Raw genomic sequence first — 55614 nt, 5'->3', positions numbered from 1 at the left:
GTAGACCGCCGCCGGGAGCGGCCGGAATGCGAAGGTGGTCGTCACCCGGATGACGGCCCAAGTTACCACCCGGAGGTGGCGGTCGCAGATGTTCTGGTCCGCCCAGCGGTAGGTCGTCTGGGTCCACCGCCCGCACCGGCTGCACTTTCGTTCCACCCCGTCCGACCGCTCGTACAAGCAGCCGTTGCTCCCCTGGAAGACGCCTCGGGTCGTGGTCTCGGTCAGGCGGACGGTCGGCACTCAGGAATCCTCGGCAGGTCAACCGCTCGACTGGTGGGCGGTCCGGTAACGCGAGCGGGGGAGCGGAGGGTTCTAGCGGGTGAGCAGGGAGGTGTCCGGGCGAAGAAAAGCCGGGGGCGCAAGGTCCCGAGGGTGCAGCGGTTACGGTGGGCTGGAGCTTTTGGGGTGGACGCCCTGTGGGCGCAGAGAGGTGGTGAGGGGTTGACCGTTACACCCTCCTGCTCAGGTCGCAGTGCATCAGATTACCTGCACCGCTCGTCCAGCCATCTTGGCAGTTGCGCTCTCGACTGACTGGAAACCCGAACCTCGCCCGGGGATTGACCGTCTTTCCCGTTGGCGTAGTTCAGGGACACGCACAGAAGGAAGTACCATGGAAGCAACCGACCGGGAACGCTGCTTGGTACTCCTGCGCCGCTTGGCCGAAATCGGCCTTGCGAAGGCGATGGAACAGAAGGCGGCTGGCACGCTGAAGCCGGGAGCGGCCACCGTCAGCCGGCATACGACAACGGAAATCAGCTATAGCCCGAAACTGGGCATGACGAGCCGGGCCGGGAAGCACAGCATTGTTACCCGGGAGCTCTGGGGAAGTGCAGCGAAGAAGGTAGCGAAAACGCTGGAGAAAGAACCAGAAGCGGCCGAGCTGCTGGCGAAGGGGGTTGACTCGTTCAATTTGTGCTGGCACTTGGCCAAACACATCGAAGCCACGCTCAAGGGCGAGCCGCTGAGCGAAGCGGAAGCGGAGGAGAGGCGGGCGGGCTTTTTCGAAGGTCCGAAGTGCGCGAGAACCTTCGAGAGCCACCCGGAGTTACAAGTCGTGGGTATGGTGGTTCAAGATGAGCCTTTTTCACTTCAACTCGGAAATTACAAGCTGACATTCCGCCGCCCGGTCGCAGCCGATTTTTGCTACGAAGAGACGGTCGGATTTCGTGCGGACCCTGCCCCGGGTTTCGTTGACGCCTTCGTCAAGGTAGAGGGCAAGTGCGAATCCGACGACTTCGAGGAGAACGAAGCCGAGTTGATTGCAATTGCCGAATGGGCGAATGCCATCATGCGGCTTGCCATCCCGAGCGGAGTTGCAATCACGGCGGCGGTATACCGAGATACCGAATTCGGCGGCTTGCCGGCTTCCATGTATACCACGGACGAGCCGGGTCACAAGAACCCGCCGGCCAGGGTAGGGGCGTCGAATGTCGCCCGGTTTACCAAGCTGTGCGCACTGCTGTCCAAACGATTCGGGCGTGAGTTGGCGCAGGTCGAACAGACTCGGGTCAATCACCTTGCCATTGCTTTCCATCGCTACATGAAAGCCCTTTCGGATGTCGGCTTGGTAGAGTGGCGAATCGCAGAGGCGGTGATGGGTATTGAAAGTCTGTTTATGACGGACAAGGACGTTATTAATTTCAAGCTGAGCATTCGGCTTCCGAAACTGTTGGGCTTCGTTGGCATCAACCCAGTCGAGACAAAGGCACTAATAGCCGACGGCTACACCATCCGCAGCAAGTACGTTCACGGCGATAGCCTAACCGAGAAGCAGCTGAAGAAGGTGGTTGAGCCGCACGGCGGTATGGAAGAAATGCTGGGCAAGTTGATTCTGTACCTTCGGAACGCGCTGGTTCTCTGCCTGTTCGCCCTGCCCGAGAAGCCGAAGCGGGTTTCCCTCATCGACCACGCCCTGATAGACCCCGCCAAGCATGACGAGTTGTGCAAGGCAATCGAGCCGTACCGAGAACTTCTAGAAGGGGTTGAAGCCCCAGTGAAGCGATACGCCGATGACTTCACTAGTGCGGAGATGACTTCACTAGAATAGAGAAATAGCCAGTCGCCGGGCTCTGGTCCTGTTCTGCCATGTTTAACAGTAGGTTGGCAAGCTTATCGGACCAATTGTGGCGCAAGTCGGTCAAAGATGGCGAGAACCGGGGCGACATCGTCGGGCATGGTCCGGATGATAACCCGCCGCGAGCCTGTCTCAAATAGCGGCGTCAGCCGCCAGATGACCTCATCCACCAAAACTGGTGCCCAGTCGCTCCGGCACATGATTTCGTAGTACCGCGTGGCGGGCTGGGTGAGCATGAACACGACGGGCTTTCCCTGTCGGTCGTGGACGAGCAGGCCCCGGACGCCGACCTTCAGCTTGAACCAGACCCCATTGGCAAAGCCGAACGACGCTGGAATCACCACCTCCTCGGGCGCCAGCTGGGACCACCACCCCGACTCGACCGTCTCCTGCCACGTCCAGCCGGTCGGCGGCAGCTTCGTCTCCCGCCGGTCGCGGTTGCCCCAGGTGACGACTTTCAGCTTCCCACCGTGCCAGACCGGCAGCACGGTCGGCCGGGCCTGCCACAGGAACCGCACCTCCCGCTCGCCGCCACGGTCGTGGACCCGCTCCATGAGCCCGTGCTTCTCGATGAGCAGGACGGGGACCTCGCTCATCGCCAGGGCGATGCCGACGCATATCACGCCGCCCCCACGCGAGTCGCCAAGTCCGCCGCTAGCCGAAGCCGGTGGAACAAGTCGGCCGCGGTGCCGAGCGTCTGGGCCGCGTCCGGCGCCGCGCTCCGCGTGGCGTCGGGGAGGTGGACGCCGAGCAGGTCGCGGCAGAGCGTCCGAAGTCGGGTGAGCACCTCGGCGGCCTTGCCGGCCTGGAACAGGAGGTGGCAGTGCGCCGCCTCGCGGGCGACGGCCGTGGCGATGATGTAGGCGCGAGTGTCGGACGGGAGCTCGGCTCGGCCCGCCGCCCACTCGATGGCCGTCAGCAGGAAGAAGTCGCGGTCGGGCTCCTCGGGCATGGCTACTTCTCCGAGGTGATACTGATTGGGTGTTCACTAGTGCCCTTCTGTCTTGTACACTCCCTGCTGAGGAAGTCCACCCACGGCCGGGGCGGCAGACCTTCCGGTTCCTTCCATGCCACTCGACCCGCACGCCGCGGTGAAGCGCGCCGCCCGCGAACTCCTGGGGAATCTCGCTGAGCTCACGGACCCGCCGCGTCTGCGAGTCACCGACGCGAGTGGTCAGCTCGCCTGCATGATTCTGGTCTGGGGCACAGCGCAGGGGATGCCGCCCGCTGCCGTCGAGCGGCGCACGGCGACCGGCGGGCGGGCCGAGTGCCGGTCCGACATCTTGGCGGTCATCGGGGCGAGTGGGAGGGCGCTGACGCACAAGCAATTGGTCCGGGCCTTACGCGAGGCCGGCACACCGCACGGCCCCGGGACGGTGATGAAGGCGCTGGCCGAGTTGACCCGGATGGGTGAGCTGGTCAACCCGAAGGACAAGAAGGGCTACCGGCTCGCGTCCTGGCCGACCCCGGGCACCCCGCCGTTGTTCTGACGGCTGGAGGTTACACGGTCATCGACTCGTGCTCCGGACTTGAGCAGGGGAGAGTCGCGGGTGCTTGCTGACGAGGCGTGGCGGTGCCGCACCTCGACACCGGGAAAGACCACGTCTCACGCACCATTCCATTACCTGCTCAGGACTTCCGAAAGCAGACAGACGGGGCTGACGAAACTGGCACGCGGTGTGCTTTACATGCCGGCATCAGAGGAGGCGGGCTGGGCGACCAGACCGAGGGGAGAGGCGGTGCTGACCGCCGGTCCGTTCTCCAACGACACACGACCACCTGGGCTTGCGGCAAATGCCACGAGCCCGGGTGGTTCGCATTTCCGGGCGGGTGGGCGGGCGAGCAGTGGAGAGAGTACCGGGCCGCTGGCAGCTGCTGCCGGTTCCGCACATTTTCCGAATGGACGCCCGCGAGGGGTGATTACATCGTCTCGATTACCCCACCGGTCCAACCACGCTAACCACCACCTGGTTAACACGTTAGCCCCCGTTTCCGCTTGCGAACGGGCTTGAGCCCCGATAACTTACCGAGACTCGTCTTCCCGTTCCGCCAACCGCGCCCGCTCGCGCCGTCCCCCTACACGCCGGGCAGTTGTGGCCCTCCCATGTCACCCGACTTTCATCCCCTCCGCGCCCTAGACGCCCTCCCCCAGCTCGTCTGGGTAGCCGGACCGGACGGGAACGTGGAGTACATCAACCGCCGGTGTGCCGAGTACACCGGTGTCCCGGCCGACGACCTCCTCGGGTGGGACTGGGGGTGGGTCATCCACCCGGAGGACCTCACCGACACCCTCGCCCGGTGGACCGCGGCCGTTCGAGATAGTCGGGCACTCTTCGCCGAGCACCGATTCCGACGGGCGGACGGGCAGTATCGGTGGTTCCTGTCCCGGGGCGAGCCGGAGTTCGGGGCCGACAGGCGGCTCCTCCGGTGGGTCGGGACGTGCACCGATATCGACGAATCGCATCGGGCTGGGGACGCGGCCCGCGAAGACCGGCGGTTGGTCCGGGCGTTCGTCGAGCGGGGGCCGGGCGGGTACGCCCTGGTCGGGGCCGACCGCCTCGTTCGGTACACCAGCCCGTGGGTGGCTGCGTTCCTGGGTCGTCCGCCCGGGGTATTCTCGGGCACCGACGCCCGCGACTGGGTCCACCGGGACGACCGCCCGCGGCTGGCAGCGGCGGTGTCCGACCTCCTCCTCCGGCCTGGGGAACGAGTCGAGGCGGACGGCCGGCTCCTCCATTCGGACGGGAGTTTCCGACGGGTCCGGTTGCGGGCCACCAATCTGCTCCCGGATTTAGACGTACGGGCGGTCGCGGTCGCCATCGAGCCGGCCGCCGGCGGGTGAGCCGGCTGGGCCGGCAGAACAGCCAGCAGGAGGGGCAAGTCAACTTCCTCCCGGAGCGAGGGGCGGGGGCGTCCACGAGCAACATGGGGTACGAGAAGAGGGACCATCTTGCCCTCCCTGCTCAGTCCCAGGTGCCGCCAAATGACCTACCTCGACCGCCTCGCTCAGCTGTCGGACGCGGACTTCATCGCGCTCTGGAACGCCGCCGGGACGACCGACGAGGTCACGGCCCAGGTTGTCGCCCGGGTCGGCCGCGTCCCGAGGTGGGCGGTGGTCGCCCAAGCGGTCGCCCTGCGGAAGGCCGGGAACGCTCTGAAGGCTCGCGGCCCGGTTACTCCCCCGTCCTCGACCTCGCCGGCGGCATAGCGGCCGGCTCCCAGTCGAACACCCCGAGGTCGGCCGCGGACTTCCCCTTGTCGGTCACCTCGAACGCCCCGGCCCCGGCGACCGCGAAGAACTCGTTGTCCAGCAGCCAGTCGAAGTGCTGCTGGTCGTGCCGGGTCATGTTCCGGGCGTCGGCGTACCGGAACCGCTTCTTCTTCAGGACACGACGGAGCATCCGCCAGCGGGATTCACCGAGGGACAGTTGAGCCATGACCGGGAACCGGCGCCCGAGGGTGGCCACCCCCACGGCCGTCGGGCGCGGGCGAGGGGTTGCGAGTCGGCCGAAGACGTGTACAGCCAGAGTGTAAGCGGCACGAGTAGGCGCAAACCAGACATTTCTGTCCGGTTGGGCCGGAGCGGTCGTCGGTATCGACCGGAGAGTGGGACGTGGCAAGCTTCAACATCAGCATCCGCACCGGCGGAAGTCTCCAGTCCTACGGGGAGCCCTCGGACTTCGTCTCCTCCTACATCGGCGTCATCACCTGCACCGACGACGACACCGGGGAGGTCACGAAGGTCGGCCGGGTCACCGCCATCCGCGTCCACGCCGGTCTCGCGCAGGACGCCGGCGAGCCCTTGTTCGACGTGTGCGACTCCTACAGCCAGGAACTTGCGAACGTCCACGCCCTCCTCTACGAGCCCGACGGCTACTCATTCCGCGAGCCCCTGATGCTCCGGTTCGAGGCGATGGAGTCCGACCTCCTGGTGCTCGACTACGTCGTGTTGAACCCGAAGTGGCGGAAGCTCAAGCTCGGGCTGCTCGCGGTGCGGAGGTTCGTGGACCTCGTCGGCGGCGGGTGCGGACTGGCGGTGAGCTACATCGCCCCCCTTCGGCACGCCGCCAGTCGGATGCTCGGGGTGCCGAAGTCGTGGCTACCGTCACACGAGAGGAAGGCAGACCGGCGGGCGGCGGCGGTGAGGCTGCGGGGGTACTTCCGCGGGATGGGCTTCGAGCGGCTCGGCCGGTCCTGGTACTACGCCCTGCCGCTGAACATGGTCACGCCGAGTGCGAGCGAGTTGCTGGGGCCGGGGGACGGGTAGTCGCGCACCGGCTCTAGCTACACAGCCACCCGCAACTCCCGCTCGGCCGCGTACCAGAACTCGGCCCCGTCCCCGCCCGGCTGACCGGCCTCCTCCCACTTCCGGTGGGCAAGTGCCTGGGTCACCCGCGCCGGTGTCCCGACCGCCCCCGGGGTGAGCATCCCGCCGAGGCGGCAGACGGCGAATACCTGCCGGAGATGCGGCGCCACGTTGACCAGGGTGAGCCGCCCGCCAGCCGCCCGAGTGGCGCGGCTGAGGGCTGCGAACCGCCCCATCGCCACGGCACCCAGGAACGAGACCGCAGCGAGGTCGAGGGTTACCACCGGCAGGCCCGGCCCCGCCAGGAGTGCGGCGAGGTCCCGGTCGAGGGCCGCGGCTTCGACTTCGGTCAGGCGCGGGCCGCGGACCGCGGCTGTCGTTCCCCCGGAGCTAGTGAAGCCGAGAAGTCGGTCTGGGGTCGCTGTCATGGCACCCTCCCTGGCGACGAGTCTACAGCGTCCTACGGGTCGTTGTCGCCACCCGCGTATCGGACGCCGGCATGCTACGCCGCCGGAGGCGCGCGCACAACCCTCTCGCTCGCACACCTGTACGCCACGGTTGGGGATGCGGTCGGACCGGGAGGAGCTACGCCACGGTAGGGGCAATGAGGCGGAAGCTGGGGAGGGAGCCGGCGGACCGCTGACGCACCCTCTGGGTGCGCTGGTATCATGGGGATGACCCGTTGCGGAGGTCGCCCGTGGTCAGGCCGTCCCGACCCGTCACCGCCCTGTTCATGCTGCTGGGCAATCTCGCCGTCCTCTGGGTCGCGGCAACACCACCCATACCACACCCATACCTTCCCGCCGAAGTCGCGCCGTCTGAACGCCCGGAGCTCGCAGTGCTCCAGCGGTTCTCGGAACGAGACCTTCGCGGCATCCGCGAGAGGGGCCTTCGACCATTGCTGGTCGCACTGCGCACCCTCGACCCAGAGCGACTAATTGTGCTTTTGGCAGAGCAGCGCCGCCTGGGCTACGACATGACTCTCACCGACTTCGAGGTCGAGGTGTTGCCCACCCCGCGGTACGTCTGGCCCAGTGGCCCGTCCGGTGGGTGGGTGGTGTTCGAGCGACCGTACACGTCCGGGGGGCACCCGGGGAGCACCGAGCTCCGACTGACCCGGCTGGACGCCCGCGGCGGGGTCCAGGCACGGGGCTGGTTCACCACAGGCTGGCGGCGTTACCTGGAGAGCGCCCGACTGGAAACCGTGGCCGGCATCCCGGACCCGGTCGTGGTCGTCCGGACGGCCGAGGACGGGGGCGGCGAGCCGGAGCGGCAGTGGTACGCGAAGGTTGATGACCGGTACGACCTCGTCCGGCTGGAGCAGGAGGACGGGGCGGCGGTCGGGAACGGGTACTGGCTGAACCACGGGCGTTGCGGCCCACCGCCCCCACACCAATCGGCCGACGACTGGGAGGCCGACCTGACCTCGACGGACCGGGCACGGGTGCTTCGGGCGCTGGTCTGGCTGGGCGGGCACCATCTTCTTCCTCTCCAACCGGGCCAGCAGCAGCGGAACGACATGGAGGACGCCAGGGACGCCGAACTGGCGCGGGCCGTCAGGGCTCGCACAGGGGTCGTGGCCCGGCTCCGAGAACTTGCGGCTTCGGGTGAAGCGTGGGAGCGGGAGGGCGCTCGACTGGCTTTGAGCCCCAAGGACGTGCGGTGGTTCTGAATGCCCCGCCCCGTGTGAGCGAACTGTCGCCGAAGTCGCGGCGGACCAACCGGAGCCCAGCCTCGGTCGCGTCGAGGAGGCGGAAGAAGGGCGGGCCAGCACCCATTTTAGGGCGGTTCCAGCAGGCCCGCATCCAAGGTATTATCGACGGTAAGTTACGACCACTTCCGACCCGTACTCCGAGCTTTCGATGTTCCCCGTCATCCTCGTCGCAGCCCTGGTCTGGCCCCAGGCTATCCCGTGGCGAGCCGTCGGGCGGGCCGAAGCCGAGCGGGACATTGCCCTCGGCACCATGAAGCTGAAGATTTACGGCCACATGGCCGGGCTCCGTGAAGTAGACGAGGTCGCGGGTCGGAACTTGCGAGCTCAGCTCGGCCTGGAGCTACGGGCGGTGGACCAGTGCTTGGTGCCCTCCTACTTGGTCGAGCTGACGGACGGGTACAACGACCGCATCCAGGAAGAGGTCGAGGCCCGTCACGGAATCGGGGCCATCGACGAGGTGTGGGCGAACTCCGTGCGGGAGTCCCAGCCCGAGTTGGTCGCCCACGACTGGTTACTCAGGGTCGTAACGGGGGTCGGGCTCGTCATCCTCTTCGCCTTCCGCCGAGTGCTCCTACCAGCCTCATGGAGTCGCACCGTTCCCCGCGCTACTTCATGACCGCTGTCACCGACTCCGAGTTCATTGCCCTCTGGAACACCGCCGGGTCGCTGGCCGCGGTCGTCGCGGGCGTGTCGGAGGGGGCGGCTCGACCGGTGCCGAGGTGGGCCGTACTCGCTCGGGCGACCCCCCTTCGGCAGGCTGGCCTCTCGTTGCGCGAGCATCCCGACCTACCTCACGCCAACTTGTACTTCTCCAGCTTCGGGACGATGTCCTTCATGTCGAGCAGGGAGGCGTCGTCGTAGGTCGCGTCGGTCAGCTTGAGGTCCGAGTGCCGCATGAACAGCCGGCGGGTGGTGACGGGGACCTCGGCCTTCCGGAGGAGGACGTTGCCGGCCGAGCGGAGGGAGTGGAAGGACGCCTTGCCCCGCTCGGTGAGCAAGGGGATGCCAGCGGCCTCGCGGTCCGCGTGGAAGACGGCAATCCCGGGCACGTCGAACAGCAGGTCGTCGGGTCCCCTGCCCGTCTCCTTCGCCCACTGCCGCAACCGCATCGCCAGTCGCGGGAGCACCCAGAGCCGCGCGGGCTTCTTGTTCTTCGTCACCGACCCCGGCAGGTCGAAGATGGGAAACGGCAGCTTCCTCGGCTTCCGGAGGTAGCGGAGGCGGACCTTGGCGAGCTCGGACCGCCGCAAGCCCGTCAGCGCGGCGGTGCGGTAGACGAGTGCCCTGCCCCGCCCCCGGAGGCGAGCCTCGTCGAGTACCTCGGGGCGAACCTTCTTCTCCTGCTTACCCTTCCGGGGCCCGTTCCGGACGGTCAACGCCTCTTCAACCCAGCGGGTGAGGGCGACCTTGAAGAGCCGCTTCAACTCCTTGAGCCGGAGGGAGCGGAACTTGTCCTTCTGCTGGGTGCCGCCCTTGGGGACCGGCACCCGTAGCATCACGTTCTCCCGGGCGTAGCCGTTCTCGAACAACCACCGGGTGAATCCGCTCACTGCCGAGTGGTGCTTCTTCTTCGTGTTCGGAGCGGCAGGACCGGGGTCGGGGTGGGATTTGGTCGGCTTCTTCTTGAGTGCCGCGAGGTACTGCTGCACCCGCTCGGCCGTCAGGCCCGAGAGCTTGTTCGGCGCACAGGCGTTGACCACCTCGTGCAGGATACGGACGGTCTCGTCCTTGTATTTGTCGTTGCCGGGCTGGGTCCGGAAGTGGACGACGTACCGGTCGACCATCTGCTGACTCGGTGTCTGGGAGTGGGCCGAGAACTCGTCGACCATCCCCACCTCGCCGCGTGCCTTCGCCCTCTCGTAGTCGGCCAGGGCTTGCTCCGACGCCTTCTTGTCCGTGTACAGCGCTCGCAGCCGCTTGCCGCCGTCGAACAGGTAGTATTTCTTGGTCTCCGTCTGCTGGGCGACGGCCCCAGGGGTCTCCTTGGTCCCCCGTTTGAACTTCTTCTTCCCCTTCCCGCCGGGCACCGAGACGACCCAGCGGACGATGGCGATTTTCTGGATGTGGGCCATGTGGTTGCTGTGGTGGTTGCTGTGACAGGGCTCAAGGGTGGTCAACTACGGGCAACCCGGGTCAACCCATCGGGGAGCGACGATTGCACAATTCCCTTGTATTGTCAGTGCTTGGCAAGGACTGTCAAGGTGGGACAACCCGTCAGGACGTGCAGTTCACCGCTTTGCTAAAGCGGCGTAGGAGTAAAATCCTACCGCGGGTTCGAATCCCGCCCTCTCCGCTCAGTCTGCCGTTCATCTCCCGCGACTTCCGCTTCCCCGATTGGGAAGGTAGGATCACGGCCTATCCTTCCCGAAGCATTCCACCCGCTTCGTGGATCACTACCGGCGGGTGCGCAGCCACACGCGCCGTTGGCGCAAACCTCTGCTCAGCGACGATCGTGTTCAAAATTGAACACGTGACAAGGAATCGAGCAGCCTGGCGCGGCGTCCAAGTTCCTGATTAAGCCGGGCGTGCCGAGTTTCTCCTCGCCACCGCCGTTATACCCAGCCCGTTCTCAGCGGAGAATGCGGTTGTATTGCGCAAGTCGGCTGAACTCGCTCCACGCGACACGTCTGGGCACCTAAGTTGCTCAGCTTCCCCAAGTTTTGACGACCCCGCCGACGGATAACGGTTGCAGCACTCCCCACGACACGTTTCCACGATTGCGAGCGCACGAAATCATGCCCACCACTCTCCGCCCGATCCGGGTCGCGAAGGCCCGTTCGACCGGCTTCCGTCCCGAGCTCGAACACCTCGGCGACCGCGTACTCCCGGCCGTCACCTGGCAGGTGCAGTCCGACTACTTCGGCACCCGCGACAGTGTCAGCCAGCCACGCAGCCTCCGGTCGCTCGCCCTGTCTGGCGACGACCAGCACGCCTACACCGGCTACATCCAGGGGTCGAGTAGCGCCGCCATCCGGGAGGTGTCCGCAGGCGTTAACGCGGCCCTGATCGGCAACGAGCCGACCCCCTTCGGCGCCAACCCGCCCTACACCTCGGGGCTCGAAGGCCGAGTCGCCACGACCGGCTTCGCCCGGGGGCTGGCGGCCGACGACCGCGGCTACGTCTACGCGATCAACACGTCGAACACGAACTCGTTCGCTCAGGGGTGGTCGATCTACAGCGCGAACCTCGGAACGGTTCCGGGCAACGTCGTGTCCTCGAACACGACCGCGTCCACGCTGAACGGCATCGACATCGTCGCCATCGGGGGGTCGTACTACGCCTACGTCGGCTGGCGGAACGGCCTGATCGAGCGGTGGAACGTCACCAACCCGACCATCCCCACGCTCGACACGAGTTGGGGCGCGCCCGCCACCCCGGGGAAGGTCAACCTCAAGACGATCGACGCCGACGCGTATCTGAACAACCTGGCGGTCGATGCCGACGGCACGGTCTTCGTCGCCGGCGGCCTCCAGTCCACGACTTCTTACGGCGACGCCCTCATCAAGATTCCCGCGGCCGGCGCCGCGGTTGGGGACTTGTCGGGTGTCACCTCGGCCAACGTCTCCGGCGGGGCGAACGGGTCGGGCGGGTTCGCGGCGATGGACGTGGCCCTGTTCGGCGGCAAGGCCTACGTCACCCAGTACCTCGCGGCCAACTCCACCATCGGCGTCTTCAACACGGCCGACCTCAGTTCGGACGGGATCATCACGCCGCCCGGCGCGACTCTGGCCGGCCCGTCCGGCCTCGTCAGCACCTACAACAGCGACGCCGCCCTTGACTCCGGGTTCAGCGGCATCGACATCAGCGCCGACGGCCGCATCTTCCTGGCCGAGCAGTTGTACAGCTTCGTGCCGAGTTCCGGGAGTTACACCCCGCCGGGCGGGGTCGCGATGACCGGCACGCGCATCTACTTCGACCGCGTGCTGGTGTCGTCGGCGCTCGGCGTCGCCCCGCTCGTCACAAGCGTGTCCAGTGCGACGTTCACCGTCGGGACAGCCGGGACGTTCACGATCACCTCGTCCGGCGTTCCGACCGCCGACCTGTCGGCCACCGGCGCGCTGCCGGCGGGCGTCACGTTCACCGACAACGGCGACGGCACGGCCACGCTGACGGGCACCCCGGCCGCGGGGACCGGCGGCACCTACCCGCTGACAATCACCGCCGCCAACGGCGTCGCACTCGACGGCACCCAGGCGTTCACCCTCACCGTCAACGAAGCGCCGACGATCACCAGCGCGACTGCCACCACCTTCACGGCCGGGACGCTCGGGACGTTCACCGTGACGACCGGCCCGGCCTTCCCGACGGCCGTGACAATCAGTCGGACCGGGACGCTCCCCGCTGGAGTGACGTTCACGGACAACGGCGACGGAACCGCAACTTTGACCGGCACCCCGGCCGCCGGGACCGGTGGCACTTATCCGATCACCTTCACCGCCGCCAACGGGATCGCACCGGACGCGACCCAGGCGTTCACCCTCACCGTCAACGAAGCGCCGACGATCACCAGCGCGGCCGCCACCACCTTTACCGCAGGGACGGCCGGCACGTTCACCGTAACCACCGGCGCGGCCTTCCCGACGGCCGTGACCATCAGTCAGACCGGCACCCTGTCCGCCGGTGTGACGTTCACCGACAACGGCGACGGTACCGCCACCCTCGCCGGCACCCCGGCCGCGGGGACCGGCGGCACCTACGCACTGAGCTTCACCGCGGCCAACGGCGTGGCCCCCGACGCTACCCAGGCGTTCACGCTGACCGTGAACGAGGCGCCGACCTTCACCAGCGCGAGCGCGGCCACGTTCCTCGTCGGGACGGGTGGCACGTTCACCGTGACCACGGGAACCGCATTCCCGGCAGGCGTCACGATCAGCCGGACCGGGACGCTCCCCCCTGGAGTGACGTTCACGGACAACGGGGACGGCACCGCCACCCTCGCCGGCACCCCGGCCGCGGGGGCCGGCGGCACCTACGCACTCAGCTTCACCGCGGCCAACGGCGTGGCCCCCGACGCCACGCAGGCGTTCACGCTGACCGTGAACGAAGCACCGACCATTACGTCCGGCGCACCGCCGGCAGAACTGACGGTCAGCGCTCCCGCCTCGTTCACCGTGACCACGTCCGCGTTCCCGGCCGCGACGTACTCGCTCGCGTCGGGCGAGTTGCCCGCGGGCCTGGCCCTGGACCCGACGACCGGTGTGGTCAGCGGCACGCCGACGACCGTCGGCCGGTACGAGGGGGTCATCCGCGCGACGAACGCGAGCGGGACCGCCGACCAGCCGTTCTCGATCGCGGTTCGGGGCGGCCCGGACCAGAGTTCCGTCGGGCAGTTCGCCGTGTCCGGCGGACCGAGCGGGGCGAACACCGTGGTCCCGCTCAACCCGGACGGCTCCGCGAACGGCTCGGCCTTCAGCCCGTTCGGCTCCACGCCCGCCCGCGCGGCGGTCGCCGACGTGACCGGGGACGGCGTCCCGGACTACGTGGTCGGGAGCGGCCCCGGCCGCGTCGCCACCGTGGTCGTGATCGACGGTGCGACCCGCGTCACCGTGGCGACGTACCTCCCGTTCGGCGACGCGTTCGCAGGCGGCACGTTCGTCGCGCTCGGCGACGTGGACGGCGACGGCCGGGCCGACATCGCCGTGTCGGCGGACCTGACCGGCGGCCCGCGGGTGGTGGTGCTCAGCGGCGCCACCGGGGCGCCGCTGGCGAGCTTCCTCGGGATCGACGACGACAACTTCCGCGGCGGCGCACGGGTCGCGCTCGGGGACTTGAACCGGGACGGGCTGGCCGACGTGGTGGTCGCGGCCGGGCCGGGCGGCGGGCCGCGCGTGGCCGTCTTCGACGGCGCCACGATCCGCCCGACGCTCACGCCGACCCGCCTCGTCGGCGACTTCTTCGTCTACGAACCGCAGTTGACGGACGGCGTGTACGTCGCCGTCGGGGACGTGGACGGCGACGGTGCCGGCGACCTGGTGACCACGCCCGGTGTCGGCGGTAGCCCGCGGGTGCTGGTCGTGTCCGGGGCGCAGCTGCTGTTCGGTCCGGCCGCGGCGATCGCCGACCCGCTGACGAACTTCTTCGCCGCCGACTCGTCGGGGCGGCTCGGCGCCCGGGTCGTCGCGAAGGACCTGGACGGGGACGACTTCGCCGACCTGGTCGTGTCGGTCCCAGGCGTGGCGAGCCGGAGCGTGATCGGCTTCCGCGGCGCCGACCTGGCGGCGGGCACGGCCACGGTGCTGAGGGATTACTCGGCCGACTTCGACCCGCTCCTCACCAACGTGTTCGTCGGGTGACCGGCGGGCGCCGGCCCGCAACGATCGTTCGACCCGGCCGGGTGTGCCCGGCCGGGTTTCGCGTTGGTGAGGTCAGCCCGCCTTCCCGTACTGCTTCTCGTAGTAGCTCAGGTAATCCTTCGTCTTGATCCCCGCCACCCAGGTCGCGTTGGCGGCGTACCAGTCAATCGTGGCGCGGATGCCGCGCTCGAACGTCCACGCCGGCTGCCAGCCCAACTCGCGCTCGGCCTTCGTGCAGTCGATCGCGTAGCGGCGGTCGTGGCCGGGGCGGTCCTTCACGTACTTGATCAGCGACCGCGGCTTCCCCAGCAGGTCGAGCAGCGTGTGCGTCAGGTCCAGGTTCGTCTTCTCGCACTTGCCGCCGAAGTTGTACACCTCGCCCGGCGTCCCCTTCCGCCACGCCGCCTCCACGCCGGTGCAGTGGTCCTCCACGTGAATCCAGTCGCGCACCTGCTGGCCGTCGCCGTATACCGGCACCTGCTGGTCCGCGAGGATGTTCGTCACGAACAGCGGGATCAGTTTCTCGGGGAACTGGTAGGGGCCGTAGTTGTTCGAGCAGCGGGTGATGACCGCGGGGAGGCCGAACGTGTGCTGGTACGCCTGCACCAGCATGTCGGCCCCGGCCTTGCTCGCCGAGTACGGGCTGTTCGGGTGGAGAGGCGTTTCTTCCGTGAACAGCCCCGTGTCGCCGAGGCTGCCGTACACCTCGTCGGTCGAGACCTGCACGTACTTCTTGACGCCGAACTCGCGGGCGGCGTCGAGGAGGAGTTGCGTGCCGAGGACGTTGGTGCGGAGGAACGGGCCGCTGTCCTGGATGCTGCGGTCGACGTGGCTCTCGGCGGCGAAGTGGATCACGTCGGTGATCCCCTTCCCCATCACGGCGCGGACCGTGTCGCGGTCGGTGACGTCGCCCTTCACGAAGGTGTAGCGCGGGTTCTTCTCCACGTCCGCCAGGTTCGCCAGGTTGCCGGCGTAGGTGAGGGCGTCGAGGTTGACGACCGTCACAGCGGCATCGGTGGCGAGCAGGTGGCGGACGAAGTTCGAGCCGATGAACCCGCACCCGCCGGTCACGAGCAGTGTGGACATGCCAACCCTCCGGTCCGGGGGAGCCCCGGGCGGGGGTCGGTTTACCCAGAACGGGCGGGCGCGTCAAACCGGTTCGGCCTCCAGCACGCACGCCGGCGACTCGGTCGGCACCACCCGCGTCAGCCGGTAGCCGGCGCCGGCGAGGAGCGCGGCGTACTCGGCCTCCGTACGCTCCTTGCCGTCGCACAGCACCATCATCTCCAGGTCGAGCAGCTTCCCCATCGGGTCGCCGCCGGCCGCGGGTATGACCATCTCGATCAGCACGAGCTTCCCGCCCGGGTGGACCGCGGCACGGCAGCGGCGGAGAATCTGTGTCGCCTTCTCGTCGTTCCAGTCGTGGATGATGTGCTTCATCACGTGGAGGTCGGCCGCGGGAGCGGTGTCGAAGAAGCTGCCGGCATGCGTGGCACACCGGCCGGCCAGCCCGGCCGCAGCGATGGTCGGGGCCGCACCGTCGACGACGCCCGGCAGGTCGAACACGACGCCGCGGCTGTCCGGGTCCGCCTTAAGGATGGTGGTGAGCAGGAGGCCGTGGCCGCCCCCCACGTCGGCGATGGTGCCGTAGCCGCGGAAGTCGTAGGCCTTCACGGCCGCGGCCGACTCGGCGGCGGAGAAGCCGGTCATCCCTTCGTTGAACGTGGCGAACTCGTCCGGGTGTTGTGACAGGTAGTCGAACACGCCCTGGCCGAACATGCGGTCGAACGCGGGGGTGCCGCTGCGGACGGTCTCCGCGAGGTCGCCCCACGGCTTCCAGCTCCACGGGTCGCAGCAGTAGGTGGCGACCGCCCGCATCGAGCCGGGCACGTCGCCGCGGAGGTACTCGCCGACCGCCGTGAGGGCGAACCGCATGTCCGCCGATTCGTCGAGCACCCCCACGGAGGCGAGGGCGCGGAGGACGCGGTACAGGTGACCGGTGTGGGTGCCGGTGAGGGCGGCGAGCTCGGTCGCGGTCTTCGGCCCGGCGGCGAGGTGGTCGGCGACGCGGAAGCGGGCCACGACGGAGAGAGCCTGGGCGATCCACTTCCCGGCAATCAGCTGGAACAGGACGGCGTTCGGCGGCGGCGGCATTGGTCGTCCGGTGGGTGTGGGCGAGGCCCGGGAATACCACCGGCGGCGGGCGGGTTAAAGAGAGATTGCCGGCGCCGGCGAGCCCGGAGTGTCCGCCCGCGGTTGCGGCAGGGGTGAGTTCGCTTCGTCCAGAACTTCGCCCAGTAGTGCGAGGGCGGTTTCGACCTGCACAGCGGTCACGCACAGCGGCGGGCAGAAGCGGAGGCCCGCCTCGCCGCAGCCGAGCAGCAGCAGTCCGCGGCGGAAACACCCCTGAATGAGGGCTTCGCGGCCACCGGAGCCGGGCACGTCGGCGGCGGTCATCAGCCCCAACCCGCGGACGTTCGCCAGGCCGGTGAGCCGCTTCAGACCCGCGCGCAGCTGTTCGCCACGGGCGGCGGCGTTGGCGGTGTACTCGCGCTCCAACAGGTCGATGGTGGCGAGCGCCGCGCGGCAGCTGACGGGGTTGCCGCCGAACGTGCTGGCGTGGCTGCCGCTCGGCCAGTCCATCACCTCGGCCCGCGCCACGATGGCCCCGAGCGGCATCCCGCTGGCGACCCCCTTCGCGGCGCACAGGATGTCCGGCTCCACGCCGTAGTGCTCGCAGGCGAAGATCTTTCCGGTCCGGCCCATGCCACTCTGGACCTCGTCGGCCACGAGCAGGATGCCGTGCCGGTCGCACAGCGCCCGCAGCGCCGGGAGGCACCCGGCGGGCAGCGGGTGATAGCCACCCTCCCCCTGGATCGGCTCGACGAAGACGGCGGCGACCTCCTCCGGCGGGCAGGTGCGGCGGAATAGCGTGTCGGTCAGATCGTCCACGAGGCCGCACCGCCCGCCGCCGCACGTGCTACCGCAGCCGCGCGGAAAGTCGATGTGGTGGATGTCCGGCACGAGCGGCGAGAAGCCGCGGCGGTGGACGAGCTTCGACCCGCTCAGGGACATCGCCCCGTACGTGCGGCCGTGGAAGGCGCCGAAGAACGACACCACGCGGTTCCGCCTGGTGTGCCAGCGGGCGAGCTTCAGCGCGGCCTCGACCGCCTCCGCGCCGCTGTTCGTAAAGAACACCTTTTTCGGCGACGGCCCCGGGGCGATCCTCGCCAGCCGCTCCGCGAGGTCGATCTGCGGGCGGTAGTAGAAGTCGGTGCCGCTCATGTGGAGCAGCTTGTCCGCCTGGTCGTGGATCGCCGCGACCACCTCGGGGTGACAGTGCCCCGTCGCGGTCACGGCGATGCCGGCGGTGAAGTCGAGGAAGCGGTTGCCGTCCACGTCCTCGACGACGCAGCCGCTACCGCGCTCGACGACCAGCGGGTAGACGCGGGTGTACGACGGCGACACGTACTCAGCGTCGCGCGCCAGCAGCGCCGCCGCCTTCGGGCCGGTGAGCGGCGTGCGGATGTCGGGGACGGGAACGCCGTCGAACGCGAAGGTGGTGCTCATGGTTGGCCTCCCGACCGGGCGGCTACTCGCGAGCGGGTAGCCCGAGCCCCAGGCGGACCTGACGGGCGAACTGAATCATGCCGAGCGTCGTCGCCTGCTCCAGCGTCTCGCCCCAGTAGCGGGAGCCGGTCTCGTTCGGCCGGCTGGCGAGGACGTGGAACGGGACGTCCTTGTCGCGGCCGCCGGGGTACGTGAGGCGGAGCACGCCGCGGATGTTGCAGTGGGCGCCGGGGGCGAGCCCGTCGAGCGGCCCTTCCGTCAGTTCGACCGCAGGCGCCTCACCGAGTTGCACGCCGGCCGCGGGGGCGCCGCCCTGGAAGGCCAGCGCCCCGGCCGCCTGCTGGGCGACGTTCCGGTCGCCGCTGGTCGCCGCGGAGCGGGCACGCTCGTAGGCCATCGACTCGTCAACGCCCTGCCGACCGGTGCCGAGCACGGACGCCTTCCGCCCGCCGACCTGCACCGTGCCGCCCTCCTCGGTCCGCGGCGGCGCGTCGGCATTTTTCGACACCAGCCGGAACGACGTGACCACCACGTCCACGCGCTCAGGCTTCTCCGGCAGGTCGGCGACGATCGCCTCGGTCGCCTTTTGGAGCCGCACCCACGGGTTGGGGCTGACCCGGCTGAACCGGTAGAGCGACACGACCGGCCCCTCGAACGCCGCCTTCTCCCACGCCGGGCGGCGGTCTTCGAGGACGACCCACGAGCCGCTCGCCCGGCTCGGCTCCGGGAACGGCTCGACCAGCTTCGGGGCGGCCTGACAGCCGACGAGTACGACGACACCCAGCGAGACCACGCGGTTCATGCCCCGCCCCCTTCGCTCCCCCGTGCGAACGCCGGGGTATGCCGCGAGGCGGGCACCTCGTCAAGGCGGGCCGTCGATGGCCGTGCTCAGACCCTGGGCCATCTTGATGTCGGTGCCGTGGTTCACCGTCCACGCCGTCGGGTGCGTCACCGCCGACACCAGCGCCGCGGCCGACGGGTGGCCGTTGCCGCTCCGCTTCACGCCGCCGAACGGCAGGTGCACCTCCGCCCCGATGCACGGCAGGTTCACGTAGCCCATGCCGTAGTCGCACTCGTCGCGGAACAGCCGCATCCGCCGGTAGCTCTCGGTGATGACCGCCAGCGACAGGCCGTACTCCGTGGCGTTGGCGATTCGCACCGCCTCGTCGTCGTCGCGGAACGGGATCAGCGCAACGTGCGGGCCGAACACTTCTTCGCGGGTGCTTCGCATCGCCGCGTCGTGCGGCGTGCGATACACGAACGGCGGCACGAAACAGCCGTCACCCGCGGGCCGCTCCAACTCGAGTAGCACGGCCACGCCCTCGTCGCGGGCCAGCCGGTTGTAGCCGAGCACCTTCTCGACCGCGGCCGGGTTCACCAGCGGGCCGGCGAAGTTCGACGGGTCGAGCGGGTCGCCGAATCGCAGCCGCCGGGCGGTGGCGACGAACGCCCCCGCGTAGCGGTCGAACAACTCCTCCTGCACCAGAATTCGGCTCGCCGACACGCAGCGCTGCCCCGTGGACTTGAACGCCGACAGCACGCCGGCCGTCACCGCCAGGTCGAAACGAGCGTCGTCGCAGACGACGACGGCGTTCTTGCCGCCCATCTCGGCCGCGACGATGCGGTCGTGCATCGACGCCGAAATCTCCTGGATGCGTCGCCCCACGTCGTAGCTGCCCGTGAAGCAGACGACGTTCACCCGCGCGTCCCGCACCAGCGCCTCACCGGGTTCGCCGTCGCCGTGCAGCAGGTTGATCGTGCCCGCGGGGAAGCCGGCTTCGGCGAACAGTTCGACGAGCCGCTGGCCGACCGTCGGTGTGTCCTCGCTCGGCTTGAAGACACACGTGTTCCCTTCCAGCAAGCTCGGCCCGAGCATCCACAGCGGCACCGCGAACGGGAAGTTCCACGGCGTAATCACGCCCACCACGCCCCACGGCTTCCGCCGCAGGAACGCGTCCTTCTCGGCGATCTCGGACGCGATCACCTCGCCGAACGGCAGCCGGCCGGAGCCGAAGACGTACTGCACCATGTGCAGCCCCTCCACGACTTCGGCCCGGCACTCGGTCACGTTCTTGCCGCACTCGCGGGCCATGAGCTCGGCCAGTGCGTCGGTGTCGCGCTTGATCAGCTGCGCGAGCCGGTCGAAGCACTCGGCACGGAGCACGCGGCTCGTCCGCCGCCATGCCGGGAACGTGGCCCGCGCCGCGCCCACCGCGTCCGATACTTCCGCGGCGGTCGCCTGTGGGAACGTGCCGACGTGCTCCGCCCAGCGGGCGGGCTCGTGGCTGGCGAAGTCGGCGCGAGGGGCGGACCACTCCCCGCCGATGAGCAGGCGGCCGGCGACGGGCATGGGGCACCTCGGACGTGACACCGAATTGTACGCCGCGTCCCCGCCCCGTCTCAAGTTCCGTGCCCGCTTGCGGCTTTGCGGCCCCGCGTGCGCGTCGTAAACTTCTCGTGTCCCTCCCGCCGCCCGCCCCATCCCGACCCGGAGACGCCGACCGATGTCTTTCCGCCTCCTGCCGCTCGCGGCTGGCGTCCTCGCCGTGTCCGTCGCGGCCCTGTCCGCCCAGCCGCCCGCCGCCCCCGGGCCGACCGACTGGCCGCAGTGGCGCGGCCCCAACCGCGACGGCAAGTCCGCGGAAACCGGCCTCCTGAAGAGCTGGCCGAAAGACGGCCCGCCGAAACTGTGGACGATTAGCGGGCTCGGCACGGGTTACAGCACACCGACGGTCGCAGCCGGCATGATCTTCGTGATGGGCACCCGCGACGGGAAGGACTGCGTGATCGGGCTGAAGGAGTCCGACGGCAAGGCATTGTGGTTTACCCCCCTCGACCCGACGAAGAACCCGAACCAGAACAACGGCCCGGGCGGCAGCCCGACTTACCACGACGGCAAGCTGTACGCCGTTAGCAACGTCGGCACCCTGGCCGCACTCGACGCCAACACCGGGCGGGGGCTGTGGACGCGCAGCTACACGAAGGAGTTCGGCGCCGGGGTGCCTTCGTGGGGCTTCAACGACTCGCCGCTGGTGGACGGGAACAAGCTGATCTGCGCCCCGAGCGGGACCAAAGGGGCGGTCGCGGCGCTCAACCTCAAGACCGGGGCCACTGTCTGGACCACCCTGCTACCCCAGATCGGCGGCGGCGCGGGCTACTCGTCGCCGGTGAAGATGACCGTCGGCGGCATCCCAACCTACGTCCAGCTCCTCGGCGACAAGTCGGGCGTCGTCGGCGTGCACGCCGACACCGGCAAGCTGCTGTGGCAGTACAAGGAGCAGGGGGCCATCGGGAGCGTCGCCCAAATCCCGACGCCCGTCATCTACGAAAACAAGGTGTGGGTGTCGTGCAGCTACACCAAGCCCGGCGGGGCGGCGCTACTGGAACTCAGCCCCGTTGGGAAGGACAAGATCGAAGTCAAGACGATCAAGACGTACGAGAAACCGGAGCTAAACAACCACCACGGCGGGATGATTCTCGTCGGCAAACACGTCTTTTTCGGGCATGAGCAGAACAAGGCTTTCCCCGCCTGCGTGGACATCACGACCGGCGAGATCGCCTACAAGGAGGAGAAGATGCCGCCGGGGACGAGCGGGTCGGTGGCCATCACCTTCGCCGACGGCCGGCTGTACTACCGGTTCCAGAACCACGTCCTGGCGCTCGTCGAGCCGGACCCGACGGCGTTCAAGATGGTGTCGTCGTTCCGCCTGCCGGAGCCGAGCAACAAGGAGAGCTGGGCCCACCCGGTCGTCGCCAACGGCAAGCTCTACATCCGCGACCAGGACAAGCTGCACTGCTTCAACTTGAAGGCGAGCACGAACTGACGCCGACTACATGCCCGGGGACGGCCGTCCCCGGGCCTTCGCCTTCCGGCTTGCACCGGCCGCGGTCTATGGTCTAATGACAGTACCCACCCACCCCCCGCGCACCTCACCCCCCATGCCCACCTTCCCGCACACGCACCGCACCGGCCTGACCCGCCGCGAGGCCGTCCAGGTCGGCTACTCCGGCCTCCTCGGCCTCGGCATGGCGGCCTCGGCCCCGGCGCAGTCGGGTAGCTCGCGCCGCAAGCCGAACTCGGTCATCCTGGTGTTCCTTACCGGGGCCGCGAGTCAGCTGGAAACGTTCGACCCGAAGCCGGACAACCCCGCGGAGATCCGCGGCGAGTTCGGCACCGTGGCCACCCCGGTCGCCGGCGTCCGCCTCGGCGAACACCTGCCGCTGCTCGCGGCCCGCGCGAATAAGTACGCCCTCGTCCGCACCCTCGCCCACACCGACAACAACCACACGGCCGCCACGCACCACCTGATCACCGGTGCGAAGCAGCCGGGCGTGCGGTTCGACAAGCCGCTATCCCGCGACGACTATCCGGTCTACGGCGCCGGCCTCGCCTACCTCCGCCCGCGCAGCGACGGCGTCCCCGCGGCCGTGACCCTGCCGACATTCCTTGCCGATGGCCCGCTCGTGTGGCCCGGCCAGCACGCCGGGTTTCTCGGCCCGCGGTACGACCCGTTCCAGGTGACGCAGGACCCGAACCTGCAGTCGTTCAAGCTCGACAACCTCCGCCCCACCGGCATCGACGTCGATCAACTACGCGACCGCGCCGCCCTGCTCGACGCCGTGAACGCCCAGCGCCGCAGCATGACCGCCAGCGCCGAGGGCCGGCGGCTCAGCGACTCGCAGCAGCACGCCATCACGGTGCTCACGTCCGGCCGGGTGGCGACGGCGTTCGAGATGGAGAAGGAGCCGGCCGCGACCCGCGACCGCTACGGCCGCCACAGCTTCGGCCAGTCGCTGCTCCTGGCCCGCCGGCTGGTCGAGAGCGGCGTGTCGGTCGTGCAGGCGAACATGGGCCGCGTTCAGAACTGGGACCACCACAGCAACATCTTCCCCACGATGCGCCGCCTCCTGCCGCCGCTCGACGCCGGCGTGTCGGCGCTGCTGGACGACCTCGGCGACCGCGGCCTGCTGGAGACGACGATGGTCGTGGTGGTGGGCGACTTCGGGCGGACGCCAAAAGTCATCAACGCCGGCCGCGACCACTGGGCGCCGTGCTTCAGCGCCCTGTTCGCGGGGGCCGGTGTGCGGCCGGGCGTCGTCGTGGGCCGCTCCGACAAGACGTCCGCGTACCCGGCCACGACGCCGTACTCGCCGGACGACCTGGGGGCGACGGTGTATCACGCCCTCGGCGTGGACCCGCACAGCGAGGTCCGCGACCGCCTCGACCGCCCCGTGCAGTTGAACCGCGGCGAAGTCATCCAGCCGCTGTTCACGGGTGCGTAACCCGCGGCCGGCTGGAAGGCCGGCCCCACACTTCGGATCCCATGTCCCGCCTCCTTCTCGCGGCAATCGCCGCCTGCACGGTCACACCCCGGCTCCGCGCCGAACCCGACGTGGTCGTCTACGGCGCCACCGCCGGCGGCGTCGCGGCCGCGGTGCAGGTCGCCCGCATGGGCAAGACCGTCGTGGTGATCGAGCCAGGGAAGCACGTCGGCGGCCTGACCTCCGGCGGCCTCGGCTACACCGACAGCGGCAACAGCCGCGTCATCGGCGGCATCGCCCGCGAGTTCTACCAGCGCGTCAAGAAGCACTACGACGACCCCGCCGCGTGGCCGTTCGTCAAGCGCGACACGTTCTCCGGCTACCGCCCCGCCGAGGACGCGATGTGGGTGTTCGAGCCCCACGTCGCCGAGAAGTTGCTCCGTGAGATGCTCGCCGAGCACAAGATCGAAGTCGTCTTCGGCGAGCGCCTGGACCGCAAGCGCGGAGCCACCCTCGACGGCAAGCGCGTCCGCGCGTTCCACACCGAGTCGGGCAAGGTCGTGGAGGGGAAGGTGTTCATCGACGCCACCTACGAGGGCGACCTGATGGCCGCCGCGGGCGTCAGCTACGCCGTCGGCCGCGAGCCGAATTCGCGCCACGGCGAGAGCCTGAACGGCGTCGCCCGCAAGTGGAACACGCACACCCACCGTTTCCTGAAGGCCGTGGACCCGTTCGTGCGCCCCGGCGACCGCGCCAGCGGCCTGCTCTTCGGCATCGACCCCGGCCCCTACCCCGCCGACGGCGAGGGCGACACCCGCATCCAGGCGTACTGCTTCCGCATGTGCATGTCGAACGTGCCCGAGAACCGGGTGCCGTTCCCGCGGCCGGACGGGTACGTCGAGGCGTGGTACGAACTGCTCTTCCGAAACTTCGAGGCCGGCGACTTGCGACTACCGCTGAAGATCGACATGATGCCGAACGGCACCACCGACACGAACAACAACTACGCCGTCAGCACCGATTTCATCGGGCAGAATTACCGCTACCCCGAGGGCGACTACGCCGAGCGAGACCGCATCACGAAACAGCACGAGCTGTACCAGAAGGGGCTGATGTGGTCGCTGGCGAACCACCCGCGGGTGCCGGAATCGGTCCGCGACAAGATGAAGGCGTGGGGGCTGGCGAAGCGCGAGTTCACGGACAACGGCAACTGGCCGCATCAGTTGTACGTCCGCGAAGCCCGGCGGCTGATGGCGGACCACGTGATGACCGAGGCCGACTGCCGCCGCCAGCGCGACACGCCGCAGAGCGTCGGCATGGGCTCCTACAACATGGACTCGCACAACTGCATGCGCTGGGTCACGCCCGACGGCACAGTGCAGAACGAGGGTGACGTGCAGGAATCGCCCGCCGGCCCGTACCGGATCAGCTACAAGTCGGTGGTGCCGAAGGCCGGCGAGTGCCCGAACCTGCTGGTGCCGGTGTGCGTGTCGAGTTCACACATCGCGTACGGGTCGATTCGCATGGAGCCCGTGTTCATGGTGCTCGGCCAGAGCAGCGCCACGGCCGCGGTGATGGCGCTCGAAGCCGGTGTGGACGTGCAGGCCGTGGACTACACCCGGCTCAAGACGCGGCTGCTGGCTGACAAGCAGGTGCTGGAGTTCGCAGCGCCGCCTTCGAAAGGTGGGATTGACCCGAAGAAGCTGGTCGGCATCGTGGTCGACGACTCGCAAGCCCAGTTGGTCGGCTTCGAGACGGTGAGTTCGAGCATCGGCCCGTTCGTCGGCACCGGCTACCGGCACGACGGTAACGCCGACCGGGGCAAGCAGACGGCCAGGTTCACTCCGGACCTGCCGGCCGCGGGCCGCTACAAGGTCCGTATCGCGTACACGGCCAACGCCAACCGCGCGACGAACGTGCCGGTCACGATCGCCCACGCCGACGGCACGACGAAGGCGACCGTGAACATGCGCCGGCCGCCGGCGGTGAGCGAATCGTTCGTCGAGGTGGGAACGTTCCGGTTTGCTGCCGGACGCGGGGGAGCCGTGACCATCGGCAACGCCGACGCCGACGGCTACGTCATCGCCGACGCCGTGGTGTTCGTACCGGTCAAGGATTAGCGCGGAAGCGGTTGACGAGCCAGCCGCACGCGGCGACGGCGGCAGACGCGACGGCGAACTCCGGAAGTACCTCGCGCGGCATCACGAGTGCAAGCAGGCAGACCGCAATCGCCAGCACGACCCACGGCGGCTTCACCGCCGCGGCGTAATCGGTGACGATCGATTCGGTCAGTACGGCTTGCACGGGAGCCTCGGCGAGGTGATCACGCTGTTACGGCAAGCCGTGTGCCGCGTGCCTGACCAAAGACTGCCCGCCCGAGCCGAGGAGCCCCGATGGCCGACGAGTATCAGAATCCCGGGCCGACCCGCGAAGAGATCGATGCCACGGCCGGGCCATTCGTACTGGAGTTCGGCACGTCCTGGTGCGGCTACTGCCAGGGGGCGCAGCCGTACATCGCCGAGGCACTTGCCGCGGTGACGGACGTGCCGCACATGAAAGTCGAGGACGGCCCCGGCCGTCCGCTCGGGCGGTCGTTCCGCGTGAAGCTTTGGCCGACGCTCGTCGTGCTGCGCGACGGGAAGGAGGTTGCTCGGGTCGTCCGGCCTGACTCTGCCGACGACGTCCGGCAGGCGTTCGCAGTCCTCAGGTCGTCCGGCGGATAATTGATCGGGTGAGTTGGTTGCCGTGAAACGCAAACAGCCCGCCGGATTTAGCCGGCGGGCTGTGAGTGTCGATGACGGGTGTGTGGTGGTGTGGTGTGGGTTGGGGGCATGGCTGCTCTCGGGGGGTGACCCCGGGCAGCGTGTGTGTCATCCTTAGAAAGGAGGTGATCCAACCGCAGGTTCCCCTACGGTTACCTTGTTACGACTTAGTCCCAATCAGGAAGTCCGTCTTCGGCGCCGCGAGGCGACTTCGGACGTCCCTCCCTTTCGTGGCTTGACGGGCGGTGTGTACAAGGCTCAGGAACACATTCACCGCGGTGTTGCTGACCCGCGATTACTAGCGATTCCGGCTTCACGCAGGCGGGTTGCAGCCTGCGATCTGAACTGGGGCGTGCTTTCGGGGGTCGGCTTCTACTCGCGTAGTCGCGTCCCTCTGTCCACGCCATTGTAGCACGTGTGCAGCCCTGGGCATAAAGGCCATGAGGACTTGACGTCATCCCCACCTTCCTCCGGTTTGACACCGGCAGTCCCCCTAGAGTGCCCCTTGCGGGTTGCAACTAAGGGTAAGGGTTTCGCTCGTTATGGGACTTAACCCGACATCTCACGACACGAGCTGACGACAGCCATGCAGCACCTGTGGCAGCTTCCGGGTTGGATACCGTTCGTTCCCGTTTCCGGGTCCTACCTGCTGCCTCTTTCGAACATGTCAAGCCCAGGATAAGGTTCTTCGCGTAGCCTCGAATTAAGCCACATGCTCCACCGCTTGTGTGAGCCCCCGTCAATTCCTTTGAGTTTCAGCCTTGCGACCATACTCCCCAGGCGGAGAACTTAGCACTTTGGCTGCGGCAGTAACCCCATGCCAGGGCTACTACCCAGTTCTCATCGTTTAGGGCCAGGACTACCGGGGTATCTAATCCCGTTCGCTCCCCTGGCTTTCGCGCCTCAGCGTCAGAGAGGGTCCAGCGTGCCGCCTTCGCCACCGGAGTTCCTGTGGATCTCAACGCATTTCACCGCTCCACCCACAGTTCCGCACGCCCCTACCCCCCTCGAGGCCGCCCGTACCCGGGGCCGTTCTCCGGTTGAGCCGGAGGATTTCACCCCGGACGCGGCAGCCCGCCTACGCGCCCTTTAAGCCCAGTGATTCCGAACAACGTTCGCTCGGTTCGTCTTACCGCGGCTGCTGGCACGAACTTAGCCCGAGCTTCCTCCAGGGATGGATCCGCCTTGCGGCTTTCTCCCCCTCGACAGGGCTTTACAACCCGAAGGCCTTCGTCGCCCACGCGGCATCGCTCGGTCAGGCTTGCGCCCATTGCCGAAGATCCTCGACTGCAGCCACCCGTAGGTGTCTCGCCAGTGTCTCAGTGCGAGTGGCGCGGGTCGTGCTCTCACACCCGCTAGACATCTCCGCCTTGGTGGGCCGTCACCCCGCCAACTAGCTAATATCACGTGGGCCCCGCCCGTGGCGCCGGAGCTTTGCTCTCCCGAGGTCATCCGGTATTACCCCGCCTCTCGGCGGGCTATCCCGGACCACGGGGTGGGTACCCACGCCTTACTGCCCCTTACGCCGGTTCCCCCCATTGCTGGGGATTCCCGCGACTTGCATGCCTCATCCATGCCGCCAACGTTCGTTCTGAGCCAGGATCAAACCCTTCAAGAGTGTTTGCTAACTCGCCGAAGCGAGTCCTGTCTCAAGTCCATCAGCCGCCGGCCGAACCGACCGGTTAACAACTACCAACGACCCTCGCGGGTCATCCATAGCAGAGATCGGTCGGCCCTCCAGCGGCCAAATCCCGACCCCCACCACACCACCACACACTTGTCAAAGATCGGTCGCGGCCGAAGCTGCGACAACGGAATGATAAGGGAACCCCCCCGGAGCGTCAACGCACCGGGAAGAAAAAAGTTGAAACGATCCCCCTCCCCCCGGGCGGCCGACTGACAGACGGCCGGCGGCCGTCGTCCCTGGCCCACTGGTTGGGGGGGTGCGGAGACGTTACAACGAGTCTGGCGGGCCGCCGGCGACCCGTCAAGCATAAAGGCTTGCCTACCGGGGAATTTCGCCATGGCCACACCCCACGCTCTCGTACTCCGGGCGCCCGGGTCCAACTGCGACGGCGAGGCCGCCGCGGCGTTCGAGATGGCTGGGGCGAAGGTCGAGCGCATTCACGTCAACGCGGTCCGCGAGAACCCGCGAATTCTGAAACGGTTCCAGATTCTCACCGTCCCGGGCGGCTTCAGCTACGGCGACGACATCGCCGCGGGCAAGGTGTTCGCCCTGCAACTGCAGCACTTCCTGGCCGACGCCCTCCGCAAGTTCCGCGACGACGAGAAGCTCATCCTCGGCATCTGCAACGGCTTCCAGGCGATTCTCAAGGCCGGGTTGCTGATGCCGCCCGACGAGGACGGCCCGCTCGCCACGCTCGGGTTCAACGAGAACGGCCGCTTCGAGGACCGCTGGGTGAAGCTGCGGGCGACGCCGGGGAAGTGCGTGTTCCTGAAGGGCGTGGCCGAGTTGAACGTGCCCGTCGCGCACGGCGAGGGGAACTTCGTCGGCCGAAAGGAGTGGATCGTCCGCGGACTGGACCAGTCCGGGCAGGTGGTGCTCCGCTACGCCGGGGCACACGGCCACGCGAACGGCTTCCCGGAGAACCCGAACGGCTCGCAGGACGACATCGCCGGCATTACGGACGCAACGGGCCGCGTGCTGGGGATGATGCCGCACCCGGAGCGGCACATCTTCCCAACGCAGCACCCGCAGTGGACGCGGCTCGGGTTGCAGGCGGAAGGCGAGGGGCTAAAGCTGTTCCGAAACGCGGTGGAGTTCTTCGCGCAGAGTTGAGCATCATTTTTGGACGGGATGAACAGGAACGACAGGCTGAAATCAGAGTTTAATTTCTGATTTCAGCCTGTCGTTCCTGTTCATCCCGTCCAAAAATGCCGGGTTACTTCGCCGCCGGCTTCGCGGCGGCGGCCTTCACCTTCTTGGCCAGCCGGCTCTTGATCCGCGCCGCCTTGTTCTTGTGGATGTAGCCCTTGTCGGCGGCGCGGTCGAGGACTGCCTGCGTCTCGCTCACCGTCTTGGCGACGGCCGCCGTGTCGGCGCCGGCGAGAGCGGTGGCGACGGCCTTGCGGGCCACCTTCACCTTCTTGTACGCGGCCTTGTTCTGGAGGCGCCGCTTCTCGGTCTTGCGGAGGCGCTTCCACGCGCTCGCGGTGTGGGGCATCGGTCGAATCCCGTGAATGAAGGAGTGTGCGGGGGCCGGTCGGGGCGGGTCAGTAGGTGACCGCTCCGACCTTGTAGCGGATGTACTGCTGGACCGTCAGCCCGGCCTTCTGCAGGGCGGCGCCGACGGTGGTGTTCGGGTACTTGGCGCTGTTGGCCATCGGCTGCTCGGTCAGCACCACCTCGGCGAGGCGCGTCTTGAGCTTCCCCTCGGCCACCTTCTCCAGGATGTTGGCCGGCTTCCCCGCGTTCTTCGGGTCGGCGGCCATGTCGGCCTGGACGAGTTCCTTCTCCTTCGCCACGACGTCGGCCGGGACCGCCGCGACCGTCGCGTACGGCGGGTTCAGCGCCGCGATGTGCGCCGACACGTCGCGGAGCAGCTCGTCGTTGGCGGCCGCGCCGGTGCAGGCGAGGAGCACGCCGACCGTGCCGTCGTGGTGGACGTAGGAGCCGTACACCGCGCCGGTCAGCCGGTTGAACTTCTGGAGGATCATCTTCTCGCGGATGACGCCGACCACGTCGTTGATGCGGTCCTGGAGGGTACCCGCGCCGAACGGCTGGCTCAGGGCGGCGGCCACGTCCGCGGGGCTGGCCGTGGCGACGTGCTTGGCCACGTCGCCGGCCAGGCCGACGAACTGGTCGCTCTTGGCCGACGGGGCCGACTCGCAGCGCATCTCGACGATCGCGGCGACCTTGTCGGTATTGCAGAAGTACGTGCCGACGCGACCCTCGGCGGTCTCGTTCCCCTCGCGCTTCACGCCCATCTTGCTGTTCTGCTTCTGCAGCCAGACGATGGCGGCGTCGAGGTCGCCCGCGGACTGGTCGAGGGCCTGCTTGCACAGGCCCATCGGCTGGTCGGTCCGGTCGCGGAGCTGCTTGACCATCTGTGGAGTGACCGTCGCCATCTTCCTCTCCGTCTCCGTTGCGGCTGGTGCGTGTGCGGCGGGCAAGCCCGGGGACGACCTGCCCCGGGCTTCGCGGGACAACTTTAAGCGACGGTCGGAGCCGGGGCCGGGTTCGCCTCGGCGGCGGGCGCCGGGGCGGCCGGCCGCTGCTGGGGCTGGCGCGGCTTGATCATCGCCTGCTGCTCCGGCGGCAGGGCGGCGCGGCCTTCGAGGCACGCGTCGGCGAGCTTCGCCAGGATCACCTCGATCGACCGGATGCTGTCGTCGTTCCCCGGGATCGGCAAGTCCACCGGGTCCGGGTCGCTGTCGGTGTCGATCAGGGCGATGGTGGTGACGCCCATCCGCTTCGCTTCCTTGACCGCGATGTGCTCCTTGTTCGGCCCGACGATGACGAGCGCGTCCGGGAGCTTCACCATGTCCCGGATGCCCATCAGGTTGCGGCGAATCTTCAGGAGCTCGCGGCTCATGGCCGAGATCATCTTCTTGCTGTGCGTCCGGATGTCGGACGTGTCCGGCGCCTTGGCCGGGTCGAGCTTGCCGGCCTCGGTCATCATGCCGGCCATGTAGGCGTTCAGGTCCACCCGGTTCGGGTTCTCGCCGACCGGCAGCCACATCGCCTCCAGCTCCTGGAGCCGCTTCAGCCGGTTGCGGATCGTGCGGTAGTTGGTGAGGGTGCCGCCGAGCCAGCGCTCGGAGACGAACGGCATGCCGGAGCGCATGGCCTCGCGCTCGACGACTTCCTTCGCCTGCCGCTTGGTGCCGACGAACATGACCAGCCCGCCGCGGGCCACGACCTGCGACACGTACCGGTACGACCGCAGCAGCCCGCGCACGGTCTCGCGCAAGTCCACGATGTGAATGAGGTTCCGCTTGCCGTAGATGTACGGCCGCATCTTCGGGTTCCACCGGCTGGCCCGGTGCCCGTAGTGGACGCCGGCTTCGAGCAGCTGCTTCACGTCGACGAGAGCCACAACGCTCCTCCGAGCCGAACCGGGAATGCCCCCAACACGGTTTCTGGGGCGGGAACTCAGTACCTTATTCGGAGCACCCGAGATCGTCCAACCCCGCTCCCCGCTTTCCGATGCCGCCCCCTCGAATCATTCCGGTGATCGACATCATGGGCGGCCAGGTCGTCCGCGCCGTCGGCGGGCGGCGGAGCGAATACCGGCCCGTGCAGAGCGTGCTGACGGACTCGACCGAGCCGGGGGAAGTAGCTCGGGCGCTAGTCGCGGCGACGGGGGCCGAGTGGCTCTACTTGGCGGACTTGGACGCCATCTTGTACGGGCGACCTGACTTGGCAAGCGCGAGGGCGGTCGCGGGCATCGGGGTGCAGACGCTCTACGACTGTGGATATCGGAGCGAAGGCGATCACATTCGGAATTCTCGCTTGGGCTTCTACTTGCAATGCGTCGTCGGAACGGAAACGGGCAGTCTACTCCTAGTGTCGCGTTTGAGTCCGTTTTGGTGCGGCGTATCGATTGACATGCGGGAGCGCCAGTTGCTTGGGGATCCGGCGGCGTGGGGAGGGACGAGTGACCCCGTGGAAGTCGCGGCCCGCGCTTACGATGCCGGCGCCGCATTTCTTGTCCTCCTCGATCTCGCTCGAGTTGGTACCGGAGTTGGTCCGGGGACCGAATCGCTCGTGTCGGCGGTGAAGAGGCGAGTACCGCGGGCCAATTTAGTGGCCGGCGGCGGGGTGCGGTCGTGGGATGACGTGCGGAAGCTCGGAGACGCGGGGGCGGACGCCGTTCTAGTCGCGTCCGCCCTCCACGACGGCACACTCACCCTGCCCCGCCCAACCGCGTGATCGCCGCTGCGTCCAGCCGATACACCGTCCACTCGTCCTGCGGCTTCGCCCCGAGCGATTCGTAAAAGCGGATCGACGGCTCGTTCCAGTTCAGCACCGACCACTCGACCTTGCAGCAGTCGCGCTCCACGGCCAGCCGGGCGAGCGCCAGCAACAGCCCCTTACCGAGCCCCTTGCCGCGGAACTCCGGGCGCACGAACAGGTCTTCGAGGTAGATGCCGGGGCGGCCGCCGAACGTCGAGTAGTTGTGGAAGAACAGCGCCAGCCCGACCACGGCGCCGGCGTCCTCGGCGACCAGCACCTCGGCGTAGGGCCGCGCCCCGAACAGGTGCTCGCCGAGCTTCGCCTCGTCGAGGACCACCTTGTCGGCGACCCGCTCGTACTTGGCCAGTTCGCGGATCAGCTGGGCGATCACCGGCAGGTCGGCCGGCGTGGCGGGGCGGATCATGGTCACTTCCCGAGCGGGCGGAAGAAGGCAGGGGCGTTGCCGACGGTCAGCCCCTTCTGCGACACCCGCAGGTTGCGGAACCGCCCCGTGTCGTCGAAGGAGCCGATGCCGACGTAGCCGCCCTGGAACGTCTTGTCGGTCGCGGTAATCACCGGCGTCGTCAGGTCGTCGAAGTACACGTCCACCGTGCCAGTCGATCCCTGGCGGGCGAGGCGGAGCTTGTGCCAGGTGCCGGCCTTCCAGTCCACGCCCTTCGTCGTCTTCGTGGCGATGTTCTTTCGCGGCGCGTCGTTGACGACGAAGACGTTGTGGGCGTTCATGTCGGCGGCCCGTGCGACGTGGGTGTAGTAGTACTTCTCCGGCGACTGGAAGCCGAAGAACAGGCACAAGTCCTGGTGCCCGTACGCGGGGATGGTGGACTGCGCCTCCACGTCCAGCACGAAGTCGGCGCCGACCGGCTGCTTGAGCAGCGCGATGTGGACCGGCGAGCGGTGCTTCGGGCTATAGCTGCTCTTGTACTTCTTGGTGTCGTACTTCAGCTCCAGAAAGCCGGCCCCGGCGGCGTCCTTGCCGAACGACCAGACGGCGGGGTCGCTGAACACCAGGTTCGCGGCGCTGCCCGGCCCCGACAGCGGCTCGGTGAGCGTGGAACCGCGAGCCCACTCGGGGACGGGCGCGTCGGCGGCCCCGGCGATCCCGACAGCGAGCGCAGAGAGTGAGACGAGGATGAGGTATCGCATTGGCAACTCTGGAGACGGTTCCATTGGGTCGTGACGCCGAGTAGACTGGACGCGCTTTCCCGGGTCAACACCCTTCGGGAACCTCCCCATGCGTGCCGTCGTCCTCTTCGCCCTCAGCGCCGCCACGGTCGCGAGCTGGTCCGCGGCGCAGCCCGACCCGTCGAAGTCCGTCCCGCCGCCGCGGCAGCCCTGGACCACGTCAAAGGTCACCGGATCGCCCGAGCCGCCGCCGCCGTTCAAGGTCGCGCGGGCGTTCCCGAACGTCACCTTCAAGCAGCCACTCCTCATCGCTCGCGCGCCCGGCACCGACCGGCTGTTCGTCGGCGAGCAGGACGGAGTCATCTACTCGATCCCGAACCGCCCCGACGCGCAGCGCGAGCTGTTCTTCGACTTGCGGAAGGACCTGAAGACGCTGGCGAAGAACGCCGGCGCGAAGGAGATCGAGTCCGTGTACGGGCTCGTGTTCCACCCCAAATTCGAGCAGAACCGGCAGTGCTTCGTCTGCTACACGATGAAGCCGAAGGACAAGTCGCCTTACCTCGAAGACGGCACCCGCGTGTCGCGGTTCACGGTGCCGAAGGCCGACCCGCCGCGGATCGACCCGGCCAGCGAGGAGATCGTCCTCACGTTCCTGGGCGGCGGCCACAACGGCGGCGACCTCCACTTCGGCCCCGACGGGATGCTCTACATCAGCACCGGCGACGCCAGCCCGCCGAACCCGCCGGATCGCCTCAGCACCGGCCAAGACTGCTCGGACCTGCTCGGCTCCGTGCTGCGGATCGACATCGACAAGAACGACGCCGGCAAGAACTACGCGGTGCCGAAGGACAACCCGTTCGTGGGGCTGCCGAACGTGCGGCCGGAGATCTGGGCGTTCGGCTTCCGCAACCCATGGCGGATGAGCTTCGACCGGCAGACCGGTGCGCTGTGGATCGGCGACGTGGGCTGGGAGCAGTGGGAGATGGTCCACCGCATCGAGAAGGGCGGCAACTACGGCTGGAGCATCACCGAAGCCCGCACGCCGATCAAGCCGGCGCAGCCGATCGGCCCGGCGCCGATCCGGCCGCCGGCGATCGAGCTGCCGCACACGATCGCGTGCAGCGTCACCGGCGGCTACGTCTACCGCGGCAAGAAGTTCCCCGAGCTGGTCGGCAAGTACGTCTTCGGCGACTGGGAGACGCGCCGCATGTGGGCCGCCCAGTTCGACGGCGAGCGACTGACGGCGATGCCCGAGGTCGTGAAGCCCAGCATCCGGGTGGTGGCCTTCGGCGAAGACAACGCCGGCGAGCTGTACTTCGCCGACCACGACAGCGGCAACCTGTACACGCTCGAGCGCAACGCCGCCGCCGGTGCCAACGCCGCGTTCCCCAAGACGCTCAGCGAGACGGGCCTGTTCGGCGACCGCGTGCGGCCCCGCTTTGGGATGGACAAGGGGCCGCAGGTCGAGAAGTGGGCGCCGCTGCCGGGCGTCGTGAAGTACGAGCCGGTCCTGCCGCAGTGGCAGGACGGCGCCGAGGCGGAGTGGTACATCGCCGTTCCCGGCGAGGGGAAGGTCGCCCTCTTCGACGAGCCGCGGCCGCTGCCGGGGCAGGTGAACTGGCACAACTTCGGGATGCGCTTCCCCGCCGGCACCGTGCTGGCGAAGACGATCTCGCTGAAGCAGCGGCTCCAGGACCGCAAGGGCGTGCGCGTCGAGACGCAACTGCTCCACTTCGACGGCGAGGACTGGCGCGGTTACACCTACGCCTGGCGCCCCGACGGCTCGGACGCCGACCTCGTCCCCGCCGACGGGGCCGAGCGCACCTACACCGTGTTCGACCCGCTGATGCCCGACTCCAGGCGCGAACACGTCCACACCTTCTTCAGCCGGACGCAGTGCCTCAGCTGTCACAACTCGTGGTCGGGCTACGCCCTGTCGTTCGTGCCGAAGCAGCTGAACGGGTCGGACGAGAAGAACCCGTGGAGCAAGGTCGGCAACCAGCTGCGGAACCTGTCCGTCGCCGGCTACTTCGAGCGGCTCGGCCCGAAGGACGAGCAACGACCGATCGACGCCGATTACCTGAAGGGGATCGGCCGCTTCTCCCGCTCGCCTGGCAGCGTGGTCGCGGACCAGCCAGCGCTGGAGGCCTTCGCCCGGTCGTACCTGCACGTCAACTGCGCGCACTGCCACCGCTTCGGCGGCGGCGGCGGGCAGGTGGTGCTCGAACTCGACCAAGACAAAAGCCTGAAGGACACCGGCATCCTGGACGTGCGCCCGAAGCAGGGCGACTTCGGCATCCCGGACGCCCGGCTCGTCGCCCCCGGCGACCCGTTCCGCAGCGTGCTGCTGTACCGCATGGCCCGGTTCGGCGCCGGCCGGATGCCGCACGTCGGCTCCGAGCGGCCGGACCCCCGCGCGTTGAACAACCTGATGCGCTGGATCCGCGGCCTGCACCCGGCGGCTCAGCCCGAAGACCCGGCGAACCCGGACGCGAACCTCAACGACCCGCGGGTCGCGCTGCGGCGCGTGCCGGGCCTGTCCGGCCCGTTGAACAACGGCATCAACCCGCCGCGCCCGGAGCTACTCGCCGCCGCCGCGAAGTTGCCGCCGGGACCGGCCCGTGACCTGTTTGAGGGCTACTTCCCGGTCGAGCCCGGCGCCCGCAAGCTCGGCCCGACCCCGCGGCCGACGACGATCCTCGCGCTGACCGGCGACGCGACGAGGGGCGAGGCGCTGTTCTTCGCGGAGCAGTCGCAATGCGCCAAGTGCCACAAGGTCGGCGAGCGCGGTACCGCCGTCGGGCCCGATCTCACCGCCGTCGCCAAGACGCGCAGCCGGGCCGAGTTGCTCGACAGCCTGCTGAACCCGTCGGCGCGGGTCGAGCCGCAGTTCGCCGCGTACCTCGTCCGCACGACCGACGGCCGGCAGGCCACGGGCTTACTCGTGCGTCGGGACGGTGAGCAGGTGGTCGTGCGCGACGCGCAGAACGAACTCAAGACGTTCGCCGCCGGCGACGTGGAAGCGGTGCAACCGTCGCGGCTGTCGTTGATGCCCGAGGCGCTGCTGGCGGGGCTGACGCCTCAGCAGGCGGCGGACCTGTTAACGTACCTGGAGGCGCGGAAGTGACGTGAACGATCTGGCGAGCCGGGTGCGTCAACCCGCGGATGATGTGTTGCTTTGATCGTGAATCCGGGGGCTGACGCCCCCGGCGCGCGGTGCAGAGGGCGAAGGCCGCGACCACGACCCGGATTCGGGTGGCAATCATGGGCGGGCCCGGAAAGCAGAGGTGAATCCGAGCAGTGCGAGGGGGGGGACTTGAACCCCCACGACCTTTCGGTCGACAGAACCTAAATCTGTTGCGTCTGCCAATTCCGCCACCCTCGCGGTTCGGGTTCGACACCCGAACAGGTGAGCGGGTTCACTCTAGGGTCTTGGTCGGCTTCGTGCCAGCCGGGAGGGGCGGGTCGAAACATGTTGCGTGGTGTCTCGTGCCAACCGCCGGAGTGGCGGCACGCAAGTTGTTTTCAGAGAAGGGCCTACGCCGATTCCAGGGCCAGCGGCTCGCCTGAACCAACTTTTTTATGAGTCGGTGACATGGTTCCGCGGATCGACCCCCCTCGGCCGGAAGAATCATTCCGTGTCGTCGCGCTGCCACCGCGGCCGGTAGCTCCGGAGGTAGCCGGCGATGTGCTCGTGCATGTCCTCGGGGTCGAAGCCGCAGAACTCCATCTCGGCGATGGCGCGGTCCACCGGCCAGCGCTGCCGCTCCATGCGGAACACGGCCACCAGCGTTCCCGTGCGGTGGATGCCGGCGAAGCAGTGGACCAGCACCGGATGATTCTTCGGGTTGTCGATCACCTCGACGAACCGGCGGACGTTGGCGTCCGCGGGCACCTCGCCCTTCTCGTCCGCGCCCCACACTTTCGGGATCAGCCGGAGGTGCGTGAGGCCGCGGGCGGCGCACACGTCCTCCTCCCAGGCGTCGGGGTTGGGGCCGCCGGGGTCGCGGTTCGTCCGCAAGGTGACGATCGTCTTGATGCCGTAGTCCTGAATCACGGCGTCGAGTCCGGCGGGGGTCAGCTGGCCGCTGCGGTACAACACGCCGTCCTCCACGACGCGGAAGTTGCGGCGGTGGGTCTGGCGGCTCGCGGAGTACACCAGCGGCACGCCGACCAGCAGCGCGGCGACGGCCGCGACCAGGAACCCACGCCACGGCTTCCGCATCCCGATTCCTCCGAGGGAGTGTGGAAGTGTACCCCGCCGCCGCCGCCGGCGACCAGCCCGACCGAAATTCGCGGTGGCCGGGCGGCGGGGCCGATCCTAGAATCTCCGTCTTCGCACGTGCGGAACCGTATTCGCCAGGTAGGACCATGTACGCGATTATCGAGGACGGCAGCCGTCAGTACCGGGCGGAGCCGAACGGGTTTGTGACCATCGACTACCGGGACGTGAAGCCCGGCGACACGATCGAACTCGGCAAGGTGCTGCTGCTCAACACCGGCACCGAGACGCTGATCGGCCAGCCGCTGGTGGCCGGCGCCCGCGTCGTGGCCGAAGTCGCCGAACTGACGAAGATCAAGTCGATCATCCAGAAGTTCCGCCGGCGCAAGAACTACCGCCGGCTGAAGGGCCACACGCAGCACTACGTGAAGTGCCGGATCAAGCACATCCTCGGCGCAGGCCAGCAGCCCCCGGCCGAGGCGCCGCAGCCGGCCCCGACCGTCTGATTTCAAAGCCCCGGCCGCGGCACGTTCCCATTGCGTGCCCGCGGCCGGTTCGTTTAGCATCCGCGCCGGCACCGGCACGGAGGCTCGGCGATGCGCTTCACCACCCTGGTTCTTCCCCTTCTCGCAGCCGTCGCCGTGGCGCAATCGCCACAGCCGCTTCCCGTCGCCGCCGAAGCGCCGATCGCCAAGTACGAGCCGCTCACGGTATTCCCGACGCCGACGCAGCAGGCCGTTCGCGGCGTAGCGGCGGGGGCTAACTGGCTCGTGCGGATGAACCAGGCTCAAGGCCGCTTCCTGCACGGCTACCGCCCCGCCGTCCGACAGGTGATCGAGGGGGACAACGAGTTGCGGCAGGCCCACGGGGCGCGGGCGCTGGCCCAGTCCGCAAAATTCACGGGTGACGCCCGCTCCGCCGCCGTCGCCGGTCAGGCCGTCCTGACGCTTCTCGCCGCGACGAAACTCGACCCGACCGACCCGACGTGTCGCATCCCGACGGTAGCCGGCGGGGAATCGTTCGCGGCCGTGCTGGCGCTGGCCGTGTACGAACTCCCGGGCGCCGACGAGCGGCTCCTGGCCGAGGCCGAGCGGCTGTGTCAGTATCTCCGCAAGCAACCCCACCTGCTCGACCCTACCAACCCGGACGCCGGCCTGATCCTGTCCGCCGTCATGGCGGGGAACGCGGTCCGGCCCGAGCCGTGGAGGGCGGAGTTCGTCGCCCGGTCGATGGCGACCAACCGGGCGGCGTACCGCGCGGCCCGGAACCCGTACCACGTCTCGCTCGTGATCGCGGCCTACGCCGACCTGCACCTGCACGCGCGGAACGCGGACGCTGCTGCGGTCGTCTACGAGCTGACCGACTGGCTGTGCGGCGTGCAGTACCCCGCCGCGAACCCCCGCAACCCGACCTGGGCCGGCGGCTTCCCCAGCACCGAGGTCGGCGGAGGATCGCCGTGCTACGACACGGCAGTCTGCCTGACCGCGCTCGGCTGGGCCTACCAGGTCACGGCGCGAAACGCCGACGTGACCCGGGCCGAGCGCTACCGGCAGGCGGCGCAGGACGCGGCCCTGTTCGTCACCGCGCTGCAGTACGACGAGCCGAACACCCGGCACTTCGAGAACACGTTCCGCGCCAACGTCCTCATCGGTGGCTTCCACCTGTCCCCCTCCGACGGCGACCTGCGCGTCGACGCCGCCGGCCGGTGCGTGTCGGGGTTGCTCCGCTACCTCGCCAGCGGCGCCGAGCGGTGAGCGCGGCCGCGTTCCTATACTGAGGGAATTCCCTCCCCGCCGGTGGAAGCCGCGCCGATGACCACCCAACGCACGCAACCGCTGCCGAAGCCCAAGACCCTGATGGGCGTGCGGGTGGTCGGCACCGGGAAGTACGTCCCGGACATGGTCGTCAGCAACAGCCACCTCCACGCCCGGCTCGGGTTCGACTCGGACTGGATCGTCAAGCGGACGGGCATCCTCGAGCGCCGCCACGCCGCCCCGCACCAGGCCACGTCCGACCTGTGCGTCGCGGCCGCGACCGACCTGTTCGCCAAGACTGGCAGAACGGCCGCCGACTGCGACCTGCTCGTTCTCGGCACGTTCACCCCGGACATGTCGTTCCCCTCGACCGCGTGCCTCGTCCAGGACCGGCTCGGGCTGATCGGCCCGGCGATCGAGGTGGAGGCGGCGTGCGCCGGTTTCATGTACGCACTCATCACCGCGGCCGCCTACGTGAAGGCCGGCGTGAGCGACCGGGCGCTCGTGATCGGTGGTGACACCAACAGCCGCGTGCTGAACCCCGACGACATCAAGACGTACCCGCTGTTCGGCGACGGGGCCGGGGCGGTGTTCGTGGAACCCGGCCGCCCGGATCAGGGCATCCTGGCCTACAGCATGGGCGCCGACGGCTCCGGCGGCCCGCTCCTGCAGCGCGAGAGCGGCGGCAGCCGCCTGCCGCCGACGCCCGAGGACATCAAGGCCGGCAAGCACTTCATGTACATGGACGGCCGGGCGGTGTTCCGCTGGGCGGTGGACATCCTGTGCGACACGATCGAGGACGTGCTAAAGGCCGCGGGGCTGACGACCGCGGACGTGAACCTGTACGTGGCGCACCAGGCGAACATCCGCATCATCAACGCCGCGATCGACGTGCTGAACATCCCGCGGAGCAAGGTCTTCAACAACCTGGAGAAGTACGGCAACACGTCGGCCGGGAGCATCCCGATTGCCCTGGACGAGGCCGCCGCCGAGGGCCGCGTGAAGGAGGGCGACATCGTGCTGCTGAGCGGCTTCGGCGCCGGCCTGGCGTGGGGCACCGCGGTGTTGCGGTGGTGACATCGGGAGTCGGTCGGCCATGTCGCTTCACCCCGAAGCCGACGCACTGCTGCAGGCGTTCCTCGACTGCCCCACGGACGAGACGCCGCGCCTTGTCCTCGCCGACTGGCTCGACGACTCCGGCCTCCCCGAGAACGCCGCCTGGGCCGCCTTCATCCGCGCCCGGTGTCAGGCGGCCCGTCTGCCCGCAGCCGACGCCGAACGAACCGCCTTGCTTCACACCGCCGACCGCCACGCCGCGGCGATTACCGTCCGCCTGACCGTACCCGCCGAGAGCTTCGCCCGCGGGCCGGCCGCGTTCCTCGACCTATTGCCCACCGACCTCCTCACCGTCTCCCTCGACGGCTTCGTCCTCCCGCCCGAGTTGCTCGAAGTCGTCCCCGAGTCCGTTGCCCGCTACAACCGCGTCGTGTCGCTGTCGCCGTGGGGCGAACAACTGTACCTCGCAGCAGCCGACCCCACAGACCCAGACCTGCGCCAGCGGCTCGAATTCATTCTCAACCGGGCGATCGTGTTCCTCCGCACCCCGCCCGACGAACTCGACCGCGCCGTCGACGCGAGTTACCCGCTGTGGGAGGTCGATTCGGTGACGGAGGAGTTACTCGTCTACCCCGACCCGCCCGTCAGCCGGGTGACGGACGCCGAGCGCGAGCAAACGACGACGGCGTTCGTGAACCTCGTGTTACTCGAAGCAGTGCGGCGCGGGGCGACGTGGATCGAGATTCGACCCGAGTCTGCCGTCGCTGCCCGCGTCTGGTTCCGGGTGGAGAACGACTGGCACGGCCGCGATACGATCAACCGGGCGCGGCTCACGGACGTGACCGGCCGATTGGCCGAGATCGGCGGCCTTACCGCCAGCGATGACGGCACCTACCCCGGTTCGGGCGGGCTGGCGATCGTCGCCGACGGCACACCGGCCCGCTTCTCGGTCGTCATCGAGCTCACGCCCTTCGGCTACTGGGTCGGGATCGAGCGGCTGCGCGAACCCGTAGTTGCCGCGGACGGTCCGTAGCACCGCGCCCGCGGGCCCGGTATGTTGCGCGTATGTACGAGCTGTTCGAACACACCGCCGACCTGGGCCTGCGGGCGACCGCGCCCAACATCGACGCGTTGTTCGCCGAGATGGCCGCGTGCCTGTGTGCCGCCATCCTCGAAGACCCGACCAGCGTCCGGCCGACGATCGCTGAGTCGATCGAGATCGCCGGCACAGACCGCGAGTTCCTGCTGTTCGACTGGCTGAAGGAGTTGCTGTACCGCTTCGACGCCGAGCACCAGGTCTTCTCCCGGTTCGAAGTATCGGTGCGGCAGGACGGCCTGACCGCGACCGCGTGGGGCGAACCGCTCGACCCGGAACGGCATCTGCTGAACCACGAGGTGAAGGCGATCACCTACCACGAGTTGTCGGTCGTGCCAACCGACGGCGGCTGGCGGGCCGAGGTGATTGTCGACATCTGATTCCCCCGACTGAGGCACCATGAAGGCTGCGTTCGCCGGCCCGCTGGAGCGGGTCGATTCCTGCTGCTACCGCATTCCCAAGAGCTACCGCGCCGACATGCGCGTGGACGGGCTCATCTTCGCCAACGACGCCCTCATCGAGTCGGTGAAGAAGGACCAGGCGCCCGACCAGGTGGCGAACGTCGCCACGCTCCCCGGCATCCAGGGGGCCAGCCTGGCGATGCCGGACATCCACTGGGGCTACGGGTTCTGTATCGGCGGCGTCTGCGCCACCGACCCGGCCGAGGGCGGCGTCATCTCCCCCGGCGGCGTCGGCTACGACATCAACTGCGGCGTCCGGCTCGTGAAAACGAATCTGTTCTGGGACGACGTGAAGCACCACGTCCGCAGCCTTGTGAAGGGGCTGTTTCACACGATCCCCGCCGGCGCCGGCCGAGGCGGGCGGTACAAGTTCGACGCGGTCGAGACGCGCCGGCTAATGGCCCAGGGGCCGCGGTTCGTCATCGACCGCGACCTCGGCGTGCCGCGCGACCTGACGCACACCGAGGCCGACGGCCTGATCCCCGACGGCGACCCGGATCAGGTGTCGGACCATGCCGTGAAGCGCGGGGCCGAACAGTGCGGCACCCTCGGCAGCGGCAACCACTTCCTCGAAGTCCAGGTCGTGGACTCGGTGTTCGACGCCGACGTGGCGAAGGCGTTCGGGCTGGAGTTGAACCAGGTGTGCGTGATGATCCACAGCGGCAGCCGCGGGCTCGGCTACCAGGTGTGCGACGACGCGCTCGCGGCGTTCCGCAACTGCCCGGCCAAGTACGGCATCACGCTCCCCGACCGGCAGTTGGCCTGCGCACCGGCCGAGTCGCCGGAGGGGAAGAAGTACATCGCCGCGATGCGAGCCGCGGCCAACTACGGGTTCACGAACCGGCAGCTGCTCATGCAGCAAGCCCGCGAGGTGTTCGCGGCCGAGTTCGGCCGCAAGTGGGAAGACCTGGGCATGGAACTCCTCTACGACGTGGCGCACAACATCGCCAAGCTCGAGGAGCACGTCGTGGACGGCAAGCGCAAGCGCGTGTGGGTTCACCGCAAGGGGGCGACGCGGGCGTTCCCGGCGGGCCACCCGGAGCTGCCGGACGTGTACCGGGCCGTCGGCCAACCGGTCATCATCCCCGGCGACATGGGACGGGCCAGCTGGGTGCTCGTCGGGGCCGCGGGGAGCATGGAGCGGACGTTCGGCAGTACCTGCCACGGCGCCGGCCGCGCGATGAGCCGCACCGCGGCGAAGCTGCAGGCCGCTGGCCGTCGCATTGACAAGGAGTTGGAGTCAAAGGGCGTGATCGCCATGGCGTCGAGCCGGATGGGCCTCGCGGAGGAGCAGCCGGCGGCGTACAAGAACGTGGACCACGTCGTGGATGTCGTCCACGAGGCGAACCTGTCGCGGAAGGTAGCCCGGATGCGACCGGTCGGCGTCATCAAGGGATAAGCCGGCTCACGCCGGCCGCTCGCCTGTCGTCTTCACCACCGCCCGAAGCACTTCAGCGACGCTCCAGGCCTGGGCTACGCACCCGCGCGGGGTGTAAGGCGGCTCGGCGTCGAAGATCTCGCTGATCGAGCCGACGCACCCCTCCGACATGTGGTGCCGGAAGCCGTCCAGCAGGGCCGCCGCCCCGCCGCGGTCCTCGGGGTAGGTACGCACCCAGGCGTCCACGAACGGCCCGATGAGCCAGCCCCAGACAGTGCCCTGGTGGTACGCCCCGTCCCGCGCCCGCAGGTCGCCGAAGTATTGCGGCTTGTAGTCCGGGTGCACCGGGGCCAGCGACCGTAGCCCGACCGGCGTCAGCAGTTTGTCGCGGACCACGTTCACGACCGACTTCCACCGTTCCCGCTCCAGCACGGGGTGATCCAGGCTGACGGCGAACACCTGATTCGGCCGGCAGGCCGCGTCGTCGGTACCGTCCGGCTGATCGACCACGTCGTAGAGATACCCACCGGCCGCGTACCAGAAGCGGCGGTTGAAGGACTCACGCGCCTGATCCGCGTGACCGGCCAGCGGTGCCGCGGCGGCGTCGCCCTCTTCCTGCCGCACCCAGGCTTCCAACAACCGCAATGCGTTGTACCACAGGGCGTTGATCTCGACGGCCTTGCCGCGGCGGGGCGTGACGACCCAGTCGCCCATCTTGGCGTCCATCCAGGTCAGCTGGTAGCCCTCCTTCCCCTGACGCAACAGCCCGTCCGCGGGGTCGACGCCGATGCCGTAGTGGGTGCCGCGCAGGTGGTGCGCGACGATGTCCTTGAGCTTCGGCAGCAGAAGTTGCAGCGTGCCGCGGTCGTCGGTCGCCATCAGGTAGCGGTGAAGCGCGTGAAAGTACCACAGCGTGGCGTCGGCGGTGTGGTACAGCCCCTCGCTCCCCTTCTCGGGGAAGAGGTTCGGGATGAGCCCGTCCTTGATGTGCTGGGCGAACGTGCGGAGGATGTAGCCGCCTTCGGCGAACCGGCCGGTGGTCAGCGTCAGCCCTTCGAGGCTGATCATGGTGTCGCGGCCCCAGTCGGTGAACCAGTGGTAGCCGGCGATGACCGAGCGGGCTTCGTCGCCGTGGGCCTTGGCGCGGGCCTCGTCGCCGGTTCGAACCACGGGGGTGAAGATGAACTGATCGGCGGCCAACACCAGTACCGCGGCGAAGCCCGACCGCGCGGCCGGTGCCGCCTGCTCGATCAGGCGGCGCCGGCGGTTTAACTCGTCGTGCAGTGCGACGGCCGGGTCGAATGCTTCGACCGCTTCCCAGGAGTCTGTCGAGAGCACCAGCGTGGCCGGCTGGCCGGGCGTGAGGTCGAGTCGGAACTGCCCCGGCGACCACAGCGCGCCCTCGAAGGCGTAGCCGCGGCTCTCTTCAACGCGGTAGCGGATGTCGTCTGCGTGCTCGCCGCGGGCGGTAAAGCCGGCCCGGCCGCCGCCGTGGACGCGCATCCGCAACGCCGGCCACGGCTCCAAACCGGCCAGCTCGTAGCGGTCACCGACGATCCTCAAGGTACACCCGGTACACGCTTCTTCGGCACTGACCTGATCGTCGTGCCCGCGGAAGTGGACGCACGGCTTCAGCTTTAGCCGCGCCGGGCCGCCGCCCTTCAGGAGCGTGTAGCGGACGAATACGGTGTTGTGCCGGTAGGCAAAGTAGACGCGCTTCTCCAGCTCGAAACCTTCCACTTCGTACTGCCACACCGGCAGGCCGTGCTCCAGACGGAAGTCGGTGAGGTGCTGTACGCCGTGGATTTCGAGCCGCCCTGCCAGCCGCTCCTCGCCGCCGAACGGGATCGTGCGGTAGTCCGGCAGCCGCAGCGACTCGGTGAGGTGGTTCACCATCATCACGCGGCCGAGCGGGGCCGGGTGGGCGGCGATCAGCATCCCGTGGTAGCGGCGCGTGGCGGCGCCGCTCACGGTGCCGGTGGCGTAGCCGCCGAGGCCGTTGGTCACCAGCCACTCGCGCTCCAGCAGCCCGGCCAGCTCGGGTCGCTCGCCGGGCTCCCACGCCGGGGTGCGGACTTCGTCCGTCATCGGGTCACCTATTGCCAGAACCGGGTGCGCTCGTGCTCGCGCCGCTCCTTCGCCAACCGCTCGGCGTACTTGCGGACCGCCTTCAGGTCCGCCGGCGGGAGCGGGTCGGGGGCCATCACCAGCGCCGCCTCGCCGGGGAGCCGCCAGCCGTCGCGGACCTCGGGGTGCGCCGTGCCGGTGCCGCCGTAGGCCGGGTCGTCGCTCGACCACACCACGCGCCACGAATGCCCGACCGGCGGCGCGAGCAGCGGTTCCGGGGCGCGGTCGAGGAACTGGTCGGTGCCGAAGTTCACCAGCAGCAACCGGTCGCCGGCCGCGGCGAAGTAGCGGACCACGAACGCCCGCGGGCCGAGGACGGCACCGTCGACTTTCCGCACGTCGGACGGGCCGAACGCCGCGTCGGTCCGCCGCAGCGTCAGCAGGTCTTTGTGGAGGCGGTAGACATCAGCGTTCGTCTCGCGCTCGGTGTGGTCGAGCCGACAGCGCTTCACCGTCTCGGGCGAATCGGGGTCGGGGAGCCAGCCGGTGAGGTCCGGGCGGTCCATCGAGCGGAACTGGCTCATGAACTGCACGCGACCGGCGCGAATCTTCGGGGCCAACTCGGGCTTGGCGTCGGCGAAATAGTAGAACGGGGCCGACGCCGCGAACTCCTGCCCCATGAACAGCATCGGCGTGCCGGGGAAGAGCAGCAGGCACGCCGTCGCGGCGCGGAGGCGGCCGGGGCTCGTCTGCCGGTGGGCGCGGTGGCCGTGGCCCGAGTTCGCCACCTGGTCGTGGTTCTGCAGGTAGTTCACGACCCGCCACGGGGCCACGTCGAACGTGGGCGTGCCGCGACGGGCCTCCTGCCAGGCGTAGCGCTGGCCCTGGAACAGGAAGCCGTACTTCGCCGCCGACACCAGCTCCTGCGGGCCGCCGGCGTGGTCCGAATAATACGCCTCGGCCCGGCCGGTGAGCGCCACCATGCCGGTGTGATGAAAGTCCTCGTTCCACAGGCCGTCGAGCCCGTACCCACCCTGCTCCGCGGGGCGCACCAGCTTCACGTCCTGCGGCTCGTTCTCGTTGACCACGATCGTCGCCCGACCGCGCGCGGCGAGGCGAACGCGCGCAGCGATATCGGCCAGGATGTGCCGCGGCGAGTCGTCATGAATGCTCTGGCTGGCGTCGATCCGCAGGCCGTCCAGGTGGAACTCGTCGACCCAGTAGCCGGCGTTTGCCGCGACGAACTCGCGGACCCGTTCGCAGTCCAGGCCGTCGAAGTTGAGGCCGTTCCCCCAGTCGCTGACGTGCGTGTCGCTGAAGTACGGGCCGAACTCGGCGAGGTAGCAGCCGTCGGGGCCGAGGTGGTTGTACACCACGTCCAAAATCACCGCGAGGCGGTGTCGGTGGGCGGCATCCACGAACCCGCGAAAGTCGTCTGGAGTGCCGTAAAGTCGGGTCGGGGCGTAGAGGTTTACGCCGTCGTAACCCCAGCCGAAGCGGCCCGGGAAGTCGCCGACGGGCATGACCTCCAGCACCGTGACGCCGAGTTCGGCCAGGTGCGGCAGCTGCTCACTCGCGGCCGCCCAGGTACCGGCGCGGGTGAACGTGCCGACGTGCAACTCGTAGATGACCTGCCCGGCGAGCGAGCGGCCCTTCCAGGCATCGTCGGTCCACGCGAACGCGGCCGGGTTCACGACTTGTGACGGGCCGAACGGGCCGTCCGGCTGGAAGCGCGACACGGGGTCGGGAAACGGCCCGTCGCCGTCAAGCCGGTAGCGATACAGGTCGCCCGCGGCTGCACGGGCGACGACGCCTGTGAAGTACCTGTCCTCCTCGGATCGCAGCAGGTGCTCGCCAACCGCGGCGCCGGACTCCACCACCACCTCGACCCGATTTCGCTTCGGCGCCCAGACGCGGAAGTGGACGCCATTACTGGTCACCTCGGCTCCGACGGCCAGAGGTCTGGCGAGCGATCCGGGCTCGGGCGGCGACGCGTTCATGGGTCAACATTCACGCAAACCCCATGCCCGCGTTCCCGCCGCGCCACAGCCGGGTAAAACAGCTGGATGAAACTCCTGGTGACTAACGACGACGGCATCGACGCCGAGGGAATCGCCGCTCTCCGGGCTGCGGCTCAGACGCTCGGCACGCCCGTCGTCGTCGCCCCGGCCGGGCCGCAGTCCGGTGTCAGTCACGCCGTCACCACCGGCAGCGGCGTCCGCGTCGAAGAGCGCGGCGACGGGCACGCCGTGTTCGGCACTCCGGCCGACTGCGTTCGGGTGGGGCTGCTCCACGTCGTGCCCGACGCGCAGTTCGTACTCTCCGGCGTCAACCACGGCGGCAACCTCGGCGCGGACGTGTACTACTCCGGCACCGTCGCGGCCGTCCGTGAGGCCGTGCTCCACGGGTGGACCGGCGTCGCCCTGTCGCAGTACAAGAAGAAGCACCTCCCCTTCGACTGGCCGCGCACCCAGCGCTGGGCCGCCCGTGTGCTCGCCGAACTGCTGGCGAACCCGTCGCCGCGTGGGGGCTTCTTCAACGTCAACTTCCCGCACCTGAGCCCGAACGAGCCCGACCCCGAGGTGGTGCGCTGCCCGCTCGACCCGCACCCGCTGCCGCTCAGCTACCGGCACGAAGAAACGGGCCTGGTCTACGACGGCAACTACCACCTCCGCGAGCGCCAGCCGGGGGCGGATGTCGAAGTCTGCTTCTCGGGCCACATCGCCGTCACCGAGCTACGACTCTTCTGACTCTCGCACCGCGAGGCGAGCCTTCATTGTGTGTCTCGTACCCCCCCAGGGGGTCACGGCACGCATTGAGTCCGTGACACAAAAGAGCGTTGTGATGTCAATTCCAGCCCGTCGCCACAACCGTCACGCCTGCAAGGGATTACCACGAGTCGCCCTTCCACACTGCCCTCGAACCCTGGCCTGCGTGTGGGAATGATGAGAATCCTTGCGACTGCACCCACCCGAAGCTAATCTTATGTGTGCCCCCCACCCGGTCTCCGTACCGCGTCGCGCTTCGCCCGGAGCTTCCCTGATGGTGCGGTTCGTGGCCGTGGTCGCCGTCGGCACCGCAACGCTCGCCAGCTTCGCCGGCGGGTGGTACGTCGCTGTCGCCGGCCGCAGCGACGCCGCACCCGTGGCCGTCGCCGCGCAACCGCCCGCGCCCGCCGCTCAGCCTAAGGCCATCGTCCCCGTGGCGAAGGACGACCCGGCGTTCAAAGAGAAGGTGCTCCCCTTCCTGAACAAGTACTGCAACGGCTGCCACAACAGCGACAAGGCCGCCGGGGGGCTTGCCCTCGACGGGTACAAGTCGGAAGCCGAGGCCCGCAAGAACCGCAAGGACTGGGGGGCCGTGCAGCACGCCCTCGCGTCCGGCGACATGCCGCCCAAGAAGAAGGAGCAGCCCACCAAGGACGAGCGCGAGTTCGTCATCGGCTGGATCGACTCCGCGCTCACCAAGGTGGACTGCGGCCTGAACCGCGACCCCGGCCGCGTCACGCTCCGGCGGCTCAACCGCGCCGAGTACAACAACACCGTCCGCGACCTGTGTGGCGTCACCGTCCGGCCCGCCGACGACTTCCCCGCCGACGACGTGGGCTACGGCTTCGACAACATCGGCGACGTGCTGTCGTTCCAGCCGATCCTCCTCGAAAAGTACATGACCGCCGCCGAGAAGGTGCTCGCCGCGGCGCTTAACGGCCCGGAGCCGATCAAGAGTTCGAAGCAGTCGTTCCGCCCGCAGCAAGTGCTGACCGTGCCGCGCGACGCTCGCTCGAAGGAGGCCGACGGCAAGGTCAAGATCACGTTCCGCACCGAGGGCTCGGCCTACCTCGAGAAGTTCAACTTCCCCGCCGACGGCGAGTACGTCCTGCGCTTCCGCGGTTGGGGGACCAAACTCGACGGCGAGGCGCCGAAGGTGGTCATCCGCGTGGACGGCAAGGACATCAAGAGCTTCACCGTGGACGCCCCGCCGGGGAAGGCCGTCACCCAGGAGGTGCGCGCGAAGCTGCCGAAGGGCGAAAAGCGGGTGGCGGTCGCCTTCGTGAACGCGAAGGAGGACAGGGAGAAGAAGACGGCCCGCGAGTTCGGCTTCGAGATGCTGGAAGTCGAAGGGCCGATCGGGTACGTCGACCCGAACGTCCCTGCGGGGCAAAAGCTGCTCCTCGTCGCCCGCCCGACCGGCCCCGCCGACGCCCGTGCGGCCGCGGAGAAGGTGCTGACGAACTTCGCCCGCCGCGCCTACCGCCGGCCGGCGACTCCGGAAGAGACGCAGCGCCTGCTGCGGCTCTACGACGCTGCCACGACCCGCGGCGACGCCTGGGACCAGGCCATCCGCCTGCCGATGAAGGCGGTACTGTGCTCCCCGCACTTCCTCTACCGCATTGAGGACGACCCCGAGAACCCCGAGGGCGTCCGCACCCTGAACGACTGGGAGTTCGCCACCCGGCTCAGCTACTTCCTCTGGTCCACGATGCCCGACGAGGAGCTGTTCCGCCTCGCCGGCGCGAACGAATTGCGCAAGCCCGAGGTGCTGGAGGCCCAGGTGCAGCGGATGATCCGCGACCCGAAGGCCAAGGCGCTGTCGGAGAACTTCGCCGGTCAGTGGCTCCAGCTGCGCAACATCCGCACGTTGGCCCCGGACAAGGGGTACTTCCCGAAGTGGGACGAGGCGCTGCGGACCGGCATGATCGGCGAGGCGGAGGCGTTCTTCGAGTACGTCGTGCAGAACGACCGCAGCGCGCTGGAGTTCCTGGACGCCGACTACACGTTCGTGAACGCCCGCATGGCCGAACACTACGGCATCCCCGGCGACTTCGGGAAGATGTTCCGCCGGGTGACGTTGCCCGATTCGCGGCGCGGCGGCATCATCACGATGGCCAGCACGCTGACCGTGACCTCGAACCCGACCCGCACCAGCCCGGTGAAGCGCGGCAAGTGGATTCTTGAGAACATCCTCGGCACCCCGCCGCCGCCGCCGGCTCCGGACGTGCCCGAATTGCCGCCGACGGGTCAGCTCAAGGGGACACTACGGCAGCAGATGGAACAGCACCGCGAGAACCCGAGTTGTGCCGGCTGCCACGCCCGCCTCGACCCGCTCGGCTTCGGCCTCGAAAACTTCGACGGCATCGGCGGCTGGCGGACGCAGGACAACAAGCTGGCCATCGACAGCAGCGGCGTCTTGCCGGACGGCGCGAAGTTCAACGGCCCGGCGGAGCTCCGCAAGGTTCTCGTGGGAAAGAGCGACCAGTTCCGGCGGAACTTTGCCGACAAGCTTTTAACGTTCGCGTTGGGCCGCGGCCTGGAGTACTATGACAAGTGTGCCCTGGACGACATCGTGAACCGCGCCCGGGGCTCGCAAGATCGGTTCTCCGCCTACGTCCTCGCGGTGGTGACCTCGGACCCGTTTCAGAAGCGCAAGGGGAGACGGAGCGAATGAGCAGGCCCATTTCCCGCCGGACCGTCCTCCGCGGCCTCGGCACGGCCGTCGCCTTGCCGTGGCTGGAGTCGCTCGGCTTCGCCCAGGGCACGGCCCAGGCCGTCGCCGCCGCGCCGAAGCGGCTGGCGTTCGTGTACGTGCCGAACGGCGTGAACATGGCCCAGTGGTCGCCAGCCGAGACCGGCACCCTCGGCCGGCTGACGGGGATTCTGGAGCCGCTCAACCCGTTCAAGAGTCACGTCAACGTCATCGGCGGGATGACACTCGACAAGGGCCGGGCCAACGGCGACGGCCCCGGCGACCACGCCCGGGCCATGAGCACGTTCCTCACCGGCCGGCAGCCCCGCAAGACGCACGGGGCCGACATCCGCGTCGGCATGTCCGCCGACCAGCACGTCGCCAACGCGATCGGCGACCAGACGCGCTTCCCCTCGCTGGAGCTCGGCGTCGAGCGCGGCCAGCAGGCCGGCAACTGCGACAGCGGCTACAGCTGCGCCTACTCGTCGAACCTGTCGTGGCGCGGCGAGAGCACGCCGAACGCCAAGGAGACCGACCCGAAAGCCGTCTTCGAGCGACTGTTCGGGGCGGGCGGTGGCGGCGAGCGCGCAGCCGCGCGGGCACGCCGCGACGCCGACGCCGCCAGCATCCTCGACTTCGTTCAGGACGACGCCCGCCGGCTGAACGGTACGCTCGGCCAGGGCGACCGCCGCAAACTCGACGAGTACCTGTCGTCGGTCCGCGAGGTGGAGCAGCGGATCGAGCGGGCGCGGGCCACCGCCAGCGCCCCGCCGCCGCGGCCGAACATGCCGGCGCCGACGGGCACGCCCTCGGACCCGAAGGAGCACATCCGGTTGATGTGTGACCTGATGGTGCTGGCGTTCCAGACGGACACGACGCGGGTGGTGACGCTGCCGTTCGCCAACGACGGGAGCAACCGGCCGTACCGGTTCATCGAGGTGCCGGAGGGGCACCACGACCTGTCGCACCATGGTAGCGACCCGGCGAAGCTGGCGAAGATCGCCAAGATCAACACGTTCCACACCGAGCAGCTGGCCTACCTGCTGGGGAAGATGCAGGCGACGCGCGAGGCGAACGGCTCGACGCTGCTGGACAACGTGATGCTGGTGTACGGCAGCGGCCTCGGCGACGGGAACCGCCACAACCACGACGACCTGCCGATCCTGCTGTGTGGCAAGGGCGGCGGTACGATCCAGGCCGGGCGGCACCTGGTGTTCCCGAAGCGGGCCGACACGCCGCTGATGAACCTGTACCTGGCGCTGTTCCAGCGGATGGGCGTCCCCGCCGCGAGCTTCGGCGACAGCACCGGCGTGCTGAGCATCTGACCGGATCACGACTCGCAGCGGTGCAACGGCCGGGGCAAGCCCCGGCCGTTGTCGTTTCACGGCGACCGCCGCCGCACACGGACGTCAATCGAACGTCGAACGGCGTCGGCAAGTCGGAGCGGGCATCGAATCGGTACGCACCTTCGCGCCCCGGTGCGGCAGCGAGCATACGACCAGTATTACCGGCCGCGGTGTTTGTTCCGCCGAAGTGGGCGAGCCTAGAATGCGGGGTACGCATCACCCGAGGAAGCCCTGTGACCGACCGACCGAGCACGTTGAAAGAACTCCGCGCGTCCGGCTGGAAGTCGCGGTCCGTGAAGGACGAACTCCGATCCAACTACCTCGCCGCCCTGGCCCGCGGCGACGACCTGTTCCCCGGCATCGTCGGGTACGAGAACACCGTCGTCCCCGAGGTCAGCGTCGCGGTGCTGGCCGGGCACGACATGCTGTTTCTCGGCGAGAAGGGGCAGGCCAAGAGCCGCCTCATGCGGGCGCTCGTCCGCTTCCTCGACGAGGCCGTGCCGTACCTCGACATCCCCGGCAGCCCCGTCCACGAAGACCCGGAGCGGCCCATCACACGGGCGGCGAGGGAGTTGCTGGCGAACACGCCCGAGGAGCAGGTGCCGATCGCGTGGTGGCCGCGCGAGCAGCGGTACGCCGAGCGGCTGGCGCCGGGGACGAAGTTCGCGGACGTGATCGGCGAGATCGACCCGGCCAAGCTCGCCACCGGCACCAGCATGGGCGCCGAGGAGGCGCTCCACTTCGGGCTCATCCCGCGGATGCACCGCGGCATCTTTGCCATGAACGAAGTACCGGAGCTGGACGAACTCATCCAGGTCGGCCTGTTCAACATCCTCGAAGAGCGCGACGTGCAGATCCGCGGCTACCCGATCCAGTTCGACCTCGACGTGCTCGTGTTGTTCAGCGCGAACCCGACGACGTACAACCGCTCGGGCAAGGTGATCCCGCAGCTGAAGGACCGCATCGGCTCGTTGATCCAGACGCACTACCCGACGGACCGGGCGCTCGGCATCGAGATCATGGAGCAGGAGGCCGGCCCCGACCTGGGCGGCGAGTACCCGGTGTTCGTGCCGTACTTTATGAAGGAGATCGTCGAGCAGGTGAGCGTGCAGGCCCGCAAGTCGAAGTACGTGGATCAGTCGAGCGGCGTGAGCGCCCGGTTCAGCATCGCCAACTACCGGACGATGGTGGCGAGCGCCCGGCACCGCGGGGTGCGGCTCGGCGAGAAGCCGGCGGTGCCGCGGATCAGCGATCTGGGGCACCTGCCGACGTCGGCGCTCGGGAAGCTGGAGCTCGACCTGATGGGCGCGCACCAGATGAGCGAGAAGCAGGTGCTCGAAAGCATCGTCGCGGAGGCGGTGCGGGCGGTGTTCGAGGAGTACGTGGACAAGCACGGGCTGGACGACATCACGGACGTGTTCGGCAAGGGCGTGAAGGTGGAGGTGGGCGACATGCTGCCGAGCGCGGACTACGCCCCGCGGATGAAGCGGGTGCCGGAGGCGTGGGAGAAGGCGTTCGAGGTGAACGCCGGCGAGTCGGACGCGGTGCGGGCCAGCTGCGTGGAGTTCGTGCTGGCGGGGCTGTATGCGAGCGACCGGATCAGCCGCAGCACCCGCCACGGCCGCATCAGCTACGAGACGTGAGCCGTGCGGCTTAGCACCGCCGCGGCCCCTTCACCTTGTCGTACACCAGCCGGACCAACTGCTCCACGAGATCGAGGTACTCGGTGCCGGCGATCTCGCGGACCTGGCACACCAGCTTCCGCCGCCGCTCCAACAGCTCCACGCAGTTCTCGACGCCGAACTTCTCCAGCGGGCCGTTCGGCGCCTGCATGTCCAGCAGTTCCTGCACCTCCTCGGAGTGCAGCGTCGCGGCGCGGTCCTTGTTGCGGTCCAGCCAGCCGGTCAGGTCCGGCAGCGTCGCCCGCTCGTACAGGAGCTTCAGCGCCTCCTCGTCGGCCGGCGGTTTGCCGTGCATCCGCGGGAGAAGCCGCTCCAGCGGCAGGTTGCGCAGTTCCGTCACCGTCAGCCCGAGCGCGGTGGCGCACTGGCTAACGGTGGCGTTGCGGAGCCGGCGCTTCTCGCCGCCGAGCAGAATCTGCCGGACGGTGTGACGGTTCAGTTTCGAGATGCGGGCGAAGTCTTCCTGGTTCCAGCCGCGTTCTTCGACCAGCCGCGCAATCTTGTTCGCCAGCTCCGCCCCCGCGGTGCTGACCGTGGCCGCCGCGTTCATCCCTGCCCCCGTTTGCCGCCCCGCCCGGGGTGCGCGTCCGTCGCGCCCCGCACCGGTCGATGGCGTCCGCCGTGCCGCGAAAAGTGCTGCCCCGCTCCCATCCTAATGCCGGGCCGACCGGGTGGAAGAGCGGGTTTCCGACAGTTCTGCAAAAAAACGCAGCCGACCCCTCCCGTCGTCGGGAATGAGGCCGGCCGCGAACTCACCTCCGAGCCCGTGTGTTAGTACGGGCTGGTCGTGCCCGTCAGCCGGGCACCGCCGGACACCGGGGTGACGACGCCCGGAACCACCAGACCCGCCTTCGGCGGGGTGGCAGTGGGAGCCGGCGTCCGAGGCGGCATAGCGGCCGGCGTCGGCGTGGCGGCCGGGGCCGGGGCCGGGGCGGCCGCGGGGGCGGCGGCACAACCGTCGCACGCCGGGGCGCAGGTGTCGCACTTCTTGCCGAACTTGGCCTTCAACCGGTCCAGGATGCTGACGCGCGGAGCGCGGCCGCAGTCGTCACACGCCGGGGCGGGGGCGGGGGCCGGCGCCGGGGCACAGGCCGGAGCGCTCTCACAGCCGCACTTGGCCCTCGGGCTGCAGAGGCGGGCCTTGATCTTGTCACACAGGCTTACTTTCTTGCAGCCGACGTCACAGCCGCAGGCCACCGGGCCGCAGTCGCCACCGCAGCCGCCGGAGCCGGCGACCACCACCGGGGCGGCGGGGGCAGCGGCCGGGGCGGCCGCCGCAGGGGGTTGCCCGGCCGTCACGGCCGAGGCCATCAGGAGAATCGCTGCGTTCACAGGTGCTGTCTCCTCGCGGGACGGAACGGGTGTTGGTGCCGACCGGTAGGAACCCGGGCGCGGCACCGGCGCCCGGGATCGGGACGCGGACGCACGGTTGGCATCGACCCGGGTGAGAACCAATCTGATGCGGTGGGACGGAATTTCTGATGTCGGTGGTGGCCACGGGCCGGGTGGTGCCGACCGGCGAAGGGATTCTCCCTGCGGGATCAGGGCCGGTCCGCGAAGAGCTGACGGTGGCGCGGTACGAGGCGGGCGTCGGGGGGGCCGGTTTGCCGCGACTGGGGTTGCCCCGCTGGTGGACATCCGTTCTAAATAGAGGGTTGGTCGCCAGTTCCCGCCGCTCGAGGCGGTGGAAGGAGCCGCCCCCGTGTCCCGCGTCGAGAAAGTGTGGAGGCTTCTACCGCAGAACCCGGACACGGCCCACCGCCTCGCCGGGTCACTGCGGGTGTCGCCGGTTGTCGCGCAGCTGCTACTCAACCGCGGCGTGTCCGAGCCCGACCACGCCCGCCGCTTCCTCGACGGCTCCCTGTCCGGCCTTCACGCCCCCGGCGACCTGCCGGACGTGCCCGGCGCCGCCGACCGCCTCTTCCGCGCCATCGCTGAGAAGCGACGCATCTGCGTCTACGGCGACTACGACGTGGACGGCGTGACCGGCACCGCCATCCTGGTCACACTCCTCACCAAACTCGGCGCCGCCGTCGAGTTCCACG

General features: G+C 68.8%; 48 protein-coding genes, 1 tRNA gene and 1 rRNA gene (2 of these 50 running past the window's edge). 26 read left to right on the top strand and 24 right to left on the bottom strand.

Going from position 1 to position 55614, the window contains the following annotated elements:
* On the bottom strand, positions 1–240 hold the 5' portion of the coding sequence (locus ETAA1_RS12325) for a hypothetical protein (RefSeq protein ID WP_145238307.1). It extends 147 nt beyond the left edge of the window; the window shows 240 of its 387 coding nt (coding positions 1–240); it begins with the start codon at positions 238–240; the stop codon falls past the left edge of the window.
* A gap of 370 nt (positions 241–610) precedes the next feature.
* Here ETAA1_RS12325 and ETAA1_RS12320 point away from each other — a divergent pair, with 370 nt between their 5' ends.
* Positions 611–2047: a HEPN domain-containing protein gene (locus ETAA1_RS12320; RefSeq protein ID WP_145238304.1), complete on the top strand. Its 1437-nt coding sequence runs from the start codon at positions 611–613 to the stop codon at positions 2045–2047.
* A gap of 62 nt (positions 2048–2109) precedes the next feature.
* Here the strand turns inward: ETAA1_RS12320 and ETAA1_RS12315 are convergent, their stop codons facing one another.
* Together ETAA1_RS12315 and ETAA1_RS12310 are read right to left on the bottom strand one after the other, a co-directional pair.
* A complete protein-coding gene (locus tag ETAA1_RS12315; protein ID WP_202920841.1) occupies positions 2110–2697 on the bottom strand; it encodes a hypothetical protein in 588 nt (195 codons plus the stop codon).
* A complete protein-coding gene (locus ETAA1_RS12310) occupies positions 2694–3026 on the bottom strand; it encodes a hypothetical protein (protein ID WP_145238301.1) in 333 nt (110 codons plus the stop codon). Before ETAA1_RS12310 ends, ETAA1_RS12315 begins: the two co-directional genes overlap by 4 nt.
* Positions 3027–3141: 115 nt before the next feature.
* Between ETAA1_RS12310 and ETAA1_RS12305 the strand changes: the two genes are divergently transcribed.
* The 3 genes from ETAA1_RS12305 to ETAA1_RS12295 all read left to right on the top strand — a co-directional run bounded on the left by ETAA1_RS12305 (position 3142) and on the right by ETAA1_RS12295 (position 5282).
* Entirely contained in the window at positions 3142–3564 is a 423-nt protein-coding gene (locus ETAA1_RS12305) for a hypothetical protein (protein WP_145238298.1), read from the top strand.
* A 614-nt stretch (positions 3565–4178) separates the two neighbouring features.
* Positions 4179–4916: a PAS domain-containing protein gene (locus ETAA1_RS12300; protein ID WP_145238295.1), complete on the top strand. Its 738-nt coding sequence runs from the start codon at positions 4179–4181 to the stop codon at positions 4914–4916.
* Between the two features lie 141 nt (positions 4917–5057).
* Positions 5058–5282 (top strand): hypothetical protein, encoded by a 225-nt coding sequence (locus ETAA1_RS12295; protein WP_145238293.1) that lies wholly within the window; start codon positions 5058–5060, stop codon positions 5280–5282.
* Here ETAA1_RS12295 and ETAA1_RS12290 read toward each other — a convergent pair.
* The gene (locus tag ETAA1_RS12290) at positions 5248–5511 is read right to left on the bottom strand and encodes a hypothetical protein (RefSeq protein ID WP_145238290.1); all 264 of its coding nucleotides are present in this window, start codon (positions 5509–5511) and stop codon (positions 5248–5250) included. The two genes, ETAA1_RS12295 and ETAA1_RS12290, sit on opposite strands and share 35 nt — an antisense overlap.
* A gap of 176 nt (positions 5512–5687) precedes the next feature.
* Between ETAA1_RS12290 and ETAA1_RS12285 the strand changes: the two genes are divergently transcribed.
* Positions 5688–6341 carry a hypothetical protein gene (locus ETAA1_RS12285; RefSeq protein ID WP_145238287.1) on the top strand — a complete coding sequence of 218 codons (654 nt, stop codon included), beginning with the start codon at positions 5688–5690 and terminating at the stop codon, positions 6339–6341.
* Between the two features lie 17 nt (positions 6342–6358).
* On the opposite strand, the gene ETAA1_RS31840 is transcribed toward ETAA1_RS12285, so the two are convergent.
* Positions 6359–6808 (bottom strand): STAS domain-containing protein, encoded by a 450-nt coding sequence (locus tag ETAA1_RS31840; protein ID WP_202920949.1) that lies wholly within the window; start codon positions 6806–6808, stop codon positions 6359–6361.
* Positions 6809–7356: 548 nt separating this feature from the next.
* On the opposite strand from ETAA1_RS31840, the gene ETAA1_RS12275 reads away from it, so the two are divergent.
* Together ETAA1_RS12275 and ETAA1_RS12270 are read left to right on the top strand one after the other, a co-directional pair.
* On the top strand, positions 7357–8052 hold the full coding sequence (locus tag ETAA1_RS12275; protein ID WP_145238284.1) for a DUF349 domain-containing protein: 696 nt from the start codon (positions 7357–7359) through the stop codon (positions 8050–8052).
* A 190-nt stretch (positions 8053–8242) separates the two neighbouring features.
* Positions 8243–8710, top strand: a complete 468-nt coding sequence (locus ETAA1_RS12270; protein WP_145238281.1) for a hypothetical protein — start codon at positions 8243–8245, stop codon at positions 8708–8710.
* A 175-nt stretch (positions 8711–8885) separates the two neighbouring features.
* On the opposite strand, the gene ETAA1_RS12265 is transcribed toward ETAA1_RS12270, so the two are convergent.
* A complete protein-coding gene (locus tag ETAA1_RS12265) occupies positions 8886–10211 on the bottom strand; it encodes a tyrosine-type recombinase/integrase (RefSeq protein ID WP_145238278.1) in 1326 nt (441 codons plus the stop codon).
* A 618-nt stretch (positions 10212–10829) separates the two neighbouring features.
* Between ETAA1_RS12265 and ETAA1_RS12260 the strand changes: the two genes are divergently transcribed.
* Positions 10830–14387, top strand: coding sequence for a beta strand repeat-containing protein (locus tag ETAA1_RS12260; protein WP_145238275.1), 3558 nt, complete (start codon positions 10830–10832; stop codon positions 14385–14387).
* 72 nt (positions 14388–14459) lie between these two features.
* Here the strand turns inward: ETAA1_RS12260 and rfbB are convergent, their stop codons facing one another.
* The 5 genes from rfbB to ETAA1_RS12235 all read right to left on the bottom strand — a co-directional run bounded on the left by rfbB (position 14460) and on the right by ETAA1_RS12235 (position 20307).
* Entirely contained in the window at positions 14460–15473 is a 1014-nt protein-coding gene (rfbB, locus tag ETAA1_RS12255) for a dTDP-glucose 4,6-dehydratase (RefSeq protein ID WP_145238272.1), read from the bottom strand.
* Between the two features lie 63 nt (positions 15474–15536).
* The gene (locus ETAA1_RS12250) at positions 15537–16541 is read right to left on the bottom strand and encodes a methyltransferase (protein WP_145238269.1); all 1005 of its coding nucleotides are present in this window, start codon (positions 16539–16541) and stop codon (positions 15537–15539) included.
* A 54-nt stretch (positions 16542–16595) separates the two neighbouring features.
* Entirely contained in the window at positions 16596–17957 is a 1362-nt protein-coding gene (locus ETAA1_RS12245) for an aminotransferase class III-fold pyridoxal phosphate-dependent enzyme (protein ID WP_145238266.1), read from the bottom strand.
* 22 nt (positions 17958–17979) lie between these two features.
* Positions 17980–18759, bottom strand: a complete 780-nt coding sequence (locus ETAA1_RS12240) for a hypothetical protein (RefSeq protein WP_145238263.1) — start codon at positions 18757–18759, stop codon at positions 17980–17982.
* A 60-nt stretch (positions 18760–18819) separates the two neighbouring features.
* On the bottom strand, positions 18820–20307 hold the full coding sequence (locus ETAA1_RS12235; protein WP_145238260.1) for an aldehyde dehydrogenase family protein: 1488 nt from the start codon (positions 20305–20307) through the stop codon (positions 18820–18822).
* Between the two features lie 154 nt (positions 20308–20461).
* On the opposite strand from ETAA1_RS12235, the gene ETAA1_RS12230 reads away from it, so the two are divergent.
* The 3 genes from ETAA1_RS12230 (at position 20462) to ETAA1_RS12220 (ending at position 25339) form a co-directional block, all read left to right on the top strand.
* Positions 20462–21781 (top strand): PQQ-binding-like beta-propeller repeat protein, encoded by a 1320-nt coding sequence (locus ETAA1_RS12230; protein WP_145238257.1) that lies wholly within the window; start codon positions 20462–20464, stop codon positions 21779–21781.
* Positions 21782–21896: 115 nt separating this feature from the next.
* A complete protein-coding gene (locus tag ETAA1_RS12225; RefSeq protein ID WP_145238254.1) occupies positions 21897–23240 on the top strand; it encodes a DUF1501 domain-containing protein in 1344 nt (447 codons plus the stop codon).
* Positions 23241–23281: 41 nt separating this feature from the next.
* Positions 23282–25339 (top strand): FAD-dependent oxidoreductase, encoded by a 2058-nt coding sequence (locus ETAA1_RS12220; RefSeq protein WP_145238251.1) that lies wholly within the window; start codon positions 23282–23284, stop codon positions 25337–25339.
* On the opposite strand, the gene ETAA1_RS12215 is transcribed toward ETAA1_RS12220, so the two are convergent.
* The gene (locus ETAA1_RS12215; protein WP_145238248.1) at positions 25329–25523 is read right to left on the bottom strand and encodes a hypothetical protein; all 195 of its coding nucleotides are present in this window, start codon (positions 25521–25523) and stop codon (positions 25329–25331) included. The two genes, ETAA1_RS12220 and ETAA1_RS12215, sit on opposite strands and share 11 nt — an antisense overlap.
* 89 nt (positions 25524–25612) lie before the next feature.
* Between ETAA1_RS12215 and ETAA1_RS12210 the strand changes: the two genes are divergently transcribed.
* On the top strand, positions 25613–25942 hold the full coding sequence (locus ETAA1_RS12210; RefSeq protein ID WP_145238245.1) for a thioredoxin family protein: 330 nt from the start codon (positions 25613–25615) through the stop codon (positions 25940–25942).
* A gap of 157 nt (positions 25943–26099) precedes the next feature.
* Here ETAA1_RS12210 and ETAA1_RS12205 read toward each other — a convergent pair.
* Positions 26100–27599, bottom strand: a 16S ribosomal RNA gene (locus ETAA1_RS12205).
* A 405-nt stretch (positions 27600–28004) separates the two neighbouring features.
* Between ETAA1_RS12205 and purQ the strand changes: the two genes are divergently transcribed.
* A complete protein-coding gene (gene purQ, locus ETAA1_RS12200) occupies positions 28005–28781 on the top strand; it encodes a phosphoribosylformylglycinamidine synthase I (protein ID WP_145238242.1) in 777 nt (258 codons plus the stop codon).
* Positions 28782–28884: 103 nt separating this feature from the next.
* On the opposite strand, the gene rpsT is transcribed toward purQ, so the two are convergent.
* The 3 genes from rpsT to rpsB form a co-directional block, all read right to left on the bottom strand.
* Positions 28885–29166: a 30S ribosomal protein S20 gene (gene rpsT, locus ETAA1_RS12195; RefSeq protein ID WP_145238239.1), complete on the bottom strand. Its 282-nt coding sequence runs from the start codon at positions 29164–29166 to the stop codon at positions 28885–28887.
* A 49-nt stretch (positions 29167–29215) separates the two neighbouring features.
* The gene (gene tsf, locus ETAA1_RS12190; protein WP_145238236.1) at positions 29216–30070 is read right to left on the bottom strand and encodes a translation elongation factor Ts; all 855 of its coding nucleotides are present in this window, start codon (positions 30068–30070) and stop codon (positions 29216–29218) included.
* Between the two features lie 83 nt (positions 30071–30153).
* Positions 30154–31041: a 30S ribosomal protein S2 gene (gene rpsB / locus ETAA1_RS12185; protein WP_145238233.1), complete on the bottom strand. Its 888-nt coding sequence runs from the start codon at positions 31039–31041 to the stop codon at positions 30154–30156.
* 110 nt (positions 31042–31151) lie between these two features.
* Here rpsB and ETAA1_RS33810 point away from each other — a divergent pair, with 110 nt between their 5' ends.
* Positions 31152–31877: a HisA/HisF-related TIM barrel protein gene (locus ETAA1_RS33810; RefSeq protein ID WP_145238230.1), complete on the top strand. Its 726-nt coding sequence runs from the start codon at positions 31152–31154 to the stop codon at positions 31875–31877.
* Here the strand turns inward: ETAA1_RS33810 and ETAA1_RS12175 are convergent.
* Positions 31852–32325, bottom strand: coding sequence for a GNAT family N-acetyltransferase (locus tag ETAA1_RS12175; RefSeq protein WP_145238227.1), 474 nt, complete (start codon positions 32323–32325; stop codon positions 31852–31854). The two genes, ETAA1_RS33810 and ETAA1_RS12175, sit on opposite strands and share 26 nt — an antisense overlap.
* Positions 32326–32327: 2 nt before the next feature.
* Positions 32328–33065 carry a hypothetical protein gene (locus ETAA1_RS12170; RefSeq protein WP_145238224.1) on the bottom strand — a complete coding sequence of 246 codons (738 nt, stop codon included), beginning with the start codon at positions 33063–33065 and terminating at the stop codon, positions 32328–32330.
* Between the two features lie 88 nt (positions 33066–33153).
* Between ETAA1_RS12170 and ETAA1_RS12165 the strand changes: the two genes are divergently transcribed.
* Positions 33154–36171: a PQQ-dependent sugar dehydrogenase gene (locus ETAA1_RS12165; protein WP_145238221.1), complete on the top strand. Its 3018-nt coding sequence runs from the start codon at positions 33154–33156 to the stop codon at positions 36169–36171.
* A 174-nt stretch (positions 36172–36345) separates the two neighbouring features.
* Here the strand turns inward: ETAA1_RS12165 and ETAA1_RS12160 are convergent.
* Both ETAA1_RS12160 and ETAA1_RS12155 read right to left on the bottom strand, forming a co-directional pair.
* Positions 36346–36429 (bottom strand) — tRNA-Leu (locus tag ETAA1_RS12160).
* 246 nt (positions 36430–36675) lie between these two features.
* On the bottom strand, positions 36676–37269 hold the full coding sequence (locus ETAA1_RS12155; RefSeq protein WP_145238218.1) for a dual specificity protein phosphatase family protein: 594 nt from the start codon (positions 37267–37269) through the stop codon (positions 36676–36678).
* 146 nt (positions 37270–37415) lie between these two features.
* Between ETAA1_RS12155 and rplU the strand changes: the two genes are divergently transcribed.
* The 6 genes from rplU (at position 37416) to ETAA1_RS12125 (ending at position 43032) form a co-directional block, all read left to right on the top strand.
* Positions 37416–37772 (top strand): 50S ribosomal protein L21, encoded by a 357-nt coding sequence (gene rplU / locus ETAA1_RS12150; protein WP_145238215.1) that lies wholly within the window; start codon positions 37416–37418, stop codon positions 37770–37772.
* A gap of 90 nt (positions 37773–37862) precedes the next feature.
* Entirely contained in the window at positions 37863–39020 is a 1158-nt protein-coding gene (locus ETAA1_RS12145; RefSeq protein WP_145238212.1) for a hypothetical protein, read from the top strand.
* A gap of 57 nt (positions 39021–39077) precedes the next feature.
* Positions 39078–40097 (top strand): 3-oxoacyl-ACP synthase III family protein, encoded by a 1020-nt coding sequence (locus ETAA1_RS12140; RefSeq protein ID WP_238389427.1) that lies wholly within the window; start codon positions 39078–39080, stop codon positions 40095–40097.
* Between the two features lie 19 nt (positions 40098–40116).
* On the top strand, positions 40117–41109 hold the full coding sequence (locus ETAA1_RS12135; protein ID WP_145238209.1) for a GspE/PulE/PilB domain-containing protein: 993 nt from the start codon (positions 40117–40119) through the stop codon (positions 41107–41109).
* A gap of 32 nt (positions 41110–41141) precedes the next feature.
* Complete coding sequence (locus ETAA1_RS12130; protein WP_145238206.1) at positions 41142–41552, top strand: archease; 411 nt, start codon at positions 41142–41144, stop codon at positions 41550–41552.
* A 19-nt stretch (positions 41553–41571) separates the two neighbouring features.
* Positions 41572–43032 carry an RtcB family protein gene (locus ETAA1_RS12125; protein ID WP_145238203.1) on the top strand — a complete coding sequence of 487 codons (1461 nt, stop codon included), beginning with the start codon at positions 41572–41574 and terminating at the stop codon, positions 43030–43032.
* 6 nt (positions 43033–43038) lie between these two features.
* Here the strand turns inward: ETAA1_RS12125 and ETAA1_RS12120 are convergent, their stop codons facing one another.
* Both ETAA1_RS12120 and treZ read right to left on the bottom strand, forming a co-directional pair.
* Complete coding sequence (locus ETAA1_RS12120; RefSeq protein ID WP_145238200.1) at positions 43039–45099, bottom strand: amylo-alpha-1,6-glucosidase; 2061 nt, start codon at positions 45097–45099, stop codon at positions 43039–43041.
* A gap of 8 nt (positions 45100–45107) precedes the next feature.
* Positions 45108–47078 (bottom strand): malto-oligosyltrehalose trehalohydrolase, encoded by a 1971-nt coding sequence (gene treZ, locus ETAA1_RS12115; protein WP_145238197.1) that lies wholly within the window; start codon positions 47076–47078, stop codon positions 45108–45110.
* Between the two features lie 66 nt (positions 47079–47144).
* Here treZ and surE point away from each other — a divergent pair, with 66 nt between their 5' ends.
* From surE to ETAA1_RS12095, 4 genes are all read left to right on the top strand, one after another.
* Positions 47145–47828 carry a 5'/3'-nucleotidase SurE gene (gene surE / locus ETAA1_RS12110; RefSeq protein ID WP_145238194.1) on the top strand — a complete coding sequence of 228 codons (684 nt, stop codon included), beginning with the start codon at positions 47145–47147 and terminating at the stop codon, positions 47826–47828.
* A 292-nt stretch (positions 47829–48120) separates the two neighbouring features.
* Positions 48121–50523 (top strand): DUF1592 domain-containing protein, encoded by a 2403-nt coding sequence (locus ETAA1_RS12105; RefSeq protein ID WP_238389426.1) that lies wholly within the window; start codon positions 48121–48123, stop codon positions 50521–50523.
* Positions 50520–51866 (top strand): DUF1552 domain-containing protein, encoded by a 1347-nt coding sequence (locus ETAA1_RS12100; protein WP_145238191.1) that lies wholly within the window; start codon positions 50520–50522, stop codon positions 51864–51866. Before ETAA1_RS12105 ends, ETAA1_RS12100 begins: the two co-directional genes overlap by 4 nt.
* A 254-nt stretch (positions 51867–52120) precedes the next feature.
* The gene (locus ETAA1_RS12095; RefSeq protein ID WP_145238188.1) at positions 52121–53530 is read left to right on the top strand and encodes a magnesium chelatase; all 1410 of its coding nucleotides are present in this window, start codon (positions 52121–52123) and stop codon (positions 53528–53530) included.
* A 10-nt stretch (positions 53531–53540) separates the two neighbouring features.
* On the opposite strand, the gene ETAA1_RS12090 is transcribed toward ETAA1_RS12095, so the two are convergent.
* Positions 53541–54119 (bottom strand): helix-turn-helix transcriptional regulator, encoded by a 579-nt coding sequence (locus tag ETAA1_RS12090; protein WP_145238185.1) that lies wholly within the window; start codon positions 54117–54119, stop codon positions 53541–53543.
* A 221-nt stretch (positions 54120–54340) separates the two neighbouring features.
* Complete coding sequence (locus ETAA1_RS12085; RefSeq protein ID WP_145238182.1) at positions 54341–54901, bottom strand: hypothetical protein; 561 nt, start codon at positions 54899–54901, stop codon at positions 54341–54343.
* Between the two features lie 370 nt (positions 54902–55271).
* Here ETAA1_RS12085 and recJ point away from each other — a divergent pair, with 370 nt between their 5' ends.
* Positions 55272–55614, top strand: the 5' end (the start) of a protein-coding gene (recJ, locus tag ETAA1_RS12080; protein ID WP_145238179.1) for a single-stranded-DNA-specific exonuclease RecJ. 1466 nt of this gene lie beyond the right edge of the window; only the first 343 of its 1809 coding nucleotides appear in the window; the start codon lies at positions 55272–55274; the stop codon falls past the right edge of the window.

The organism is Urbifossiella limnaea, from assembly GCF_007747215.1.
Lineage (GTDB): Bacteria > Planctomycetota > Planctomycetia > Gemmatales > Gemmataceae > Urbifossiella > Urbifossiella limnaea.
The sequence above is the reverse complement of the archived record's forward strand: the minus strand, read 5'-3'. Positions and strand labels throughout refer to the sequence as shown.

Excerpts from the sequence above, each read along its gene's own strand:
- rpsT (WP_145238239.1), bottom strand. The coding sequence starts at position 29,166 with ATGCCCCACACCGCGAGCGCGTGGAAGCGCCTCCGCAAGACCGAGAAG.
- ETAA1_RS12130 (WP_145238206.1), top strand. The coding sequence starts at position 41,142 with ATGTACGAGCTGTTCGAACACACCGCCGACCTGGGCCTGCGGGCGACC.
- ETAA1_RS12245 (WP_145238266.1), bottom strand. The coding sequence starts at position 17,957 with ATGAGCACCACCTTCGCGTTCGACGGCGTTCCCGTCCCCGACATCCGC.
- ETAA1_RS12120 (WP_145238200.1), bottom strand. The coding sequence starts at position 45,099 with ATGACGGACGAAGTCCGCACCCCGGCGTGGGAGCCCGGCGAGCGACCC.
- ETAA1_RS12290 (WP_145238290.1), bottom strand. The coding sequence starts at position 5,511 with ATGGCTCAACTGTCCCTCGGTGAATCCCGCTGGCGGATGCTCCGTCGT.
- ETAA1_RS12320 (WP_145238304.1), top strand. The coding sequence starts at position 611 with ATGGAAGCAACCGACCGGGAACGCTGCTTGGTACTCCTGCGCCGCTTG.
- ETAA1_RS12295 (WP_145238293.1), top strand. The coding sequence starts at position 5,058 with ATGACCTACCTCGACCGCCTCGCTCAGCTGTCGGACGCGGACTTCATC.
- purQ (WP_145238242.1), top strand. The coding sequence starts at position 28,005 with ATGGCCACACCCCACGCTCTCGTACTCCGGGCGCCCGGGTCCAACTGC.
- ETAA1_RS12305 (WP_145238298.1), top strand. The coding sequence starts at position 3,142 with ATGCCACTCGACCCGCACGCCGCGGTGAAGCGCGCCGCCCGCGAACTC.
- ETAA1_RS12300 (WP_145238295.1), top strand. The coding sequence starts at position 4,179 with ATGTCACCCGACTTTCATCCCCTCCGCGCCCTAGACGCCCTCCCCCAG.
- ETAA1_RS12135 (WP_145238209.1), top strand. The coding sequence starts at position 40,117 with ATGTCGCTTCACCCCGAAGCCGACGCACTGCTGCAGGCGTTCCTCGAC.
- ETAA1_RS31840 (WP_202920949.1), bottom strand. The coding sequence starts at position 6,808 with ATGACAGCGACCCCAGACCGACTTCTCGGCTTCACTAGCTCCGGGGGA.
- ETAA1_RS12310 (WP_145238301.1), bottom strand. The coding sequence starts at position 3,026 with ATGCCCGAGGAGCCCGACCGCGACTTCTTCCTGCTGACGGCCATCGAG.
- ETAA1_RS12240 (WP_145238263.1), bottom strand. The coding sequence starts at position 18,759 with ATGAACCGCGTGGTCTCGCTGGGTGTCGTCGTACTCGTCGGCTGTCAG.
- ETAA1_RS12170 (WP_145238224.1), bottom strand. The coding sequence starts at position 33,065 with ATGCGATACCTCATCCTCGTCTCACTCTCTGCGCTCGCTGTCGGGATC.
- ETAA1_RS33810 (WP_145238230.1), top strand. The coding sequence starts at position 31,152 with ATGCCGCCCCCTCGAATCATTCCGGTGATCGACATCATGGGCGGCCAG.
- ETAA1_RS12270 (WP_145238281.1), top strand. The coding sequence starts at position 8,243 with ATGTTCCCCGTCATCCTCGTCGCAGCCCTGGTCTGGCCCCAGGCTATC.
- rplU (WP_145238215.1), top strand. The coding sequence starts at position 37,416 with ATGTACGCGATTATCGAGGACGGCAGCCGTCAGTACCGGGCGGAGCCG.
- ETAA1_RS12250 (WP_145238269.1), bottom strand. The coding sequence starts at position 16,541 with ATGCCGCCGCCGCCGAACGCCGTCCTGTTCCAGCTGATTGCCGGGAAG.
- ETAA1_RS12230 (WP_145238257.1), top strand. The coding sequence starts at position 20,462 with ATGTCTTTCCGCCTCCTGCCGCTCGCGGCTGGCGTCCTCGCCGTGTCC.
- ETAA1_RS12090 (WP_145238185.1), bottom strand. The coding sequence starts at position 54,119 with ATGAACGCGGCGGCCACGGTCAGCACCGCGGGGGCGGAGCTGGCGAAC.
- ETAA1_RS12275 (WP_145238284.1), top strand. The coding sequence starts at position 7,357 with ATGACTCTCACCGACTTCGAGGTCGAGGTGTTGCCCACCCCGCGGTAC.
- ETAA1_RS12100 (WP_145238191.1), top strand. The coding sequence starts at position 50,520 with ATGAGCAGGCCCATTTCCCGCCGGACCGTCCTCCGCGGCCTCGGCACG.
- ETAA1_RS12125 (WP_145238203.1), top strand. The coding sequence starts at position 41,572 with ATGAAGGCTGCGTTCGCCGGCCCGCTGGAGCGGGTCGATTCCTGCTGC.
- ETAA1_RS12140 (WP_238389427.1), top strand. The coding sequence starts at position 39,078 with ATGACCACCCAACGCACGCAACCGCTGCCGAAGCCCAAGACCCTGATG.
- ETAA1_RS12210 (WP_145238245.1), top strand. The coding sequence starts at position 25,613 with ATGGCCGACGAGTATCAGAATCCCGGGCCGACCCGCGAAGAGATCGAT.
- surE (WP_145238194.1), top strand. The coding sequence starts at position 47,145 with ATGAAACTCCTGGTGACTAACGACGACGGCATCGACGCCGAGGGAATC.
- ETAA1_RS12225 (WP_145238254.1), top strand. The coding sequence starts at position 21,897 with ATGCCCACCTTCCCGCACACGCACCGCACCGGCCTGACCCGCCGCGAG.
- ETAA1_RS12175 (WP_145238227.1), bottom strand. The coding sequence starts at position 32,325 with ATGATCCGCCCCGCCACGCCGGCCGACCTGCCGGTGATCGCCCAGCTG.
- ETAA1_RS12260 (WP_145238275.1), top strand. The coding sequence starts at position 10,830 with ATGCCCACCACTCTCCGCCCGATCCGGGTCGCGAAGGCCCGTTCGACC.
- ETAA1_RS12165 (WP_145238221.1), top strand. The coding sequence starts at position 33,154 with ATGCGTGCCGTCGTCCTCTTCGCCCTCAGCGCCGCCACGGTCGCGAGC.
- rfbB (WP_145238272.1), bottom strand. The coding sequence starts at position 15,473 with ATGTCCACACTGCTCGTGACCGGCGGGTGCGGGTTCATCGGCTCGAAC.
- ETAA1_RS12105 (WP_238389426.1), top strand. The coding sequence starts at position 48,121 with ATGGTGCGGTTCGTGGCCGTGGTCGCCGTCGGCACCGCAACGCTCGCC.
- treZ (WP_145238197.1), bottom strand. The coding sequence starts at position 47,078 with ATGAACGCGTCGCCGCCCGAGCCCGGATCGCTCGCCAGACCTCTGGCC.
- tsf (WP_145238236.1), bottom strand. The coding sequence starts at position 30,070 with ATGGCGACGGTCACTCCACAGATGGTCAAGCAGCTCCGCGACCGGACC.
- ETAA1_RS12145 (WP_145238212.1), top strand. The coding sequence starts at position 37,863 with ATGCGCTTCACCACCCTGGTTCTTCCCCTTCTCGCAGCCGTCGCCGTG.
- ETAA1_RS12220 (WP_145238251.1), top strand. The coding sequence starts at position 23,282 with ATGTCCCGCCTCCTTCTCGCGGCAATCGCCGCCTGCACGGTCACACCC.
- ETAA1_RS12235 (WP_145238260.1), bottom strand. The coding sequence starts at position 20,307 with ATGCCCGTCGCCGGCCGCCTGCTCATCGGCGGGGAGTGGTCCGCCCCT.
- ETAA1_RS12155 (WP_145238218.1), bottom strand. The coding sequence starts at position 37,269 with ATGCGGAAGCCGTGGCGTGGGTTCCTGGTCGCGGCCGTCGCCGCGCTG.